We start from the raw sequence: 56,839 nt of genomic DNA on the forward strand, positions 1-56,839 counted from the left end.
CCTGCATATTTTGAAAAAGTTTTCTCAATTGATTGAGGAAATTGATAATAATTATACTGACCTCAGCGATCTGGAACGGTTAAGTAAATATTGTGAGGCGCTACAACAAGCTTATCAGGTATTTCTCTCTTCAACACCTCAAGAACAAAAGCTGTTCAAAGTGTTTAATGAGAAGCCAAAAAATGTAGTTACGCTGACAGAAATCACTTCTGATTAGGAGGTAAAAAGTGATAAACCTAACGCCTACCGAATTAGAACGCTATAGTCGCCAAATGATGCTTCCTAATTTTGGAGAAACAGCACAGAAGCGCCTCAAGTCAGCGACAGTTCTGGTTACGGGTGTAGGAGGATTAGGCGGTACGGCGGCGCTATACCTTGCAGTAGCTGGCGTTGGGCGACTAATTCTTGTTCGTGGTGGAGATCTGCGACTTGACGATATGAATCGTCAGATTCTTATGACTGATGATTGGGTAGGTAAGCCAAGAGTATTCAAAGCAAAAGAAACTCTGGAAGCTATCAATTCTGATGTCGTTATAGAAGCAGTGCATGAATATGTTACTCCGGAAAATGTTGATTCCTTAGTACAATCAGCTGATATGGCTCTTGATTGCGCTCATAACTTTACAGAGCGCGATCTGCTGAATGCAGCTTGCGTGCGCTGGCGTAAGCCTATGGTGGAAGCAGCAATGGATGGAATGGAGGCATATCTTACAACGATTATTCCCGGTGTGACTCCTTGTTTGTCTTGCTTGTTCCCTGAAAAGCCTGATTGGGACAGACGCGGTTTTTCAGTTCTAGGTGCTGTTTCTGGCACTCTGGCTTGTTTGACTGCACTAGAAGCTATCAAGTTGATCACTGGGTTAAGTCAGCCTCTGTTATCTCAATTGCTCACCATAGACTTATCTCGGATGGAGTTTGCTAAACGTCGTTCTTATCGCGATCGCTCCTGTCCGGTTTGTGGTAACAATGCGCCTTGGAGATACTCACAACCTACGCCGATGGAAACATTAACGGTCGATCGTTAATGGCTAATTGTTAATGGCAATAACGCAATTAGCAACTAACAACTAACAACTAACAATTAGCTATTAGCAATTGAGGAGAATATTCAATGACTGTGACTTTGACAGAAAAAGCAGAATTTCACCTACGAACATTACTGCGAGGTTCTAATCCCGAAACAACTACTCCAACTAAAGGCATCCGCATTTCTATCAAAGATGGTGGTTGCAGTGGCTATGAGTATGCAATGGAAATTACTAGTAAGCCGCAATCAGACGATGTAGTAAGCCAAGAAGGTAAAGTGCTTATTTACGTTGATGCCAAAAGTGCGCCGTTGCTGGAAGGAATGATTGTTGATTTTGTGGATGGGGTGATGGAAAGCGGCTTTAAGTTTATCAACCCCAATGCCACAGAAACTTGTGGTTGTGGAAAGTCCTTCAAAACAGTTGACTGCCCATCTGCAGGTACACCCTGTAAATAATTCGTAATTATGAATTATGAATTGGCAAACACCCTTGAAGCCATAAAACCATTGTGTACCGAGAGTGCGAGGATTTGGAAAATGGCTACTTATCAAGTTAGACTGATCAGCAAGAAAGAAAATCTCGATACCACAATTGAAGTCGATGAAGAAACTACTATTCTAGACGCAGCAGGAGAACAAGGTATTGATTTGCCTTTCTCTTGTCACTCCGGTGCTTGCTCTAGCTGCGTTGGAAAAGTTGTTGAAGGTGAAATCGACCAATCCGATCAAACATTCTTGGATGACGAGCAAGTAGGACAAGGGTTTGCATTGCTTTGCGTAACTTACCCACGTTCTAACTGCACAATTAAGACTCACCAAGAGCCTTATTTAGTATAGACCTCCACCTCGTTCCTAGGCTTCGCTTGGGAATACCTTTGAGCCGAGGCTCCTTACCATACCAGCTGCCCGACTTCAAGGAAGAAGTCGGGCAGCTATACCAACTTAAATAAATCTAAAAAGGAAGAAGGAAAAAGGTAAAATAATTACCTTTTTCCTAACGCCTTTGTCTAAATGCTCATCTCATATCCAAATAGGAAAATCGTCTTTTGATAGCGGGCGATCGCTAACTTTTATACTGTATTTTTTGTTTTTTTATTCTAACAAAATCATACTAACTCCCCACCTCAACTTTCGTCTTCCGTAAATTTACTAGAATAGCTAATAAAAGAATTCTGTAAATTCACGTGAACTCTAGTTTGTATTGGGGCTTCAACGTGTAATTATAAAGCTTCTCTCATTCACATACCTAATTTTAAAACACTGGTATAATTTACCTGCTAATAGGATTCTTTGTACGAGCAGAGAAATTATTTATGGGACTTCCAAATAAAAAAATATTCAACTTTTTCTTGTGGTGCGAAGAGCAGCGCCGTGCGGAGAGCAGTGCGTTGCGGGGGTTCCAAGCGTTGAAGCAACTGCGGAGGGTTCCAAGCGTTGAGGCGATTGCGGGGCGTCCCGCCCGCCACCAGTATAAGACGGGCGAGGACGCCCGTCCCACAAGATGGATAATTTATTTCTTGGAAATCCCTATACAATTAAAATTTATGATTTAGTTATACGTTATTCTGGGTTGCTTATGTCAGGCTCAAACAGCGATCGCTCTCAAGAAGTTTTTGAGCGCAAATGGTCTACTTATTATAATGCTGTTGTGGGTCGTCCTCCGCGAGAAACCTTGTTGACAGCGCTTGGAAATTTTGAATTGGAAAGACTTGAAGATAGTATAACAAATACTTGTGTATCAAAATTTGCAGTCGATCTGGGTTGTGGAGAAGGAAGAGATACAGTAGAACTTTTACACCACGGTTGGCGGGTTTTAGCTATTGATGGTGAAGCAGAAGCAATTACAAGATTACTGGAACGTCTCGACAGCGATGGTCAACTTTTAGAAACCCTAATAAGCCGCTTTGAATGTGTGACTTTACCAAAATCGGTAGACATGGTAAACGCTAGTTTTTCTCTACCATTTTGCTTGCCAGAACATTTCCCTGAACTATGGAAAAAAATCACTTTATCCTTAAGAGAGGGAGGTCGGTTTTGCGGACAATTGTTTGGCGAGCGCGATTCTTGGGCAATTTTTCCAACAATTACCCATCACACTCGCCAACAAGTAGAAGTATTACTCCAACCTTTTGAAATAGAGATGTTAGAGGAAGAAGAGCACCCTGGAAAAACTGCTATCGGAGAAGATAAATATTGGCATCTTTTTCATATTGTTGCTCGGAAAAAATGAAAGCAGGTCATCTTATTGTACATATTGTGACACATTTTGTGGTGCGGGCGTCCTCGCCCGCCTCTAATTAATACCGGGCAAGATGCCCTGACCACAGAAGCATTAATACCGGGCAAGATGCCCGGACCACAAAGAAATCAAAAGTTTTACCGTCCTGTATCTGGTGACGGACGAACCGTTCCCGTACCAGGAGTATTCGTAGTAGGTCTTTGAGTACCAGGTGTCATCCTGCTAGGAGAAGTTCCGGAACTAGAACCAGAATCACCTGAGTTTCCCACCATACTCTGTGCCATTTTTAGGTGATTCTCAATAATAGGTGCAGTTTTAGTAGCAAAGGCTTTTAAATCAGAGTTTGACGAGTTAGCAATGTAGTTTCGGTAATTATCGAGAGTTTTAGTGTGAGCTGTCACCTGCAGTTGCATATATGTATTGTCAAAGTTTGTATCAACCGCCTTCGTAAGTTGCGTCAATAAGGATGCATTTGCTTGACCTATAGTTGTTGGTAGTTTATAACCCTTCTGTTGAGCTATACTGCTTAACTGTTTGCTCGAATTTCTGTGCTCATTAATCATGTGTTGTGCATATTTCTTCACTTCAGGGCTTTTTGCACGTTGAAGAGCTAGTTGACTTGTCTGGATCTCAAACTGGTCACTTTCTCCTGCCTGAGTCACAAATTTTTGGTCTATGTTAGCTTGGTTACCAGTACGATTTGTAGAGTTAGGAGCAGGGCTTGGCTTACTTGGAGTATTTTGAGCAAGGATAGACCGATTGGAGTTATGAGAAGTATTAGGGTTAATGTTGGCTTGTCCTATGGTGGGAAAAGCAATAACAGCACTTATGCCAGCAACTCCCAGAAAGCTGCCAATAAAATTTTTGATGGAGTGTGTTCTATTGTGCATAGTTATTACCACTTAAGTAGGTGTTGACTTCACTGATGAAAAGGTATCTAGTATTTTTGTTTTCTTCTTCTATCTTCGGAGTAAAGTCGCTTTCCGTCTATGGAGTGAATAATTGATTATTATACTTACTACGGATTGCTTCATTTTCAATAGGAAATAATTTGGTGCTAAGTCATATAAATTACTTTTTTTATTGAGATTTTTTCTAACCAATTATTTTTTGAGAAAATAATATTTTAAAATTTATGTAAAAATGTGAAATAAGACCAATTGGAAAAAACAATGAGACTGATTATTGGATGAAACTAATTCTAAGCAAGGCTTTCTGAATCCAAAATCTAAAATCCACGCATGGTATAAGTACGATAGAAAGTGAAAAATCAAAAATGAGTATGCAGTCTTCTTTAAGTGAAACGACTCGTCAATGGATGATAGCAAAAGGATACAGCACTCAGAATTTGGATAGCCGTGGAGAAAATGGTGACACAGCTTTAATGAAAGCGACTAGGGAAGGATCTGAATCAGTTGTTAAAGACTTGATTAATGCTGGTGTAGATCTAAATTCTAGAAACAATGATGGAAATAATGCTTTGTGGTTTGCTTGTTTTGGCGATCGCTATCAATTAATTGAGTTGTTACTATCTGTAAAAATTGATATTAACAATCAAAATGATAACGGTGCAACTGTCTTAATGTATGCAGCCTCAGCCGGAAATACAGAAGTTGTCAAGTTGCTTTTGACACATAATCCAAATCTAGATCTAAAAAATTTAGATGATTATAAAGCTATAGATTTTGCCAGTAATGTAGAAGTTCTGAGAATTTTAAAAAATGCTAATCAGCAAAACAGTAGGTAAGAGTTACCACGACGCTACAAAACATTCATATGTTTCAGTGCTGACAAATCCAAATTATGTCGAGATTTACGTCCAGATTCGGGAAATTGAAGGGATAATTGATGGGAGCTATCATCTTGAAGTTGCCAATCATTGTCTAACTCTTATTTATGAATTGATTAATGATGGATTAGAAAGTTATATTTCACCTGATAATAGTATCAATGGATTCATTTTTTTAATCAGTTGCGTTTATTATAGGTCTAGTTGGAAATATCAAGACAGAGGTGTGAGGTACTGCTTTCTAGATAGCGGTCATCATTTAGGTGCGATTGCAGCCTCGGCTTACGTTCGCGATAGAAATGTCCAACTTATTTTTGATTCTGATAGACTCGCTCTCAATTTAGACTTAGGCTTTGAGAATAAAGAGTTTATTACAGCTTGTGCCATTTCTGGTGAGTTCCAAACCAAAAAAGTCAGACGTCTCAGGCTAAAAGTTCCTTTTGTCTGCGGAACTGATTATTTTGAAGCCAGTAAATTTATTGAAGATGGCTATATAGAAACTGCTTTGCAGGCAAGTCCCCAAAAGCAACTCGAATATCCGCAGTTCAGCTTTGATAAGGAAAAGTTTTTCCGAACTGTTTGGAATAGGCGTTCTTGCCGACGTTTTCTTAAAGGATCTATCTGGTGCAAGCGTTTTCTGTAGGATTTTGCAGGAAGTGGAAAAAGCAATACCAACAGAAAATATTGAGGAGATAGAAATTTATTCTGTTGTTAACAGGGTTGAAGGAATATCGCCGGGGTTATACTACCAAAATCACAGAATAAAAGAAGGTGATTTTAGTGACAAGGTAGGATACTTGTGTGTAAATCAAGCTCTTGCTAAAGATAGTGCTGTAACTTTGTTTCTCGTGTCTAATTACAGGAACTATCAAACTGCAATGCAAATTGCTGGATTTTTAGGGCAAAGAGTCTATTTATTTAGCAATTATTGGGAAGGTGGGTGTAGTGGTATTGGCGCTTTCTATGATGACGAAACTAGCGATTTCTTAGAAACGAAAAAAGATATTCTCTACACATTGGTAATTGGTCAATAAATGAAACAATCAAGGAATAAGGAAGATGAAGAGAAAGCATTTCTACCACGAGGATGATTCGCATCCCGTTCAATTAACATCAGCAGATATTATTTTACGTCAGCAACTAGAATATTCTATTAGTAGATATTTTTATGAAGGATGCGATCGCACTATCCAAGATTTACTAGCTGCTTGTAGGTGGTATGTCACTTCTCAGACAAATGGCTTGACCTTAGTTATCGAATGTCAGGATCAAATCACAAATTGGCGAATTTTGCAACAGCTAACAAATATGGCAGAATTACTACACAAAGTTGTTAGTAGTGCTAAGATTCGCGTTTGTGCTCCAAAAGGACAGGGAATGCCTTTTGAAATGAGAGTTGACGAGCTATCTGTTTATCGGAATAGGGCATAGTTAGTTGTTACTACTAACCACTATACGGGCGCAATGCCTTGCGCCCCTACTATTTACTAACCACTAACTAAATTAGAATCTGAAATTATAACCTATTCCCAGTACAAGCCCTACATCAGTTTCATCCAGAAAAGCTGCATGGACAGCACCTGTTAATGTAAATTGACGACCTAAAGGTACGTCCACACCTCCAGAAAGGAGCAAACCAACATCAGCATCATCGCTCGTTTCAATAGCAACACCAGCTCCTATGTAAGGGGCTATACCAAATCTGTTTTCAAAAGCGTCCGCAGATCTTTGAGCAAAGTCGAAGGAAATAGGAACTAAAACAACAGTGTCATCTCCTATAACGGCTGATGGTCTTACGGAGATGAATCTTGTTAACCCAATTTTGCTGACAACTGCAAAGTTCCCTTCACTAAGCCCTGAATCGCCACCCAAACCAATATTGCCACCAACTCCAATGTAGCTAGAGACACCACGAGTTGCTCTACCTGGTGTAACACTGTCTCCTCTACCATTTCCTGGCTTTTGATTTAGACTCACGCCAGATGGAATGAGAACTTGGTTGATAGGATAGATAACACCGTTGCTTGCTTGAACGCCGGACTGAATGACACTCGCGTTATTGACCGTGACTTGATTAGTACTCGTATTAACTTTAAGATTGAGAGGTTGACCTTCAGCCGTTTCCAGATTTCCAGTCTTGAGTTCGTTAGTTGCGATCGTACCGGGAACCACGTGGTATCTTAAAATCTTGATCAGTGTTTCTCTGTTTTCTGGCTGTTGTAACCGCTCTAAAGTGGCTTGAGGCACAGCAGCAAATGCTTCATCTGTTGGAGCAAAGACAGTGAAAGGTCCTTGTTGTTGTAGAGTATCCGCTAGACCAGCTGCCTTCAACAAAGAAGTTAAAGTTGTAAAGGAACCACTAGCTCCAGCAAGAGACACGATATCTTGGTTATTTGTACTACCACCAGATGTCCTACCTACAATATAACTAGCAGCAGCGACATTACCAGGAATGGGTTGTAACTGTCCCAATCTCACCAAAGCTTGATATAAATGTGCTGCAGCTTCCGCACGAGTCAGGGCTGTCAAGGGATTGAGCACATTTACATTTGGATAGTTGACGACAAGATTAGCTTGTGTGGCAGTTGCGACACCACTCACAGCATAACTGGGAATTGAACTGGCATCTGTATAGTAAGTTGTCAGAACTTGCTCTGTTGAAGCGTTGCTTGCTGTTAAACCCAAACCACTTGCGAGGGAAATGATTGCTTGTGCTTTAGGAATTCGCTCATTTGGAACAAACAAGTTTCCTGGGTAACCTGACATAAATCCAGTTTCATATGCTTCTTGAATTGCAGAAGCTCCCCAGTAACCAGAAGGAACGTCTCTAAATCCACCCTGGGGTAACTGCCTAACAGAGTTCTGGTTAAAAGCTTTTTGAATCATTGCCGCGAATTCAGCACGAGTGACGGGCTGATCGGGTCTGTAAGTACCATCGGGATAGCCAACAATTACGTTTCTTGTTGCTAGGGCTTCAATAAATGGTTGCGCCCAATAATTGGAGCCAACATCAGGGAAGTTAGTGTTTTGAGCTACAGTTGGAGCACTGACCTGTGCTGAAACTGGAGCAGAAATTAATTTGGGAGCTACTGCTACAGTTGCCACTCCTAAAGCAATTACGGCAGCACTTCTTGTTGTCCAATGCATCTTTTTATACATATTTTATAAGTTAATTAGCAGGGATAGTGGTCAAAAACGCACCACTGGATCGATATCCTCAAAAAAGAGAATTTTTCGCTTAAATTCTTGACATAGCTTGATATAGCTCTTTAAACAGCAACTTAGCATCTATCTTAAGCAAGGATTTCGTATGTGATGAGTACTACAAAAACAGAGCATTGGTCTATGCCAATCGGCGTGGATTAACTCGTAGTAAGGACGGGCGAGGACGCCCATCCCACAAGATAGAAACAGAGCAGATTCAAATTAAATCAAGCAAAAAACCATCTGCGTCCATCCGCGTTCATCTGCGGTTCCCAAACTCCTAAATATATTCCACCCAACCAAAAACCATGCACAAACGATACGTCAACCACTGCACCATCACCCTAAGTATACTTCCCGACGGCCTGATATTAATTAAATCCGGTAAAGAAGGAGCCATCATTCTTTGACTGGCAAAACCTTTACACTTTGAGGATAACATCATGAGCCAATCACCGATAACAGTCACCTATTCATTAGAAGAAGTTTTAAAGCAGATTAATCAGAAGTTAGACAACCTACAGAAAGATGTTAACGATTTTAGGACTGAGACTAAGGTAGCCATTGAATCAGTTAAGGGTGACATTAAAAACATTGATACGAAACTGACTAATCTCGAAAAGACTGTTGATGAGATTAAAGTAGACACCAAGAAAAATACAACCGACCTAGCAGACTTAAAAGGGTGGCATCAGTAGTTAATAGATTAAGCCCAAAATTTAGACCTCATTAGCTCCCCGACTTCTTAGAGAAGTCGGGGAGCTATTTGTCATCTCCTCACCGGGAAAAAGTCACAACCGAGAGACTTCCAAATAAAAATATCTCAAAATTTCTTTTGGTGCGGGGCATTTTGCCTGCTCGTATACGGGACGGGCATGGATAGCCATCCTACAAAATCAAACAATTTATATTTTAATTAGCTGCATTTTCAAGCCATATTTTGGGCGTAGCGTTAATGATGGTTGAAGCACCACCGGATGGTCTGGTTGTAGTGTCAAACTCCAGGAGCGTGCAATGGTAGCTAAAAGTAAAATTGCTTCCATCATGGCAAATGACTTACCAATGCATATTCGCGAGCCACCACCAAAGGGAAAGTAGGCAAACGTAGGTAGTTTTTTTTGGAAATTATTTGCCCAACGATCTGGATCGAAAACATTTGGATTTTCAAAGAATCGAGAATCTCGATGCATCACCCACTGACTGATGAACACAGTTGTACCAGCTTTAATATTATACCCTCCAAGAACACAGTCCTGCAAGGAAACTCGACTTATTCCCCACACAGGTGGGTACAGTCGCATTGCTTCCATAACAACTTTCTCTGTATAGGATAAAGAACGAATGTCTGCAAAAGTTGGTGTACGCTTAGACAATACTGTTTTTAATTCAGAATGCAATTTTGCTTGTACCTGCGGGTGCTGTGAAAGCAAAAACCATGTCCATGTCATAGCATTAGCTGTTGTTTCGTGTCCTGCGGACAACAGAGTTATCACTTCATCTCGCACTTGCCGATCCGTCATGCCAGTTCCATTATCTTCATCTCGTACCCGTAGTAACAGTGAGAGTAAGTCGCCGATGTCTTTACCGCTTTCTCGTCGCTCGTTAATAATCTTATAAACTATGACATTTAGTTGTTGAGTTGCTCGTTCATATCGTAAGTTGCTAGGAGTAGGTACCCAACTTGGCAGTAGATATTGATTGCTAAGTTGGTTATTAAAGTCCATTACCGCATCCAATGCCCTCTGTACACCAGAAACTTCATTCCTAATGTCAAAACCAAATAGCGTCTTTGACACTATTTTTTCTGTCAACGACATCATATCTTGATAAAGATCGCGGACTTCCCCATTTTGCCATTGCTCAAGTAATTCATTAGTATAAGAAACCATTACGTCAGCATAGGCTGCAATTCGCTCAAGATGAAAAGCGGGTTGTACTAAACGGCGTTGACGTTGCCAAAATTGACCTTCACTGTTAAGCAAGCCGTTGCCTAAAAAGCGAAGTCCACGTCGGTAAACACTACTTTTGACAAAGTTGGGCTGCTGGGTAACTAAGACTTCCGCAATCAAATCAGGATGGTTAATCATAATCGCTGGAAAAGGTCCGAAAGAAAAGCGAAAAATGTCACCATATTTACGTGCCGACTCTGTAAAAAAGGTTAGCACGTCTCTACTGATTTCAGGGAGACTACCAACAATAAAATGACCTTTAGGGCCACGTGGAACTTCTGCCGTATACATAAGTAACTAGGGTAAAAACGCCTTTGAAAAACTGTTATTTTATTGTAAGAATTCAGAGCCAGAAAATATTCTGCTGACTCACTAGCAATTTGGCGCAAAATCTAAAAAAGATTAGTAACTGCATGACCTGAAACATATCCTTGGACTTGTTCCTGTGTAACAATATTTAACGATCGCGCAGAAGCCATAACACATGGTTGATGTTGCGCTAAAACATCTAGCAACACATTGCTATCAAATAAAACCCGCTTCAACGATATTTCTCCTCTAAATAATCCACCTGGGATTCTGCCAGATTTTCTCTTCCTAGCTCGCTCGCACCAATTAAACTTTGAGTCCAAGGCTCGAGTTCGGTCAAAGGCTTTTCGCTTGGACTCTTAGAAATAGATGAAAGTGTTTCTTTTTAAATCGATGCTAATAGTAACTGAACTAAATACCAGCGATCGCTAATTGGTAACTGCAATGCATGCTCTTGCAATTCTTACAAAATCATTCGTATTTTTTCACCCAAGGGTGTATATTTTTGGTTCGGTTTGTGTTTGGGCTGGGGTCATAAATTATCACCTCCACATATATTTGAATTTAACAGTTCTCTTCCTCAATGGAGCTATCTTGTATGAGGAAGTTAGGATAGTGGCTCAAGTGCTAATATTTTCTTGTAGGAGATCGGATTATTAAACAATAAGTAATCTACTTTAGGGAGTATATAGAAGTAATGCCATTTTTATGAGATAGTAAGTACGGTAAAATAAAGCATAAAGATGTAACTTCTAAAAATAGTAGCTTTTAAGGCAATCTACATGTTGACTGAAGAATCGTTTGCACAAAAAGAGAGTCATCATTTTCGCCAAAATGTCTTGATTGTTGGCGGGGGACCTGCTGGACTTGCCACCGCATTAATGTTAGCTAAATATGGTTGGACGAATATTACAGTTTTGGAACAACGTGCCACTGCTGATTACTATGAACCTGACAAATCATTCAACTATCAAATTGATGGTCGAGGTCAAAAATTCACAGATTTCCTCGGTCTGACGGAAAAGCTATCAGAAATTAGCGTTCCAAGTACAGAATTTTACTTGACCAAAATTAAACCAAATGGCAGTTGCACAACATCTAACTTACCTACTGTAAATCCAAATCGGAAAACTGCCTATTGGCTGCCACGCAAAGCATTTGTACTTTTGTTATACCAGGAAATTGAACAAAATTGGCAAGATCGCATTACTGTCTTGTTCAATGCAAAGTGCGTGCAAATCAACAAAAAAGGTATAAATAATTCACATCTGGAAAAGTTGGAAGTTGTTGTCCGCATAGAGAACGAGAGTATTGTCACATTTGAACCCAATCTTTTAGTTGGTTGTGATGGTCTTCACTCCATCGTCCGCAACACCTTAAAAGAGTGGGACAAACCTACATCAGACAAATTTGAAATGAAGCTTTTTCCCTCGCCCAGTTCCTCTCTAAGATATAAAGTATTAACCCTCCCACCAAAATTTCCTCTGGATCGTAGTGGCAAGAACCGCGCCGTAAGCACTATAGCATATGCAATTCGTGGGGCTTTGCGAGGTCGCAAGCGTTCTGTTTCTCTTGGTCTACTGCCTCTGAAAAACTCAGATGACGCCCGTTCTGCAAATATTATTAAGTACCCAGACCATCAAATATGGGAATTGAAAAACACTGAGGAACTGTACAATTTTTTTGAGAAAGCTTTTCCACAATTACCTTTACGTCAAATAGTGTCGCCTGAAGAAGCTGAGAGATTTGTGAACAGTGAAGGCGGTTACTTCCCCATTCCCCAATACTGTTCTGGATTGCACTTCTTGTTAAGCCAAGAACAACCATCTCAAGAGATAGCCCAGTATAAACCAGATGGAATTGTACTTTTAGGAGATGCCATTCATTGCTTTCCTCCAGATATCGGACAAGGGGTAAATTCAGCACTGGAGGATGTATGTATTTTGAATGAAGCGCTTTCTCAAACTAATGACGAGATCTCGCGGGCTTTACCTTTATACGAATCTTTACGGTTACCTGATACAAAAGCCTTGGTATACCTTTCCCAAGTTGCTTATCCCTGGCAGTATAACCAAGATTCTCTTGGCAAGTTGTTGTGGTCTGTCAACTTTTTTCTGCGACTTGTACTGAGTCGGTTACTGCCTTTCATATTTAATCCTCCTGCATTCTTGCTCATTCAGAATCATTTACTTTCCTACGAGCAAATCTGGATTCAGAGTAAACGCACTACCATAACTCTTTATGTACTCGGTCTGATACTCCTTTGTGGGTTGTTGGCTTTCGTATTGAACGCGATCCAAATATGATATAGGACTTACGCAATCTCAACCGTATTTTAAGGGTTTCACACGTTGTCGATCCCCCCAACCCCCCTTAAAAAGGGGGGCTTTGCGTAAGTCCTGTGATACTATCTCCCTCTCTACTGTGTAGTTGGCACTTGACATAATTTTTAGCTTTCTCTGAGCAAATGTCGCTCGAAGAATCGTGTCAGTTGCAGCCAAGCGTCTTCCGCCGCCGAGCGGTTGTAGTCGAATCGTTCGTTACAGAAAAAACCATGACCTGCATCAGGATAAACCTTCAAAGTATAGTCTTTACCAAGTTCCTGGAACCGCGACTCAATTTGTTGAATGCGATCGCGTGGAATGAACGGATCGATTCCTCCAAAGAACAAGTGAACGGGTACGGCAATATCTTTCACCGCATCAATCCACTCGTCTAGCACCATGCCATAAAAAGGGGCTGCTGCTGCTATTTCATCTGACAACTTGCAAGCGGTGAGAAAGCTTAAGCCGCCACCCAAGCAGAAACCAGTCACCCCGATGCGTTCGCCTTTGGCGCAAGCCGTACCCGGCTTATCACGATACACATCTTTTTGCCACTTCAAAAAAGCCAATGCTGCTCGAATATCTGCTTCTACAGATTTAAGATCGAGGCGATACATCATTGCCATCGCTGATTCCACCTCATCATATCCAAACTTATTGTTAGGTAACTCGCGATAGTACAAATCGGGAGCGAGTACTACATATCCTTCCCTCGCAATTCGGATTGCTACATCTCGAATATGAGACGTTAAGCCAAAAGCCTCCATCAATAGGAGGACAGCTGGCTTGTGGTTAGGCTCGGTTGGTGTCAGCCGGAAGGCAGGCATTTGCCCATCCGGTGTAGAGATCGAAACCTCAGTTTGTTCAATTTTCATCTTTTTTCCCCTAGTAGAACCTGCTGTTAATAGCTTAAAAAGCTTTCATTCCAGGACTCTAGAAAAAAGTTGCGGAGTTTTAGTAAGTTTTTGCGCGATTTCCATCCTTCATCCTTTTTTTAGGAGTTACGCCTACTATGCGTTTAAAGCATCTCGTCAAATGGCTTCGATCGGAAAAACCACTTCTCAAGGCAATATTCGCAATACTTAAATTGCTATGTTGCAGTAGATATTTCGCCTTTTCAATTCGACTGTGTAGAATATATTGATGTGGGGTTATACCCATTCTTTGCTTGAACAGACGTAGAAAATGATATTACTGTACATCGAAATGATTTAATTACTTCCTAGGCTAGAGGAACGAAATGTCAGACTTTTTTTGGGAGTCACGCCAACTATGCGTTTAAAGCATCTCGTCAAGTGGCTTTGATCGGAAAAACCAGTTTGCACTGCAATATTTGCAATACTCAAATCGCTATGTTGCAGCATATGTTTCACCTTTTCAATTCGACTCTGTAGAATGTATTGATGTGGTGTTATACCCATTTGTTGCTTGAACAGACGTAGAAAATGATAGGGGCTGATTTGAGCGATCGCACTTAACTCGACCAGTTTCAAATTCCTATCGAGATGCTCGTGGATATACTCCCTCACTTGTTGCAGCCTTAATTGAGATAATCCATCTGAACGAGCCGGAAGCTTAGGTTGTGTGGTGCAATAGTTCCGTAAAAGGTGAATCGCTAATGTGGTTTTGAGATTATCAATCAGCAAATCGCCACCAATTTTACCAACCTCTACTTCTTCTTTCAAAGTTAAGAAAATCCCTTGGAGCAGTGCATCTGACCGATCCATAAACTGAGGTATGAGTTCAATGCGATCGCCGTTCACAATATCTTGACCGACCTGTTGGAGAAGTGCAGGCTCAACTGCCAAAATTGTGAACTCAACAGAGGTATTCCAGTTACAGCGATGGGAAATTCCTGCAGGAATAATTGCAATATCTCCCTGATGTCGCTTCTCGCAGTGCAACTTACCATCCAACCACCGTTCTCCTTTTGAGGATGCGGGAAAGCGAGAGGAAACTGGAGCATAGGCAATGACGTGCATCGTGTGTTGATGCTCTGTAACTTCAAATTTTGGCTGTTGATAAACTTCCAGATGCAGGTGGCTCCAACCACAGCTTGAGAGGATGGATGGTTTGGGCAAGAGTGAGTTTGCTGCATTGACTTTGCGGTAATCAATGACCGCCACTTTTTGTGCTGACATCTCTGTGTATTGGCGTAGCCTCTTCTATAGAGAATTATTTCTTTTGATGACTTAGATCGGATTGCCAAAGATATAGTAGAATTCAAAAAATCTCTTCGGAATGAGGTAGATAGATGGGGAGGAATTATAAAACTTTCAGAAAAAACAGGAATTCCGGAACCGTCATTAAGTAGGTTTTTTAACTCTGCTTCTATGCCACATCGTACAACACTTTATAAAATTGCAAATGCTCTTAAGCTTACAGAAAGTCAAATTCTTTCCAAATGGGCAGCTTGATGTAAATAATAGGAGGTTCGGTGAGGCGAAATTGTTGAGTCATGCTTCGCCTGAGACACCGTAACGTGCGCGTAAATTAGAAAGAATTTGACCCATTGCAGTTGAGCCATCAACAACTTCGCCCCTTTGGGATGCTGCCAACCCAATACTTGCTTCTTCTTGCAGTTCTTGCAATCGCCCTTGATAAATATCTTCTTGTTGTTCTAGGAGTTTCACACCTGCAAGAATAACTTCAATTGCGTTTTGATACTTCCCGCTTGTGAGCTGACGTTTTACTAGGGCTTCGACTTCAGGTGGTAGAGCAATTTGCATGGATTTTTTAAAAGTACTTTATTTTAATAATTCTTCTGTTGCTCATCCGCGAAACACCACAGCCATTGCTCTCCTAATTCTGCTGAACTAATGACCATATGTCCGGTTTCTTCGTAGTGACGGCGGGAATGTTGATGTTCAGACGAGTCACAGCACAGCATCTTGCCACAAGTCTGACAAATGCGAAGATGCACCCAACGTCCATTAATCCGCATGCACTCTTCACACCGAAATACTGGGTAGTTGGCTTTAAGAATTAGATTTTCTAGAGTCAGTTCATTCAGATGTTTACAGGACATAAAGCTTCTCGCTCGATAGATGAGTTAGGAGACTCGTTAAATGCTTCTAATTTTAGAGTTTAACCTAACGGTGCGATCGCGAACAATCGAGAGATCGGAAACTCGTGCAACTGATTTAGAAGCCAAGCAAATTTCTTTATATTTTCTTAATGTATTAATTTTCTAGAAGCCCGGAATACTACTTTAATGACGTGTACTAATTTATACTAATTTTAATATATCAATAATTACCTAAATAAAAATGCTGAAAAGGTTCGCACGATTGGATGACAACAAATCTTCAAAAACCTTAGCTTATTGCTCTTCGATCGCTTTGGGCAAAGAAAATTTGAAATCCTACTTTCCATGTTAAGTCCGTGTTGGCGGACTTTTTTTGTACAGATGCGACTTCCAATAGCCTCAATTATTCTTTCTCTAGAGGGATAAAAGAGCGCGATCGCGTTAAGTGTGTTGGTATCAGCCCTGACGGACAAATTCTGCTCAGTAGCAGTACTGATGCGATCGTTAAGGCATGGGATTGCAGTCAATTGTCAGACAAAAAAACGGGAGATTGTCGCTACACAATCAAAGCTTCTTCTAAAACACTAACTTTAGTTCCGGTATTACCCGTTAATCCAAATCCCCAACGTCCTTGTTTTGCTACGGGTGCAGAACACGGGAAAGTTTCCCTTTGGGATTTAAAAACGGGTAAATGGTTGCGTAGTCTTCAAGCACACCAAAGTCCAGTTCTCGCGCTTGCTTTCAGTTCTGATGGACGAATGCTAGCTAGTGGCGGTCAAAATTCCACTATTAAACTTTGGGATTTAGACAAAGGTACTGAACAACCAGCGTACATTATTCCCCACGCTCATTTAAGCGAAGTTTTGTCATTGGCAATTAGCTCGCAAACTCAAACTCTAATTAGTAGCGGTGCAGACCGAACAATCAAACTTTGGGATTTAGCAACAGGTAGCAAGAAATCTCCTCATATTTTGACAGGTCATGCAGGTCGAATTTGGTGTGTTGCCATCAGTCAAGATGAAACAAAAATTGCCAGTGCTGGTGCGGATTATACTGTGAAACTCTGGGATTTAGTAACAGGGAAGTTATTGCAAACTCTAACAGGACATTTAGGAGAAGTACGTACAGTTGCCTTTAGCCCTGATGGCAATCTAATTGCTAGTGGTGGGGATGATTTAGAAATTAGGTTATGGCAGCTTCAAGTGTAAGAACTATTTTATACACAGAGTGCAATGAAGAAATAACGGGGGTTATGACAGAGCAATTCCAAGAAACAGAAAAACTTGAGCGCAAGATGACTGTGTTAGACGTTGAGGTTAAATTTGAACCTATTAAACAGGGGCGATCGCTCGTCGTAGTTATTGGGATTAACGAGTATGTCCACTGGCAAAAACTCAAGAATGCTGTTCAGGACGCGATCGGGCTTCAACAGACGCTCATCGACAAGCTGAGATTCTCTGAGAACAATTTTGAAAGGGTTATTGAGATTATAGACACACTTTTAGCTCTAAATCCTAGTAAAGGTTTAATTCCGCTTTCTCAAAGTGACCTTTGGGATATTAGAGAACAGCTTTACTGTTGGACAGATGTGCTAGCGATTCCAGAAACAAACTTTGCCCTCAAGGTAACTGTCCTTGTGAGAGACGCAAATGGAACACCCGATCGACTAGAAGCAGCCAAGGAAATAAAACTTGGCGATCGTAATGGATATCTCATTGAACATAGGAAGATTTTTCGATTGAGTATTCACAATTCTACAGAATCCCCTATGCACATCTATATGATTAAAATCGACTCAAATGGTTGTTTTAAACCAGTAATACATACTGTGGAGAGATGAAGAGATTCTATTTAACGGCTTATCACCAGGAGAGACACATTTAACGTATCCTTTTGTCCAACCAGAAAGTGTAGGAACTTGTGAATTACGCCTTTTTTCATCACCTAAAAGACTACGATTCTTTTTATTTCCAGCAGATGCTAGAGCAAGAGGTGGGAGTATTGAAACACTCGAAGAGGAAGAGTTGAGGAGACTAGAAATGAAAACTATTCGCTACAGTATGACCAAAAAACTAGTATAAGCCTTAACACCAATGTAGTTTTCTCCGTGCAATTTTTAACCATCATCCTTATAAACTTCACTCCGATGTTTTACTTTGACGACAGTTACCTTTAAAATGTCATCTTCTATTTCATAAACTACACGATAATCACCAATACGAATACGATATGAATTTTTTTGCCCTTTTAACTTTTTAACCCCGTCTGGACGCGGTTCTATTTTTAAATCGTTGACTCTCGCTTGTATGCGTTCTTGCACGTCGAGGGGTAGTTTTCTCAACTGTTTTTTGGCACCTTTTGTAAATTTTACTTTGTAACTCACGCAACGTCCTTGTGCCTATCGTTTCTTATTTCTTCTTCTATTTCCTCCCAAGATACAGTACCATTAATGCGTATGTCTTCTCTAGCTTCTTCAATAGCTAATAAGTCTTCTTCATCCTCCATATCATCGATTCGTTTTAACAATGCGTAAATCTCATCTAATGTACTGTCATAAGCTTGATGTAGCAGTACATTAATCTCTTTAATTAATTGTTGTCTATCTTGTTCGGTTTTCATTGTTAAACCTATGCTCTGATTATTAATTTAATATATTGTACTTTACTCGTCTACGTACTCTGCGCCTCTGCGGTTAAATAAATGATTTTTAAACCGCAGAGGCACAGAGAGCACAGAGAGAATATAAGGAGTGACCTCTTAATTTATGGAGTTCCGACTGCACCAGAGTAAACCAACCCGCGTTGTACGTCCATCGTTAAAATGGCTCCATCGCGAATGACTTGTGTTGCATTTTTAACACCAACAATAACAGGAACGTTAAGACGCAAACAAATTACAGCTGCATGACTAGTGAGACTTTCATCTTCAGTAATAATTCCAGAGGCTTTCCGAATTGCATCAACGAAATCAGCACTAGTGCTAGGCGCAACCAAAATTTCTCCGTGGTTAAAATGACTAGCATCCATACCATTGTAAGCAACTCTTGCGCGACCGCTTACCGAACCTTGTCCCAATCCAATTCCCTGACCGAGGACTGCTGTGACAACTTCCACTTTAATCAAATCTGTGGAACCAGAAACCCCTTGAAGAGTTCCTGCACTCATGACTACCAAATCTCCCTCAGACAACAATCCCCTTTCTTGAGCAACATTCATAGCTGCTTGGAATGTCTGACCTGTGGAAGGGAGTTCTAACATCAACAACGGTTTAACTCCCCACACGAGCTGTAATTGCCGTGCCACATTGACATGAGGTGTCACTGCTAAAATTGGTGTTTGGGGACGAAATTTGGAGACGTTCCGCGCTGTTGCTCCTGTTTGTGTCAGAGTCATAATTGCTGCTGCACCTAGCTGTTCTGCAATTTGACCGACTGCTTGGCTGATAGCGTTGGGAATGGAACGCTTTGGATCTTTTAGTAAACTGGTGTTAGTATTTTGTGCTTCTTCTTGTTCGATCCGTTCGGCAATTCGCGCCATGGTAGCGACGGCTTCTACTGGAAACTTACCAACAGCAGTTTCGTTTGAGAGCATCACCGCATCCGTACCATCTAAAATCGCATTTGCCACATCTGATACTTCAGCACGAGTTGGACGGGGGTTACTCACCATGCTGTCCAACATTTGAGTGGCGGTGATAATGGGAATTCCTAAACGATTAGCAGTGGCAATCAACCGTTTTTGTAGTATTGGTACATCCTCAGCTGGCAATTCTACGCCCAAATCGCCTCTTGCTACCATTACGCCATCGCACAATGCTAGAACGGCTTCCATTTGTTCGATCGCTTCGTGCTTCTCTATTTTGGCAATAACTGGTACTTGCTTACCCGTGCTAGAAATCAGCTCTTTAATCTCAATCATATCTTGAGGATTGCGGACAAAGGAAAGAGCTACCCAATCAACGCCCTGGTCGAGACCAAAAATCAAATCCTCTCGGTCTTTTTCCGTCATTGCCTTGATGGAAAGGTAAACTCCTGGAAAGTTTACTCCTTTGTTGTTGGAAAGTATCCCACCGACTGTCACGCGACAGTATAAATCGCCTTTTTCGCGATTGATATCCTCTACAAGCATTTCTACTCGCCCGTCGTCTAGCAGAATTCTTGACCCGACTGGCACTTCATCTGCTAAGTATTCGTAGGTAACGCAACTTATATCTTGCATCCCCACAACTGGGCGATTCGTCAGAATAAAGCGATCGCCTTTTGCCAAGACTATAGATCCATTTTCAAACTTGCCTAAACGAATTTTCGGACCCTGTAAGTCTTGAAGGATAGCTACTGGTTTATTAAGTTCAAATGCGGTCTGTCGAATGAGGCGGATATTTCGCTGATGGTCGGCGTGAGTTCCGTGGGAAAAGTTGAGTCGCAACGTTGTTGCACCAGCTTCAATAATAGCTTTCAGCATTTCCGGGCTGCTGGTAGCAGGTCCGATTGTGGCGACAATTTTTGTACGGCGAAGGGAATCTTTTAGTTGCATAGGAGCTGGAACTTAGGGAGCTACTCTGGGAATCATCCTAAAGTTAGAATGCTTCTCTTGTCTGTCGCTACAGAACCAATCGTGAACGACTCGCTTGAAATCATACCCTTATTCTGCTGCTATTATGTGGAAACGATGATAAATTTTTTAGACAAAATTTACTTTCTGCAATTTTGCCTGTCAAAACTTAACTTTTATTCATGGAAAAGTGGCATGATCTAGATAATCGATCGACGAAAAAGGAGTTTAAGATGCTGACGTCGGAGGCACCAAAGCCACTGACAGTCCCCCCAAAGGATTTTCTAGCGCCTCCGGGCGCTCTCAACCCGACGCTGCTGATGTTTTTGGTAGCAGTGGCAATACTAGTGTTATCTAACTTTGGCTACTGGGTTTGGGAATGGCAACACTGGGTGTGCTTTACTGCTAACACTCTAGCTTTACATATGGCAGGCACAGTGATTCACGATGCCTGTCACCAATCTGCTCATCGCAATCGAGTCATGAATGCTATGTTAGGGCATGGCAGTGCTCTCATGCTAGCTTTCGCTTTCCCTGTTTTTACAAGAGTCCATTTGCAGCATCACGCCCACGTTAACGATCCAGATGACGATCCGGATCACTACGTCTCTACAGGTGGTCCTTTGTGGTTAATTGCTGTACGATTTTTATACCATGAAGTGTTTTTCTTCAAGCGGCAATTATGGCGTAAATACGAACTGCTCGAGTGGTTTATTAGCAGGGCAATTGTCATTGCGATGGTTTATATCTCAGTTCAATACCACTTTTTAGGATATATTCTCAATTTCTGGTTTATTCCTGCTTTTGTAGTGGGCATAGCACTAGGACTGTTTTTTGATTACTTACCCCATCGTCCTTTTACGGAACGCGATCGCTGGAAAAATGCTCGCGTTTACCCCAATCCCATTCTAAACGTTCTGATCGGGGGGCAGAACTATCATTTAATCCATCATTTATGGCCTTCCATTCCCTGGTATAATTACCAGCCCACTTATTACTTGATGAAGCCTCTCCTTGATGAAAAAGGCTGTTATCAATCAACAGGGTTGCTACAGAAAAAAGACTTTTTCGGATTTGTGTATGACATTTTTTTAGGTATTCGGTTTCATCACAGCAATTAGTTGGGATTGGGGATTGGCGATTAGGGATTGGAGATTGGAGATTAGGCATTAAGCATCGGGCATTAAGGGGGTTCATTCATTCTACCTTGTCCTCCTTGTCTACCTTATCCCCTAATCCCTAATCCCTATTCCCCATTGCCCCTTATCCCCATAGGGGGCCCCGAGTTCCCCAATCCCTAATCCCTACTCCCCACTCCCTCCAAAACAGGTAAAGACCAATCAGGGCGCAAACTCGCAGCGTGACGCAAATAGACATGATGAATTGGGGCAGAAGCAGGAAGATGAACGTGAACTAAAAAACGGATGCACCGTTCCAAACTACCCTCAACGTGCATCTGCTGGACATCCAACATTGGTACAATATCCCAGTACGGACGCTTTCTTGCGATCGCTGCCGGAAAAGTTGCATTCAAATCGCTTGTGACAGTAAATGTTACGCTAATGATATCTGTTGGATGTAATTGATTCCGTTTTTCAAGTTCATCAAGTATTTCCATCACTGCTTCTTGCATTGCTTCAACCGTATTTTCTGAAACAGTTGTTGCGCCGCGAATCGCCCGCATTCGCCACTCCACTTAGTTTTCCTCCTTAACTGGTTACTGGTTACTGGTCACTGGTCACTGTTTATTCATTGTCTCAGACAAACGACTAAGAACAAATGACAAATGACAACGGATTAATGACTATTTTTTCTTTATGGTCTATATAACCATAAAGGCAATCCGCTTGTAGACATTTCAAATTCAACCCAATCAATTCCAGCACTTAGCCCTGGTGAACCTTGAATACTTCCTTGTACGAGACGACTTAACAGAGGCTTGCGTTCTTCTAAAGTAAAAACAGGAGTTTTTTCAGGATCGAGACTAACAAGTTCACAAGCCCAACGGCGAGCATCTTCTTCTGTTCCCAATCGGTCTAGAACACCTAGCTCTAATGCTTGCTGTCCTGTAAAAATTCGACCATCTGCAAAACTTCTCACTGTTTCTACACCAAGAGAACGTGCATCAGCTACAGTTTGTACAAACTGCTGGTAACTTGTATCAATCAATTCTTGCAAAATGTTGTGTTCTGGTTCTGTCAGTTCTCTGTCAAAAGCCAAAATATCTTTGTAAGGTCCTGACTTTATTACCTTAAAGGAGACACCAATTTTTTGCAACAAGCGTTCCAAGTTGTTACCGCGCAATATCACACCAATGCTACCTGTAATCGTACCAGGATTCGCCATGATGTGCTCTGCTCCCATACCGATGTAAACCCCACCCGAAGCAGAAATGTTACCAAAACTAGCAACTATTTTCACTTTTGAGCGCAATCTTTTTAATGCACTGTATATTTCTTGGGAATCTCCTACCGTACCACCAGGGCTGTCAATTCGTAGCAGTAGTGCTGGAAATTTTCTTTCTTCTACTGTTTTCAGTGCTTCCAATACCCGCTTACGAGTAGCACTGGCAATTGCACCAGTAATTTCAATCCGAGCAATTTGTTTCTGGAATCTAGGTTTAAAAGGCCACACCATGAGCAGTTGAAAAACTCCTAACAGACTTAGATACTATATGCAAAGCACGCAGAATGCCTGCTTTTCTATGTTAAGAAAAACAAGCGGTTGTTGCGAATTTCACTTCTTGTAAAAATATTTTATATTTTCTTTAGATTTATTTGTAACTTTGTTTGTTAATATTTAACCAGAAAGTAACAAAAAGCTATACAAGTCTTCAAAGCTTAACTAACGGTAGATAAACAAAAAAAGTTACTACCGTAAAAAAACAGGAGCATGTAGGCAGAAGGCAGAAGAAAGAAAAGCCTAAAGCATTAGTGATTATTTATACGAGTGTTGATGGACAGATTTTAGCCGATACGCATTAAGTTTGAAAACCGAGAACATACCAGTAAAGCAAGGATTATCTGTATGTGGTAGGTGAAGTTAAGGTAAACCTGCTGTTGTAGAAGCTAGGATAGTGGAAGTTTGAAGTTGTATAAGGATATAGTCTTTAATAGGGAAACTATAGATTTAGCGTAAAATTTGACATCTGTAGTAGGCATAAATCTCAAATAGTGCTCCGACAACACTAAAGGTAGAACAGATAACAAAGAGACCGTAAAGAGGAGTGCCACTGCCAAAGATAGCAAGAAACTCCAAGATAGGATTGGCGATCGCATCAGTCACAGTTTGGAATCCGGGAATATAAGCTAGGAGAGAGACACTCAGCAGAAAGCCACCGATAATGAGCATAGGAGCAACGAAGCTGAAAATAATCGACACTAACAGAGAGCGGAGAAAGTTCGTAATAATGCTCATAAGGCAAGAAAGAAGTCATTGAGTGGTTAACAGAGTAATCCAATTGTCATTTTCTACAATAAGCGCGATCGCTCTGTTTCAGTCGAGAGTTCAAAAATCTTAAGTTTACATTAAAATACATACACAATTTTTCCAAGAGACGTCCTGCGATCCCCAAAGAGAAAATCTACAGCGATCCAAGTACAGATAGCATTTGACCGTAAACTCAGGTTCTCATTGAAATGAGACAGAGTATGAGCGACGCTTGAATTTTTGAAAAGAGCTTTAAACTTAGTTAAGTAAGTCGTCACAATTAGTAGTGAATTAGTCAAGATCGTCATTGGTCATTGGTGATTCGTCATTTGTAAGAATTTTAGCCTTTGTTACATTTGTTAATATAATGGCTTTTATTTTCCTTCCACTTACTTAATCTAGACCAATAGGTAGGGAGAGGGAGTGAGAGGATGAGGGAACACAGGTGATAACTAATACCCAATGACAAATGACCAATAACCAATGACAAATGACCAATGACAAATGACCAATGACATATCAAAATCCAGTTTAGGGACATGGAGTCAGCGATTGCTGGCTGCAACTTTCTTGAGTGGACAAGTCATGATTCACTTATTGAGAGGAAAAATCCATCGGCGCAATACCTTAGAGCAACTCGCAGCAGTTGGTCCCGATTCGCTGTTCATTGCCTTATTAACAGCTATTTTTGTTGGTGCAGTATTTACTATCCAGGTAGCAAGAGAGTTTATTACCTTTGGTGCTGGCAATGTTGTAGGTGGAGTTCTAGCTGTAGCGCTGACACGAGAACTCTCACCCGTGTTAACAGCAGTTATTATCGCAGGGCGAGTTGGTTCGGCATTTGCAGCAGAAATTGGAACAATGCGAGTTACCGAACAAATCGATGCTCTGATGATGCTAAAAACAGACCCGATTGATTATCTTGTTATACCTCGCGTACTGGCTTGTTGCATTATGCTGCCCATTCTCACACTTCTATCTTTAGTAACAGGGATGCTGGGAGGAATGGCGATCGCAACAAATGTATACAATCTTTCCGATACAGTTTTTCTAGACTCAGCGAGGAATTTTCTAAATACTTGGGATATTCTGAGTGCAATGGTGAAAGCATTTTGCTTCGGGGTTCTCATTGCTGTTATAGGATGTAACTGGGGATTAACAACAACAGGAGGAGCAAAAGGAGTAGGACAATCTACGACATCTGCTGTTGTGACTGCCTTACTGATTATATTTATTAGTAACTTCTTTCTTTCTTGGGTCATGTTCCAAGGATCTGGTAGTGCTTTAATGCAGGGGTTTTAGTCATTTGTCATTTGTTCTTCGTCCTTTGTCTTTGGGATAAAGAGCAATGACTGATGACTCATAACAAGATTCTAAAATACGGGTAAAATCTACAAGCCAAGTAGGAGTTTTAAGTATGGCTACTTCTTATACTTCCAACCCAGTATCAACCGTAGAACTCAAACCCAGTTACAATATACCTGTAGTGTTAGTTCTGGTAGCAATTCCACTGCTTTTCGTGCAGCTGTGGGTGGGTTTATTTGTGACACTGCTTGGCTTATTTCTCATGTTTCAGGCGGTAACAATACGCTTGAGGTTTACCGCTACCGACTTGGATATTTACAGAGGCGACAAATTAATTCGTAGCTTTCCCTATCGAGAATGGCTGAACTGGCGCATATTTTGGAATCGGGTTCCTATACTGTTTTATTTTAAAGAAATAAACAGCATTCACTTTTTGCCAATTATATTTGACCCCAAAACCCTAAAAGTTTGCTTAGAAGAACGCTGTCCGCGTAGTTAGCTTCAACAGCTATGCCGTCTCACATCATGCACGAAGGTTAGAGTAAAAGATGTCACTATGAGTTATATTTAACTTGGTACATAGTACCCAGGGATGTATATTGCAAAAAAGCGATTGCCTCGCGTCCTAAAAATTAAATTATTGCTATGAACCCAGAGGAATTTCAAACACCACAACCAACTGATGAGCCATTGATGACAAGCCAACAGCAAGAAATAAAATCTGAACAACCAGAAAAATCATCTGTGGAGTCGGTGGTAGAAATATCAGCGCAAAATACTCAAGTTGACACAGAACAAGATCGACCTGCTTCTGTTTTGCCTGTATCGGACGTAGAACCAACAGATGCGACAGATGCGACAGAAAAGTCAACGAATGAGGCAATGACGCAGTTAGAACAAGAAATTACCGCCCTGGAGTCAGATGTAAAATCAGAATCAGACAAGAGCGATCGAGAAGCAGAAGCAGCACAACGACTCCAAGAGTTGCAACGCCAAGAACAAGCACTCAGAAGAGAAATCTCTAGTTTACAAGCATCCCACAAAACCCTCCAATTGCAATTTGGGGAAACTCAAATGGCGATGTCACAATTGGTACAAGACGCTTTGTCTCAGTTAGAACAACGCAAACAGGCATTGCAAATTTCTGTAGAACAACTAGAACGGCGTCAAGAACGCATTCGTAATGAAATGCGGACGACTTTCGCGGGTTCTTCCCAAGATTTAGCAATTCGGGTACAAGGTTTTAAAGATTACCTGACAGGAAGCTTGCAGGACTTAGTCGCAGCAGCAGAACAAATGCAACTGGTGCCACAATCAAAACCAGAACCGGAAGTGCTTGAGGTAAGAGAGATAAGATCGGAAGTCAAGCCGAAGGAATCACAATCCATAACACCTCAATTTGCCCAACAGCAATTTCAGGACACGATTAAGCAAATTCGTCGTTTGATTGACCAGTACAGAACAAAACCAGATTACTACGGTCCGGCTTGGCAATTGCGTCGCACCTTTGAACCAATTCATGCAGAACGAGTCTCTAATTGGTTCTTTAACCAAGGGGGTCGAGGTGCTTTACGCACAATGGGCAGTCGGTTACAGAATATTTTGATTGCCTCAGCAGTTATTTCAATATTAAATAAGCTGTATGGCGATCGCGTTAGGACTTTAGTATTAGCAAATACACCAGAACGTCTAGGAGAATGGCGACGGGGTTTACAAGATTGCTTGGGAATAGGTCGTCCTGACTTTGGACCGGATAGGGGCGTGGTATTGTTTGAAACACCAGAGGCTTTAGCACAAAAAGCAGAGAGACTGGAAAAAGCCAATTTATTGCCCTTGATTATCATTGATGATTCGGAAGAGCAAATTAGTTTAGCATTGCTGCAATTTCCCCTATGGCTAGCTTTTGCTCCCGACCCTAAAATGATGAGAACTTATGATGATGATTTTTAATCAGTGACCAGTAACCAGTGACCAGTGACCAGTGATTTAATGACAAATGACAAATTATGATGACTTGGTTTAGTTTGTGTGGGGCGGTTTTGATTTTGGCTTATCTACTGGGTTCGATACCTACCGGATATACAGTGGCTAAGCTTCTTAAGGGGATTGATATTCGGGAAGTTGGTTCTGGATCGACTGGTGCAACCAATGTACTGAGAACTTTGGGGACAGGACCGGGCGCTTTTGTTTTACTTGTGGATTGTTTGAAGGGTGTCTTGGCAATCTTCCTGGTTTACTGGTTTTTTGACTTTGCTTCTAGTCAAAGCTTGGTTCCTTCAACAGTGGATATTCAATTATGGCAACCTTGGATGGTGACTTTGGCTGGTTTATTTGCTGTTTTGGGACATAGCAAATCTATATTTTTGGGTTTTAGTGGCGGTAAATCAGTTGCTACTAGTTTAGGGCTTTTGCTTTCTATGAATTGGATGGTTGGTTTGGCAACAGTTGGTGTGTTTGCTGTTGTTGTGGCAATATCTCGGATTGTTTCTTTAAGTTCTATTGCAGGTGCGATCGCTGTGCCTATTTTGATGGTAATTCTACATCAACCACTCCCCTACGTTTTATTTGGTGTTATTGGTGGTTTGTATGTTATTTTGCGCCACAGCAGCAATATTCAACGTTTGCTAGCAGGTACTGAACCAAAAATTGGGCAAAAGGCACAGGTTGAAGTAGAACCAACCGCGAACTCGGCTAGTTAACGCTCTTCTATCACTTTGGAGGGAGAATAATTGAGGCGAATAGAATTCGCTGCTATACAAACAAAGTCCGCCTACGCGGACTAACGTAAAAACAGAGTTTCAAATTTTCTTTGGGGACTTTTAAGAGTATTTTCCCCCCTTTTTAAGGGGGGCTAGGGGGGATCGCGATGGATCTTCTTGATATGAAACCAGATTTTGACACTATGACCAAAACTCTAACTCTGGAAAAGTAGGAGAAATAATGCGTTCTTCTCCCACGTAAGTCATAGCATCGTAAAAGCCTTCTACTAGGATGCATATTGTTATTACTTCTTGAATGGGATCGACAATCCAGTATTCGGGAATTCCAAGAACAGCATATTCCGAACGCTTACTTCAATAATCGGTAATTCGAGTAGATTCACTGACTACCTCGACTACAAGAATGGGCGGTGGTCCGTTAAGTTCGATAACTGCTTCCCGATTAGACAGCGCATCCCACTGTTCTACAGGTAAAACTACTACGTCTGGAACTCGTGAAGTGTCCCAGCGCCCCCCGCGAGGGGAGCGAATTCCGACGGAAAACTTTTGTGCAATCCAATTCCTTCCCATTTTGGCACTTTCATCATCGAACTTTCGTTCTAAAAACTTAGAGATTCCACCATGTTTGCCAGTTCCAAGACTCATGGGAATTAATTCTCCATCAACCAGTTCGTATTGAGTATCTGTGCCATCGTTATATTGCAGGTACTCTTCAAAAGTCAATTTTTTGATTGCGGCGGTCATTGCGATCGCACTCCTCATTGCTGTTATTTTTGCCAAACGACTAATATCACTCCACTAACAATTAAACCCAAGCCTACTAAACGTACAAGAGGAATTGATTCTTTGAATATGAAGTAACCTAACAAAACTGAGAAAACATAAACTAAAGATGCAGACGGACCTGCAATGCTCAAATTGACTCTAGTCAAAAGCAGTATGTAGGCTAGAGCACCTAAACCATAACAGCCTAGCCCTGCTAGTAATTCAGGTGTTGTAGCTATGCTGAGAATATGACTCACCGTGTTGGCTGAATTCACTTTTCCCAACTTAGCTGCACCTAACTTTAAAAAAAACTGCCCTGCGACACTAACTAAGACAGACGTTAATAGTAAACAAAATTCTTGCCAATTCATACAGTTTCATCAATTTATTCATTAAGAGCCGCTAGTCCAAGCGATGATAACTAAAATTTATATAATTTTCTCATGTTATAGCAATCGTATTTGATTTGTGAAATATACGTAGTAGGGTGGGCAATGCCCACCAACAGCAAACGTGCGGCGTAGCCCTACCTACAATACTTAAAATTTTTCACAAATCATTTATGATTCCTATATATCCCATCAGAGGCAATACAACTATTTACGTAAAATTTAGTCTAAGCTAGCTACAATAAAGATTTGGAGCATCGTGCATCCTTATATTATTATGCGTCTTCCTATCGTAGCTATTATTGGTCGCCCTAATGTGGGCAAATCTACCTTCGTCAATCGTTTGGCAGGAGAACAATCTGCTATTGTTCATGATGAACCGGGTGTAACTCGCGATCGCACTTACAGAGAAGCTTACTGGAACGGCCGCGACTTTTTAGTTGTAGACACGGGTGGTTTGGTATTTAATGACGACACGGAATTTTTACCGTTGATTCGCCAACAGGCAATGGCAGCTTTGCAAGAAGCAAGCGTTGCTATCTTTGTAGTGGATGGTCAGACGGGACCGACTCCCGCCGATGAAGAAATTGCTGAGTGGTTGCGCCAACAAACAGTTCCTGTCATCCTAGCTGTAAACAAATGTGAATCTCCAGAAACTGGCTTAATTCAAGCTGCTGAATTTTGGGAATTGGGATTGGGAGAACCTTTTGCTGTTTCTGCCATTCATGGAAGCGGAACGGGGGATTTACTTGATGTACTCGTAACCTATCTCCCCGACATTAAGGACATTCCCGCCCTTGAAGAAATTAAAGTGGCAATTGTGGGAAGACCAAATGTCGGCAAATCTAGTTTGTTGAATGCCTTTGTGGGAGAAGAAAGAGCGATCGTTAGCCCAATTTCAGGTACAACCCGCGATGCTATTGACACGGTTGTTGAGCGCAATGGCAAAACTTATCGCTTAATCGACACAGCCGGGATTCGCAAAAAGAAAAATGTGGAATACGGTCCAGAATTTTTTAGTATTAACCGTGCTTTCAAAGCGATTCGTCGCGCTGATGTGGTTTTATTGGTCATAGATGCTCTAGATGGAGTGACCGAACAAGACCAAAAGTTGGCTGGACGCATTATTGAAGATGGTCGAGCTTGTGTACTGGTTGTTAATAAATGGGATGCTGTAGAAAAAGACTCTTACACAATCTACGATTACCAGAAACATTTGGAAGAACGACTGCACTTTACTGAATGGGCAGAAATTATTTTTGTCAGTGCTTTGACTGGGCAAAGGGTTGAGAAGATTCTAGAATTGGTGGACAGGGCATCTGAATCGCACAAACGTCGCGTGAGTACAGCAGTTGTTAACGAAGTTTTGGAAGAAGCTGTTGGCAGACACACTCCACCTGTTTCTCGTGCTGGTCGTCAGGGTAGAATTTATTACGGAACTCAAGTCAGTACTCAGCCGCCTACAATAGCATTATTTGTTAACGAAGCTAAACGCTTTAATGACAACTACCGCCGTTACATTGAGCGACAATTTCGTCAGAATTTGGGTTTTCAAGGCACTCCCATTCGTATATTCTGGCGAAGTAAGAAAAGTCGTGATGTCGAAAGTACTAATGCAAATCGAGCGACACGAGTGTAACAATTGTCATTTGTCATTTGTTCTTTGTCCTTTGTACGTGACAAATGACAAATGACAAATGACAAATGACAAATGACAAATGACTAAAAAATGGATTTACTGCGATCGCTTCCTATTGGTCTTTATTTAGAACAACCACAAACTTGGCTGCACAAACTAGACCCGCGTGTTAAGTTTTTTTGGTTGATGAGTTTTCTCACAACTTATTTATATGCCAACAATTTTTGGCGCGTTCTGTTGGTGGTTATCTTGATTCTGGCAACTCTAATTGCTCGCATTCCCAGGCGGGTCTGGGGACAGCAAATGGGTTGGCTGTTAACTCTGTGCTTTTTTGTTCTTGTTATTTTATCTATTAGCCCTGATGGTTACAGCATAAATTACCATCCACGTTTGCCGTCTCAACAACAAACAGTGGCGAAAGAAGCCACTCCTTCTCCCTCAATAACACCTCTACCGGGAAGTACAAAACAAGAATATAACTATGTCTTATTTGATAGGGGACCTGTGAGAGTCACTCGCCATTCTGTAGATTTGGCTATACGTGTTAGTACAATGGTGTTTACATTAATTTATAGTACAAATTTATACTTATTAACAACTGCACCAGAGGAAATTACAGCAGCTATAGAAAATTTGATGCAACCACTGGAAAGGTTTAAAATACCCGTTACTGAACTCACTTTGACATTAACTTTGTCTTTGCGGTTTATTCCCCTTGTTTTGGAAGAGATTCAGAATTTGATTCGTTCTGTTATGACAAGGGCGATTAACTGGAAGAAGTTGGGGTTAAAAGGAGCAGTGAAAGTGTGGATGCTGGTTGCAGAAAGACTTTTGGAAAATTTGCTTCTCCGAGCAGAACAAATGGCGAATGCGATGATGGTACGAGGTTTTACTAGTCCTAGCGAACATCGGGTACAGTGGCATAACTTACGATTGGGAAGACGCGATTGGCTGGCGATCGTGTTTCTTATCCTATTTTGGGGAGTGCGTCTTGCTATTGGTACGGAAGTATAAACTATTCTTAGTAATTTTTGTATTACTGTTTACACAATCAAGCTTATAATCAAGATAATAAATCTTATTTGGAGTTGTATATCTACCTTAATATAACTCTGAATTGGGGTGCAGAAATCATAGTCTTTCTCTAAAACCAGACTACAGATTAAAAAAGATTTATAGTTGTGCTTTAGAGGATGTTTGCAAAGTAGTTGGCTGTCATTTTCATCACATTATTACCCCCCTTAGTCCCCCCGATGTATTGGTGGGAAATAAGAGAAATCCAGTTCCCTCCCCTTTCTAAGGGGAGGGTTAGGGTGGGGTAAAAAATATTTGATACATCAATCGTGACTTTTCAAAGATCCTCTTAGCGCCACAACTCAGGATGTGTAGAGTTGATTACAAGTAGAGAGAAAAGTTAGATGAGCGATTCTATAAAAAGCTTAGTTTTACAAAAACGTAACTTAGTATTTTTATTACCACTAACAATATATGGAATATGGATATTAATTATATATTTATATGGTGTAAATATTCCAATACTAGATCAGTGGATAGTACCCGGCGAACAAATAGAAAGCTTTTTTAACAATCAATTATCTTTTGCAACTCTTTATAAACAATATAATGAAAGTAGGAAGTTAATTCCAAACATACTATTTACTGAGCTTGCATGGGTTTTACAAGAATGGAATGTGAAATTAGAAATGATTGTGGGATTACATTTTGCTTTTCTCATGTCAATTCTCATATATTTATTGTTGTTATTCACAAATAAGAGTTTTTCTAAAAATATATTTATTCTAATATTTTATGATATTTTACTATTTTCTCCGTCCTCTTTTAGTAGATGGTTACGAGGTATCACTATACATAGACTTATTCCTGATGCTTGTTTAATCGCAAATGCATTAATTTTTAGATTAAAAATTAATCAATCTCTTAAAGTATGGCTATATTCCTTATTTTGTATAATATCACAATATTCTTTTTCTGGAGGAATTATTACATGGTTTATTTCACCATTTTTTATTATTTTCAATAATCAGCAGAATTTCAATCAAAAAGTCAAGAATATATGCTTATTTATATTATTATTTGTCATCTCAAATATCCTCTATTTTAGAGATTATGTTCATCCATCACATCATACAAAACTGAGTGAAATAGCTAAACATCCCTGGCAAGATACAATAACTTATTTTTTAGCCTTTTTGGGTAATATTTTGGGAGGAGATTATGAATTAAATGTATTTATAGGATTATTTTTATTGTTGACTTTCGTTTCATTACTAATCTTAAATTTAAAATTTCTTAAAGAAGAAATGATAGTATGGTTTGCTATAGGATTTTATACAATTGCATTAGGAATAGTAAACACTATTACTAGAGCACCAATGTCAAATCATGTAATTAACCACGCATTAAGACCTGATTATATTATTCACTTAGTCTATCTACCATTATCCATAATAGTAATTTTCTTATGTTTGCCTGAATATAATAATAAAAACAATCAAAATTTTAAAAATTTAGTTTTTTATATTTTAGGAATTATAAGTGCGTTTTATATTAGTAAAAATTATCCAATTAAAATTTTAAACGAATTACAAGGATGGTATTATCAATATAACTATTCCAAAAGTTGTATTCAGTTGGTTAATTTTTATCAAAATAATAATTGTATTAAGTTGTTATTTCCATTTGATGAACCTCCATATTCTTGGAGTTTAGATTTAGTAATTGCAAGATTTAAAAATTTAAGTGAATTAAATATTTTACGTCCTGGAATTGTTAAGAATATAAATATAGCAAGGGATGAGCGCGGTGAATGGGGTTATATAGATTACATACAAAAAGACCAAAACGGTTTTTTAAAAATTACTGGATGGGCTAAACTACCAATGAGAGTAGCAGATGCTGTAATATTAGCTTACCCTAATGAATCTAATAGTTTGATAGTGCTTGATATCCTATCTATAGGACAAGCAAGACCAGATGTTTCCAAGATATATGGTTTGAAATATACAAATTCAGGTTGGTCGGGTGATGTGGATTTAAAACGTAAAATTAATAACTTTCATAAATCTCATCTTCAAGCATATGCTTTTGATGCAAGAAAAAATCTTTTTTATCCTTTAAAAAACTTACATTAATTAATCCAAATAGTATCAGCAGAGGTTTTAGCAGTCCTAGGTGCATTGGGGACGATTCAACTTTATTACGATTGGAAAGACGAGATCGCCAGCCAATCCCGTTTCTTATCCTATTTTGGGGAGTGCGATTGGCAATAGGAACAGATGTATAATTTATTCTTATATCAAGAAGGTTGTATTGCTGTTTGCAGCAGTGGTATTTTCATAAGGATAATAAATCTTATTCAGGGTTGTGCGTCTAAATTAGTACAGCACTATTTTTTGTTGTGGATACAGTAATCCGTAACACAAGTCAACTAAAGTACAATAAGTTACTTGTGAGATGGCGCGATCGCTTTGGATGAGACCGAAGCCACTAGATTTGAAGCAAAAGAGCTACAGAGAATCGCTTTACAAGGATCTAACCTTTTCTAACAGGTCAAGATGCCAGATCGACACCGTTTGTATAAATTTCTATAGTTTGTAAGTCAAAGGTTTCGGTCAACAATACAGTTAATCGAGGGATTGTTGTTCATTAGCAAAACTGTTGGAGCTGGAATTATGACAGACAATATTTTAACGGAAAGCTTTATAGGTAGTGATGTTACTCAAAAGACTTGGATATTTGGTCACACTGGAAACTCTCTTGACCCCTTCCTGACTGCTCGTAGCGGACCCGCACCCGTTGGAGGTTTGCCTGGAGGAACAACAGCAATTGACCCGGAAGGTAGTGGTGCTTTCAGACTGACAAATAATCAGGAGTCACAGAGTACTTTTGTCATTTACAACCAGCCCATCAACAGAGCTAGCGGTCTTTCCATTAACTTTGACCTCTACTCCTATGGGGGAACAGGTGCAGATGGAATTAGTTTCTTTTTGATCGATGGAAGTGCAAACCCAACGACGGCGGGCGCATCTGGAGGTTCGCTGGGTTATTCTTCTAGTAATAACTCGACTGGAGATGGCTTAGTTGGAGGTTATATTGGTATTGCCTTTGATGAGTTTGGGAACTTCTCTGTTCCAGGATATGGTTCGGGAGGTTCGGGTTTCTCTCCAGATTCTGTTGCTATTAGAGGTAGTCAAGCAACAAATTACAAATATTTGACAGGAGCTACAGTACCAGAAGGAACTAGTATTGATAACACTAGTAATGGCGCAACTCGCAGTAATTCCAAACGCAACGTTCAGATTGACCTGACTCCAGAAGGGTTAGTGTCGGTTCAGGTAGATCTGAACAATAATAATGTTTTTGATGCAAATGAAAAACTGATTACTAATTTTGATGTCACTGCTTCATCAGCAAACAATGCTCCTTTACCGCAAACCTTTAAATTTGGGTTTTCATCTGGAACGGGAGGCTTAACCAATATTCACGAAATTAACAACTTTAAAACCAATACACTCACGGGTTCATACATTCCTTTGGTAAATATTGCAAATACCAATGTGAATACTGTGCCTGAAAATGGGAACTTAACTATAACCGCTCAACTCGATCGCCCAACTTCAAGTGCAGTGACTGTACCTCTGACTTTAGCAGGTACAGCAACTAACGGTGTTGATTACAATATTCCTACTTCTATTACTTTTGCACCCAATCAGCAAACGGCTAGCGTTACCCTGACACCTGTAGATAATACGGGACTTGCACCTAATAAAACGGTTGCGATCGCATTAGGGACACCAACTAACGCTCAACTCAGCCCTCAGAACAATAACTTTACCGTCACAATTCTTGATAATGACGACCCCACATTACAAGAGTCTTTCAATTTTGAAAACCAGCTCCGCGTTTTGGTCAATCGTGGCAATAACCTAGTTAACTTGTTATATGATAACCAGTACTATTTAAATAATAATCCTGATGTAGCGACAGCCGTTGCTAACGGTCAATTCAGTAGTGGTTTGCAACACTTCCAGCAGTTTGGACAGTTTGAAGGTCGCGACCCCAGTATCATATTTAGTAACAACTTGTACTTACGTGAGAATCCAGATGTTGCAGCAGCTGTAGCTAATCGGCAATTTCGCAGTGGTTTTGAGCATTTCGTCAATTTTGGGTTTAAGTTCTACGAGCATCGAGATTTGAGAATGCTATCCTTTGACGAAGGTTACTACTTAGCTCAAAATCAAGATGTGTTTGCAGCAGTCAAAGCAGGACAATTCGATAGTGGGTTTGAACACTACTTGTTGTTTGGACAAAAAGAAAGACGAAATCCCAGTCGTGAGTTTAATGAAGCTTACTACTTAGCTAATAACCCAGATGTGAATAGTGCTGTCACTCAAAGTACATTTCAAAGTGGGTTCGATCATTACATTCGCTTTGGAATATATGAAGGGCGAAATCCGATCGGGACTTTTAACAACAGCCAATATCTGTCCTCAAACTCAGATGTAGCGACATTAGTCACACAAGGTAACTTCTTAAGAAGTGGAACAGAGCATGCCGTGCGAAATGGAAAATATGAAGGACGAGCGTTCCTACCACAAGTCTTTGACGAACAGTATTATTTGACGCAATACCCAGATGTGGCTAATGCTGTTGCTCAAGACACATTGACAGGCGGATTGGATCACTACACTCTATTTGGATTCAAAGAGGGTCGTCGCCCAAGTACTTCTTACGATGAAAACTTCTATTTGACTAGGTACTCTGATGTAGGTAGCGCAATTGTTCGAGGGGAATTCAATAATGGGTTTGAACATTTCATTCTGTTTGGCAGAGCTGAAAATCGATTAGGAGTTGGTTAATCGGTGCGGATTATGAGCAGCTGCTAGTCTCAGCTGCTTTTTTTAAGGGCTAAGATGCTCAAAAAGTCCCCCTTTTTAAAGGGGATTTAGGGGGATCTGGAAAATTAGGAGGCTAGACGAGTAGTTTGAAAACACGCCCTAGGGTGGGGTAAAAAATATTTGCTACATCAATGAAAAGTTTTACCAAGCTTACCTTTGAAACCATGAAAAGTTCCTAATAAGCAAGCCCAGATTTTTACTGACCTCTGTTCAGAATCATATATCAAGATAAACGCTAGAGTACGGATTAGAAATTTTAAGCGTCGCAGACAGCTTGTTAATTTGTACCATCCTTGCGCGTAGTGTCTGGAGAGATATGTATGATTTCGGCAAATATAGTAGTGGCGAAGAGCAGAGTATTGTTGTACAAAAATCTCTTTATTAAGAAATTTAACTCTTAAGGGCTGACCGAAGTTGTGGTACATAATTGCGCTAGGGACAATTAAATTCTTAAAACCTTTTTGTCTAAAACGCAATCCATAATCAAGGTCAATACCATCAATGAATAAGTCACCTCTAGGAGGCGAAATGGTTTTTGTAACATTTAAAGAAATTAGAGAACCAGAGGTGATAGGTGCATCACACTCATAAAAGCGAACTTTGCTATTATGCTTACAAGCAGCAAAGCGATCGCAATTATATACAACACCCTCTACAACTTCATTGGTTCTTTTGTCTACAGGAGTAGGAGCGATAATTCCAATTTTATAAATATCGCTAACTAGTTCCTCATATGTTTTCAAGAGAATATCAAGACAGTTAGGAGTGGGTATGCTATCTTGATCGAATGTCCACAAAAAGTCGTACCCTTGACTATTAGCCCACTCCATTGCTATCCTCAAACCCTCGCCAATACCAATATTATCTGAGTGATAACTTACTACTATTGAACTGTCAGTATTTTTTAGTAGTGAAACAGGCGAATTGTCTAAAACAAAGATAGCACTAACCTTGTAAGTTTGTTGACGAATTGCCTGAATACACTGATTAACAGCTGAATAATCTTGGTAGGCAGTAATGTAAGCTGCTACTCTGTTCTTATTCAAAATGACCTATTTTTTAGCCCAGCTAGGTGGTAATTTTTTAGAAACTTCAATATCCTTAAATTCTACTGGAACTGCTGGACCATTAGACTTTACCCATTCTGCCATTCGCTGAATACCTGTTTTCAGATCGATAGGTGCGGGAGGATTAAAGACATTACGAACTTTAGTGTGATCGGAATAAGCATGTACGACTTCATTGCGTGCATCTAAATGCTTAATCTGAAGGGGTTTGTCAAACGCCTCGGCAATTTCTTCTGCTAACTGAAGTATTGTATAGGGCGTGTCAGCACCAACGTTAAACACCTGATTAATTGCTTCAGGTACAAGGGGACTACGAGTAATCAAAGGTGCTACATCGTCCACATGAGAGAAAGCGCGTGTTTGCATACCGTCACCAAAGACAGACATCGGTTGGTCTTGCAAAACCTGATTCATAAAGATTCCAATAACATTACGATATTTATCAGCAATGTTTTGCCGTTCACCATAAACATTGTGAGGACGGAAGATTATATAATTTAGACCAAACATTTCATGAGCTGCTTTCAAATCTAGTTCTACAGCATACTTAGAAATGCCGTAAGGATCTTCGGGTTGTGGAACCAATTCCTCAGTCATAGGAAGTTGGTTAGCACCGTAAACAGCTATTGAAGATGTAAACACAAAACACTTAACATCATTTTTGACTGACTCATTAATTAAATTGACAGAAGCTATTAAATTGGTTTCATAGTTATAACGCCGGATGAAATGAGAAAGCCCTTCAGCTGCATAGGCTGCTATATGATAAACGTAATCAAAGGGACCGTACTCCCAAAGTGAGGTTACAAAACTTGGATCTTTTAAGTCACCTTCAATCCATTTACTGCTATTAGAAACATTCTCTATAAATCCACCTGATAAGTCATCTGTTGCTACAACTTCCATGCCCAGAGAAAGGCAGCGATCGACAACGTGTGAACCAATGAATCCTGCTGCGCCTGTTACTAATGCTCTCATTTTTCTTGCCCTCTTATCTCCACTCTAATGCTCTAATATACATTCTTTACATTTTCTATTTACAAGACTGTTCCTCCGTCATCTAATTAACAACATTCGTTTTCCTCAAAATTACAATAAACTCAAAACCATTTTTCTGAAATAGTTCAAGCTCAAAAGAAAAACCAAGATTTTCTTTACAATATAAAATAACTTGCAAAAAATCCTTATCAGTCCAAACATGATAATGGATACTATATTTAACATTAATTAAATGTTGAACATGAGTTGCAACTTCCTCTTCAGAAACTTTGTTTACCAACCGAGCAAATTCCTCAAAATGAGAGTACATTGACCACGCTGGTCCTTCTCTATAATCCCGAAGCACGTGTTCTAGAGGAGTTATAGGACGGTCTCGATCGAAGATACATCTTTTGTCAGGTACAGCTATATACAGGATACCATCCTGTTTAAGAACTCTCAGGTGATGCTCAATTGTGCCAATTGGATTTTCACAGTGTTCAATCATGTGATTAGCAATCACAAAATCGACTGAACTGTCAGGTATAGATAACAAAGATTCACCATCATCAAGGATGTCTGGTTCTACAAATTCATAATCTGAGAGTTCTGGATATAATTTTTTCAACTCATCTACAGGCATTCGATCTATATAGCGAACTGTAGCGTGAGAAGGAATCTCAAGTGGCTGATGAAGTGGACCAATTTCAATCCCATTTCCCTTAAGATATTGCTCAGCTATCCTTTTACGTAACACACAAAAATGAGAAGGTTCTTTTAACTGTGCCAACTCTGTCTGAGTGTTTTGCAACTGAGACTTGGATTTTGCCAACTCTGCCTGAGTGTCTTGCAACTGAGACTTTAAGTGTACCAAATCTGCTTGAGATGCGAGACCTAATCGATCTCTCACAACTATTGGTATGCGTTTTATTTTTTTTAATTCCTTCTTTAACATCATAATTTTCTCCCATTATTAGACGATTTCCACGTGTGTTATTTTTTTCTGGATTCAACTATACGAGAAATCAGACGTTTTGCGCGGTTACGCATGGTACGAGGTAGCATTTTTTTGACTTGATTGATAACCCGAACGGTGAATTCCGTAGATTCTGGTTGTTGTAAAATAGGGCGATCGCTCCAACGAGCCGCTCGAAATGGTTGTTGACAGTATACATCTAACGGAGCGATTGTTACATTCCATGTGAGTCGCTCTCGAACCAACTGTTGAGCGTTCCTGCCTTTACAGCGCACCTGTTCTGGATTATTCATAATTTCTCGTACAACTTGGCGAATTTGTGCTTCATTAGTTGGATCTACAATCCAACCAGCGTCATATTCTGCAATATACTCCGCCAACTCTGCATAATTGTTGTAAACGACGGGTAATCCACACCATAAGTACTCAACTGTACGCGAAGTAAAAGCCATCTCGCGTTCTGGATTCCGGGACATGACATCCCATGCAACACTAGCTTTTGTATATTCATTGATAAGTTGGTCTCTTGGCGTTGGAGGGTAAAAGCGTACATGGCTTGAACCCCTAAGTTGTTGGCTAAGCTTTTCAAAACGGTCAGAAGGTAGATCCATCCAAGGATGCTTGCCTCCAAAAAACCGTAGTTCTCCACTATTAGCAGCTTCTAATTCATCAGTCAACACTGAAAGCCCTAGTGTCGGATCTTGCCAAGGCAGAAAAACTCCACCGTAGACAAAGACTGGGTTTTCAGGCAAGCAAGAGCGCTCGGGCAGGTCTGGAGACAGGGAGAATGGAATGACAGAAATGGGGAACTCATGCAGGTCTAGCCCTGCTACCAACAACCAAGCAAGGTAGTAGTACATTTGTTTAGTTCCAGCACATGTGAAGTAATCAGCACGCGATAGACACGCTAACTTTATACCAACTATTTGCTCAACGTATTCTGGTTGGCGGAAATGAGTTTCTAACAATAGTGGACCGTGAAAATCAACCACTACGTGACCCCTTGGTGGTGCCTTTAAGGCATTTAACATTGGCCAATGTTGAAATAGCAAGATGTCTGGATCCATCTTGCTAACCAATTCATCTAATGTCTCTGGCTCAAATAGATGAACTTCTGTTCCTTTGTATTGACATGCCTCGGCAACCTCCCGCGACATGGCAAACTCTACGTTATGTCCACAACTGCGTAAACCTTGTCCCAAACCCCATGCCCGTAAAGCAGCACCTGTAGTTGGCTGCCCTTCAAGGGGTAAGATGTCAGGGGTAATTACCAACACACGTGCCATTAGAAGTTACACCTATTGCTAATACACATCCTAATAGTATGATAATGTTCGCGATCGCACTTACTCATTGCTTCCCAACCCAACTGTCCGCTTCAGTTGAAACCATGCTTTTCGTAATTTCCAAAACTTACTGCTCTCCATTGCTGTAATAAGTTTGTATAGTGTCTCTGGTTCTATTTGATTGGATAGAACCAGAGGCTGTAATTGCTCTACCAATTCAACCTTATTTCTTCCCATACCGATTGCCCGCTTCAGCTTACACCATGCTTGCCTTAACTGCCAAAACTTACTGCTATTCATCCCTCTAAGCTGTGCCAGTAATTTCTCTATTTCTACTGACGCAGTTGGTTTTTTTTCTTCTATTTGTACTGGTTGTACTGGCACAATTGGAGGATTTGATACTGGGTGATATCGTCGTATACTTGGGTGGCGGATGAATTCATCTATTGAATCAATAGTCTTTTCCCAGTTCAATTTCTCCCGAGCTAAGCGTTGTGCATTCTTGCTTTTCTCTTCTACTATTTCGGGATGGTCGAAGATTTCATTAATGACAGCAGCGATCGCCTCCTTGTCTTCTGGATCTACGAGCCATCCAGCATTGTATTCGCGGATATAGTCAGACATCTCAGCGTAGTTGTTATAGATAACTGGCAGTCCACACCATAAATATTCCACCGTGCGAGTTGTGAAGGCTAGCTCTCGTTCTGCGTTGCGCTTCATTAAATCTATCGCCACATGAGCGGAGGTATATTTGGAAATCAATTCACTATGTGGTACCGTACCCGGTGCAATTACATGACGACTCTTCTGCAATTGTGCTAGCAGAGTATCAAAAATTCCAGTATCTATCGATATCCAAGGATGTTTGCCACCAAATAGGTATAATTTTCCTGCATTCCTCTGCTCCATGATATCGATCGACATCAATAAACTCAGGGAGGGGTCTTGCCAAGGTAGAAAAACTCCACCATATACAAAAGTTAATTCGTTTTGGGAGTTCCGCTCTGGTAGATTGGGCGAGAGCGAAATAGGTATTGCTGCTGAACGTTCTTGCCGTTCTTTCTTTGTCCAACCAGCTTGCTCCAACCAAGATTGGAAATAAACTAATTGTTTGTCTCCAGCACAAGTAAAGAAATCAGCTTTTTGCAAGGCACGTATCTTTTCCTGGGCATTACTTTTTTGCTCTCCAAGTCCTTGAAAATGCCGCTCCAGAATGTGAGGACCGTGTTGATCTAGAATTACAGGTATATCAGTGAAGTTCTGAGGCAAGAAGGACATATTTGCCCAACCACATACCAGTATAATATCTGGTTGAACCCTACGAATGGTATCGATTATTCTTTCATGTTCCCAAGCTTGGTCGAGGACTTCCTGAGAAGCAACATTCTCAAATGCCTTAAGTGCAGCACGTGGCATGGAAAATATCACCTCATGACCTTTACTCTTAAGTCCTTGTCCTAAACCCCATGCACGAAGCCCCGAGCCGACTGTAGGTAAACCTGGATATGGCAGAAGATCTGGACTGATAATTAAAACCCGCCGAGGGACATTAGCAAAAATTTTTTGAATATCAAATGCGGTTGTAGCTGCATAAGAAGTTTGCGGATTAACTCCAGGAATGTTATCTAATAAGAACGGTTGAAACAGATGAGCGATTTCTTCATCTGAACGCTGACGTCGCTGCTGGACAAAACGTCGTTTTTCCATAATTTGTGGTAGGTGCTCCAAGACATCTTGCATAGCCACTAACGCACTTACATTGAACTTATCAAATAAGATGGGCGAATCGTCCAACCTTTTACTACTTTTAATATAGAAAGCATCTTTATCTAACTGTCCAGAAGCGATAGCTTGTTCAACCACACCGCTAGCTGAAAAGAGTAAAATGGCAGGCAAAATTCGACCTAAATTTTCATCGCTATAGTTTTTTATTATCGTGTAAAGAGAGTTCCGTTTGTAAAGCACCATCTGCCTGCTATTTGCAAAACTATTCATCGTTCCGTGGTGACGATGATAAGTAATGGCATCTGGAGCAAAAACGACTTTGTATCCTAATACCCACAATCGCCAACCTAAATCGACATCTTCATAATAGATAAAGTAGTCATCATCAAAACCACCTACATCCAGAAATACCTGGCTGTTCACTATCATCGCACCACCACAAGCAAATAGTATTGGCTTTATATCATTAAATTTCTCTAGGTCGTAAGGTTGATTGAAACCTACCTGTGCAGCATATCCAGCATAGTTACAAAGCGATCCTGCAAAATCAAACCGAGTTCCATCCCAATTGAGAATTTTTGCTCCCGCACTGACCACTCCAGGTTCGCTCTGGACAGCTTCTACCAATCCCCGAACTAATTGGGGATCTACATACATATCATTGTTCAAAAATATAATATACTCACCTGTTGCCTCACGCGCACCGCAATTGTTTCCTGAAGCAAAGCCCAAATTTTCTTCGTTGCGAACAATGCGTACTTGAGGAAAACTAGCTTGAACGTACCCTACAGAACCATCTACAGAGGCATTATCTACTAACATCAATTCAAGGCGATCTTTTGGATAATCAAGCTTGACCAATGAGGAAAAGCAATCTTGTAAATGCCTTAAACCATTATAGTTAAGTACAATGACAGTAACGGTAGGTAGGTTAGACATATGAAACCTCTTTTAAATTCATGACGAGTTGAAAGTTGTATCAATCTAAATTTATAGCAGTTATATTTACAACAATTTGTTTAAGATTATTTAACAAATTAACCAATTTTTTTCAGCTTGAACCACTGTTTCCGCAACTTCCAAAATTTACTAGATTCCATTGCGGCGATCGTAACTTTTAACTGTTCGAGTTCTGCTTGAGTGTTTTGCAGTTGCGATCGCGATTGCTCGAGTTCTGCTTGAGTATGTTGTAGTTGCGATTGCGATTGTTCGAGTTCTGCTTGAGTGTTATGCAGTTGCGATTGCGATTGCTCGAGTTCTGCTTGAGTGTTATGCAGTTGCGATCGCGATTGTTCGAGTTCTGCTTGAGTGTTATGCAGTTGCGAGCGCGATTGTTCGAGTTCTACTTGAGTGTTTTGCGCTTCTGACTCGGAACGCTCCCATTCTGCTTGAGTGTTATGCAGTTGCGATTGCGATTGCTCGAGTTCTACTTGAGTGTTATGCAGTTGCGATTGCGATTGCTCGAGTTCTGCTTGAGTGTTATGCAGTTGCGATTGCGATTGCTCGAGTTCTACTTGAGTGTTTTGCAATTGCGATCGCGATTGCTCGAGTTCTACTTGAGTGTTTTGCAAATGATTTATTATTTGAGAATAGTGCTCATTTAAAGCTGCATATTGACCTTCTAGTGATAATGGAAATGCACGTATAATAAATTGAAAAGTATCTGCGTCTGCATCTTGTTCTATTTTTTGAGTAAGTTCTACACTGAAGTCATTTCTATCAATATGAGGTAATAGAAGATTATCAGAGAAAACTGGTACTTTAGTACAATCAATATTACCAATTAAGTATCCCGAACGCTTAAACAGATCCACGACTGTTTTGCGTGTAAAAAATCTTAAATGTGTAGAATCTAAAATTCCTAGTTCAGAATACTCAAATCTACCCTGTAACAATGACAAACGAATTGCTCCATGAGCAACATTGGGAATGGACACTACCACATATCCATCCGGCTTTAATATGTGCTGTGTTTCTTCTAAAACTCTCCACGGATCTCTTAAATGTTCCAAAATATCTCCAAAAACAGCTATATCGTATTTTTGACCCTCCAGCACTTCAGTTATAGACACAAAATCTAAATCAGCTACGATGACTTGTTCGCAATATCTTTCAGCAGCTTTTGCTGCGTCTGGGTTAATCTCAACTCCTGTTACTCTACATCCCTTTTTCAATAGGAGCTGAGCAAAGTAACCAGTTGCACAACCAAAATCTATTACCTGCTTGTTTTCGCCTACCAAGTGGAACATTTTCTTTAAACTATGATTTTCGTCCAATTCATCCTCAGCAAGTTCTTGGTAGGATGGATAATCTTTTTTCCAACTGTCAGTTAAAGTCATACCTTAATATTCGTCTTTCCAATTTTAATGTTAGTTGTCAATTTTTTTTCGTGGATGATATTGACTTTCATTGGTTGCTCTACTAAAGCATGAATTAGCTTCCCTGTACTAGGTGTTAGTACCTGAAACACCATTGCATTGTCTATCCAATCAAAAGTCATACTTGTATAGTTTTCAGTTCCTGCTACTGTTAGACTATAAGAACCAGGTCGAACAGGTAACTTAAATTTAAATTCTATTTCTAGCCTATCTCCTGGAGATAATTTCCCAATTTTCTGATTTTCTTCAAGAGTATTGCTTCCAATAATTTCATTACCATTCTTATCACAAATATAAAAACCAATAATACATCCTTGAAGTGGTTGATTGACTTTTAGATTAATGAGCAACGTGACTTCTTCATTAAACCCAAAAATAGGACTTTCGCTAGTAAACTCTTCTGATTCATTCAGGAGCTTCACTTCCTCTATAACAGCCTTACCATTTCCTCTTCGAGTCAGTTTGACATTGCTAGATTGGGAGTTAACATAAACTCCATTACAGCGTAAGTCAACGGAATTATACCGATCGCTAGATTGACTTTCTACATCAACTGGTGATAATTCCAATTCTAGTTCTGTTAGTAATTTCATGTAGTCTATAATGACTCTATTGGGCAATCCTGAAGTATACAACTGCCCATCGTGAATCATAACAGCCCAATTACACAAAGTCTTAATCGCCCCCGAATCATGCGAGACAAACAGAGTTGTAACTCCAGAATCCATCAAAGCTCGCATCCGTCTCATACATCGATGTTGAAACACCACATCGCCCACAGCGAGTGCTTCATCAACAATTAAAATTTCTGGATTGACATTCACTGCAACTGCAAATGCCAAGCGGACAAACATGCCGCTAGAATAAGTCTTAACAGGCTGATTTATAAAGTCTCCAATGTCGGCAAAGCTAGCGATTTCATCAAACTTATCTTCAATTTCTTGTTGGCTTAAACCTAGCAACCGCCCATTAAAAAACACATTCTGCCGTCCCGTAAACTCTGGGTTAAATCCGCTACCAAGTTCTAGCAGTGCTGACACCCTACCTTTAACTTGTACTTCTCCCGTTGTTGGTGTCAATGTGCCAGCAATGATTTGTAATAGCGTACTTTTTCCAGAGCCATTTCGCCCCACAATTCCTACCGTCTGTCCCTTGGGAATCTCCAGATCGATATCTTGTAGTGCCCAAAATACATCTGCTCTACTCTTCCCAGGTAACAAAAGTTCCTTGAGTCTATCTACAGGATGAACATAGCGCTTAAAGCACTTTGAGACATTTTTCAGGGAAATTGCTATCTCTTTTGTCATACTCTTTGAAGGTATTTTACCTGAATCTTTCGCCATATTATAGATGTAGTCTCAGATACCCTTGGTAAAAACTACTACCTTTACCAGAGATTTCCATCCCCTAGTCTATTTAAGAACGCTAGCAATACATTTTACCTGCCATACTATTTACACTTAAATACAATGCTGCTTTTTCTATCACTCCTTAAAAAATAATCTGTAATTTAGGAAGCTATTAGAATTCAAAAGTTCCCTTCATATCAACCAAATCATTTCTTCACTTCTAATGGCAAATAATCTGGAGCGGCTTGCCAATTGACTCTATCCTATCCATCTGACAAAGCTCACAGTACATCTGCAAAACCAGGGCGCAAGCGTTGATAGCACCAGAAGCCGCCAAAAAAGACCGCAATTGCGATCGTTGAAGCAACCCCCCACTCACCCCAGTGCTTGACCTCCCCCACTAAAACTAGATCCCGGTAAACTTCTACAATTGCTGTCATCGGATTAACCCAAAACACCCAATTTCGCCATTCTTGTGGAATTGCTGACGCTGGATAAATAATTGGTGTCAAGTACATCCATATATTCAAAAGAACTCCCAAAGTTTGAGGAATATCACGTAAAAAAACTGTTAATCCCGCCGCCAAATAAGCCAACCCGGCTGTTAATAATATCTGTGGCAGCCAGATTAAAGGGAGTAGCGCTAATGTACTAGGTAAAGTATGAGAATTGACTGCTACAAAAACAATCAACGCCATTAAACCAAAAGAACTTTCAATGAACGCCGAGAAAATTGAGATCAGTGGTAATAAAGCAAGCGGAAAGACCACCTTTTTGACTAAATTCGGCTGACTTACCACCGAACTTGCCGCCTGTATCAAACCACCACTAAAAGCAATCCAGGGTAGTAAGCCAGCAAATAACCACAAACCAAAGGTGAAGTTATTATCTGGTAAAGCCTTTAGGTTCAGCTTCACCTTAAGTATTACGGAAAATACGTAAGTGTAAATCAGTAACTGTGATAACTGATTTAACAAAGGCCAAAAATTGCCTAATATCGAACCCTTGTATCGTGCTTCTAGGTCACGTCGTACCAAAATTCTGAGCAAGTCGAACTTTGCCCACCACTTTTCATGGATTGGCAAAATGCGCCTTAGCTTTCCTGCCTTTCGGATCGCTCCTCGCATATGCAACAACTTTAGCTTCCTCTTTTGCTACCTACACACCAAATTTCTTTCAATGAAGCTTACTTTCAATGAAAGTTCCTATTGTATAAGTTATTGTCCCACGTCTATGGCAACTTGTCAGGATGGATTCCCAATAATCGTAACTGCTCTGCTAACTGTTGCGATCGCATCCGTTCTTGTTCTAACAGCGCTTCTGTCTCTGTTACTCGTTGTTGTGCTACAGTCACTGCTTCTTCAGGTGTTGGTACTAAATCCCCATCAGGTGTAAAATAACGCAATTTCCCAGACTCTACACCTAAATACAGACCTAGCACTTGACTCCAACGCCATCCCCGTGCATCTGGTAAAATCTCCTGATACTGGTTACCCACCAACTCAAAACCTATAAACTCCAAACTTTCTGGTGAAAACCAAAAATACTCAGGAGTATGAAAACGATTTTGATATAAATTCTTTTTCAATTTTCGGTCTACATTAGCTGTACTGTCAGAAAGTAATTCAATAATCAAGTCTGGATAACGACCATCTTCCTCCCAAACTACCCAGGAAGTGCGGGGACGTTTTTCTGTTTCTCTCACTAGGAAAAAGTCCGGTCTTCTAAACTCTTTATTCTTCAACTGTTGGCGACTAAAGTAGACGGTTAAATTTGTAACAATAAAGAAATCATTCTGTTCGCGCCACAGCCACTCCAAACAACTGACAAGCAGCAGTAGCTGCATATAATGTAACGAGCTTTCCATTTCTGGCTCATCACTTAATAGCCGTGTCGCATCCGGCATCTGTTGTTCTAGCTGTTGCGCTGTGACAAACATTTGCTTATACCTGCTTATTGATTAATGTCATTCTAGTACAAAAAGGCAGAGGGCAGAAGAGAGAAGTAGAAGGTGTAAAAGCTTGTATTGTAAGCTTTTGACTCGTGTTCAACAACGGGCTTATTTACCTCTTACTGTACTAGTACTCGCTCCACAAGATCCCCGACTTCTTCAAGAAGTCGGGGATCTAAGCCAACCACTGTACAGAGGCAATGCCTTGCGCCCCTACTAACAACTAACCACTAACGACTGACCCCAAACCATTAACTCCAGTACCAGATTCAGCTAAACTGAGTCTTGGTTTATCGTTTTGTAAACTAGCATGGAAATTGGACAAAAAGTTAAGGTATTCCGTTTACGCGATCGCGTTTCTGCCCCTATTGCCCAAAGGCTCGGACAAGTTGGCATCATTGAAGGCTACAAAGTAACTGATGGACGTGGTGTTGGCGTCGTCGTGAAATTTGACGACAACTATGCCACCTGGTTCTTTGAAGATGAAATCAAAGTTGTGCAGTAAACGGAACTCCATCCCCGTTCGCTGTTGGTGCAGATGCCCTCAGTTGAGGGCTTGCCAAACTCAGAACTTGGGATATGTAAACAGCTATAAGCCAGTGTTAAGTTGGAGTTAAAAGAAACGGCGGTATAAATTAGGAATCAAGTAATGTCCCTCATATTGACATTTTTGGGCAAGGGCAGTTCGGCTCGCACAAAAGTTGCGATCGCATCTGCCAAATTACTAGCCAGCCAAGGCAATCGCGTACTCCTAGCAGGACAAGCAGAACCAGCGCTGCCAATTTTGCTAGACACCACCCTAAGTCCCAACCCCCAAGAAATCGCTCCCAATTTGCAAGTCGTACAATTGCAAGCCGCAGTCCTTCTAGAACGCAGTTGGGAAGAAGTAAAAAAATTTGAAGCGCAATACCTCCGTACCCCCATCTTAAAAGAAGTATACGGTCAAGAACTGGCAGTTTTGCCAGGAATGGATAGCGCTCTCGCCTTAAACGCAATCCGAGAGTACGACGAAAGCGGCAAATATGACGTTATCATCTACGATGGCACGGGAGACACAACCACCGTGCGGATGTTAGGAATGCCAGAGTCCCTCAGTTGGTATGTCAGACGATTTCGACAATTGTTTGTAAATTCTGATTTAGGAAGAACAATTTCCGAATCCCCCTTAATTCAACCACTGATAAGCACTTTCTTTAACATCAATTGGACAGCAGATAACTTTGCCCAACCAACCAACCAAGTCAACAATTTTTTAGATAGAGGAAAAGCTGCTCTAGCAGACCCCAAAAGAATTGCCGCTTTTCTAGTCACCACCGACGATCCTATTGAAGTCGCAACAACTCGCTATCTTTGGGGAAGTTCGCAACAAATCGGTTTAACCGTTGGTGGAATCATCATCACATCATCCGACACCACCACTAACTGGAGCGAGCAATTTGCCCCACTCTCAGTGAGTGTAGTACCTAATGTCAAAACAGGAGATTGGCAACCTCTAATAGATGCTCTACCCAATTTCGTCGAGCAAGCCATCAAAGCACCTAAACCTATTGAAATAGACGTAACTGCCAAGCAAGTCCGCTTATTTTTGCCCGGATTTGACAAAAAACAAGTCAAACTCACCCAATACGGACCAGAAGTCACAGTAGAAGCAGGAGACCAACGAAGGAATATTTCCCTCCCCCCCGCCCTCAGTGGCAAACCCATAACTGGTGCAAAATTTCAAAATAATTATTTGATAATCTCATTTTAAGTATTGGGAATGGTTAGTGGTTAGTGGTCATTTGTCATTGGTTATTTGCCCACTAACTACTAACAACCAACAACTAACAAACACGTATTATGACTGAATCAACACCTATTACCCCAGACCCCAATTCACCTCAAGTTTCAACTACAGAAACACCGACAGAAGAAGTCCAAATTGCAGATCGCAGCGCAAAAACCAGGCAATTGCTAGGAATGAAAGGAGCAGCACCTGGGGAAACTTCTATCTGGAAAATTCGCCTGCAACTGATGAAACCCATTACCTGGATTCCTTTAATCTGGGGTGTTGTTTGTGGGGCTGCTTCCTCCGGTAACTACACGTGGACATTAGAAAACGTGTTAAAGTCAGCAGCTTGTATGTTGCTAGCCGGACCGCTATTGGCTGGTTATACCCAAACTCTCAATGAGTACTACGATCGCGAAATTGATGCCGTCAACGAACCCTACCGCCCAATTCCCTCCGGCGCAATTCCTTTACCCCAAGTCATTACACAAATTCTTGTTTTACTCATAGCTGGTATCGCCCTAGCATTTGTACTCGATGTTTGGGCTGGTCATGACTTCCCCAACATCACCGTACTGGCTATATTTGGTTCTTTCATCGCGTACATATACTCTGCTCCCCCTCTCAAATTAAAACAAAACGGGTGGTTCGGAGGCTATGCCCTGGGAGCTAGCTACATCGCCTTACCTTGGTGTACCGGTCATGCTTTATTCGGCGAACTCAACTGGAAAATTGTCGTTTTCACCGTAGTTTATAGTTTGGCAGGTTTAGGGATTGCCATTGTCAATGACTTCAAAAGCGTGGAAGGCGATCGCCAGTTTGGGTTAAAATCGCTACCCGTCATGTTTGGCGTAACTACAGCAGCCTGGATATGCGTCGTTATGATTGATGTGTTTCAAGCAGGAGTCGTTGCTTATCTCGTCTACCTCCATGAAAATTTATACGCCGCCATTCTTGTATTGCTCATCATTCCACAGATTGTCTTTCAGGATATGTATTTCTTGCGCGACCCCTTAAAGAATGACGTAAAATATCAAGCCAGTGCTCAACCATTTCTCGTTTTAGGAATGCTTGTTGCTGGTTTAGCTATTGGTCATGCTAGTATCTAATTTATACCTCTACAGCAGTGACCAGTAACCAGTGACCAGTGACCAGTATTGGTCTTACTGGCGTTTAGTTTATACCTCCACAGTTAGACGTTGAACGTTAGGAGTGAGAATTAAAGTGTAAGCAACCTCCGAATTAAGTTCGGAGGCACATATGATTTTCCCAATCCAAAATCTAAAATCTAAAATCCAAAATGGTAGAGATTTACCGTGCCTGAACTACTCAATTATTTATTTCACGCAATTCAACCTTTTATAGTACCTATTTGCTTTCTGTGTGCTTGGTCGTTAACTATTACCGTTGCTTGGAGTCTTTGGACAGCAGCAAGAGACAGTGTAAGTACAGCAAAGCAGATGCATCAAATTCCTTGTGTTGGCTGTCAGTATTTTACCAATGACTATCGGCTCAAATGCACTGTCCATCCTGCTATTGCTAACACAGAAGAAGCCATAACTTGTTTGGATTATCAACCAAAAACAAATCCTATGCTTTATTAGTAAATCTTAAATTACCAAATATATTGCGTAGGTTGGGTTGAGGAACGAAACCCAACAATTCAATTCAATGTTGGGTAGCGTTTATTCGTGAGAGATTAAGGTTAAATACCATTTGTCAATAAGCAATAATACCTGTATTGCTAAGGTCGGGGTCGTAAACACAAAATTTAGAGCAAGCGATCGTAATCTTAATAAGTTCAGTGCAAACGTGGCGTTCTCGATCGCTCCATGAAATGTTGGGTTTGGTTCTCGATGGTGCCATGAAATGTTGGGTTTCGTTCCTCAACCCAACCTACTAACTATTAACAACAAATCGTGAAAACAAGGGAATCAAATCTTGACGACTCACAACTAAAGTTGGAAAAGATTTAGTTGTATAATCTTCACCCGATTTCAAAGGAAAAGGTTCAGACTCAAGCGACACCCAGCTACCACCTGCAGCTTGAACAATAACCCAGGCTCCTGCTAAGTCCCAAATTTTTGGTGTCGCTTCAACCCCACCTAATGTTGCACCGACTGCAACAGTTAGAAAATTATAGCTAGCCACACCTAACATCCGAATTTTGCAAGGAAAATCTTTTTGCATGACCGATGTGCTACGAGAGCAAAGGTTGAAAAAATGATTGGGACTGGGATCGTCATTGCTTATACGGACAGGTTGGTAGTTGCGAAATGCTCCATTTGGCAAATCTAAACCAGATGTACCTCTCCAAAAACCGTGAAAAGCTTCACCAATTGGTGGGAAATAAACGTAACCAAAAACTGGTGTTCCTTTGTATAGCAAACCCAATGAAATTCCCCAAATGGGAATGCCACGAGTAAAGTTTGTCGTACCATCTAAAGGGTCTATCACCCAACACCATTCTGTGTCGGAAAAAACCTTATTGCCTTCTTCAGAAAGAATACCGTAATCTGGAAAAAGAGACGCGATCGCATCTCGAATTTCCCGATCTGCCCATTTATCCGATTGCGTTACCAAACTACCATCGTCTTTTTGGGACGCTTGTACTCGCCCAAAATCTTGCATTAATTGCTTCCCTACCCTAGCAGTTGTTGTTTGGGCAAAGTCTATAATTGTTGTCCAAAATTCATTCATACAAATAATTGGCTAATAGCTAATAGCTAATAGCTAATAGCACCGTTAGCAATTAGCCATTAGCACGCATAACATCAATCTAAATCGCTTTCTAAAATAGAAGCGATCGCTTGCTTGGCATTGTTCTGGAATTCTTTTACATTCACTCGCGTCAAGAACCAAATTGCGGTAAGCATTCCGATTGCTTGCAGTCCAAACACCAAACCATATGCCAGTACTTTTTGAGCAAATAAAAATTTCCCCACATCGAGTACTGCACCACCACTCACTGTCGCTAATGCCCTTGCGATTGCCTGCGCTAAACCCCAAGCACCAATGAATGTTCCGGCTGTTTCGGCTGCAGTTAAATCTAGCATCAGGCTAATTGCTCCTGTTGTGGTTACACCTGATGCCAAACCAAACAGCAGTAAAGATCCTTGTAGGAATTTATCATTACCTGTAAATCCCGATAGGATGATAAACGCCATGGTGAAAGCAACTGCAAAACATCCTAACATGGCAGTTTTTTGTTTGCCCAGACGTGGAACGATGAGAAAGCCCGTCGATCCAATCCCTATCAGCGTTCCCGTTCCCCAAAAAGCATTCAGTCGTGTTGTTTCTGAAACACACATTCCAAAGACTTCACCGCCATAAGGTTCCATCACAGCTTCTTGCATAAACAAACTGATAGTCATCACTAATAAAAATGTGAAAAACAAACCAGTTTGCCGACTAGCAGTTAACACCTTCAGTGCTCTAGTCAAAGTAATTTGGTCTTCTCTTTCTGTAACTGTAGAACGTATGCCGTATCTAGAGTATTTTTTTTCAACACCAGCTGTTGCTAGCACTGCTAACCCAAAAACAACAGCTGGCAAAATGAAAAACAAACGGTTAATAGAATTTTGTAATACGGCTAGTTGTGCGGGTTGACTGTACAAAGATACCGCTCTTGCTGTTTCTTGGCAAGTCGTGGCTGCGGGTAGTAACTTTGAGCTTGTAATAGCTCCAATTACAATGCCCACCATGAGCATTGACCAAACAATCCCAACTAATTTAGAGCGATTATCTTCATCAGAAACATCGACGAGTAGTGCTGCAAAGGGAGTGGAACTCGAACTCAGCGTTACCCCGTAAAAAACAAAAATTCCGGCTAACAGCGCAATCCAACCGTAGGTTTGAGCCGTCCAACCTACGGCGTATAAACTAGCACCTAATTGCCAAGTCACTTGTACCGCAAGAAAAGCCGCGATCGCTAATAGAGCCGCACCTACCCACACGTAACTAGTACGGTGATTGTTCAAAAAAGGTTTAGCATCAGACAGTTGTCCAAACCACAACCTTGTCGGTGCCACAAGCTGGTGCATTGCGATCGTACCTGCTACAAGTGTCGCTGGAATTGCCAATTCATTAATCATGATCCGATTCAACACTCCCAAGGTGAGAACCGACATGATGCCCAACCCCATCTGAAATAAGCCCAAGCGAAACATCGTGAATAGGTTGACCTTGGGCAATGATTCTAATGTTGACTTATCGGACTGAGGATTGGGTGAAAAATCACTGGTTGCCATAACCCACTACCAACGATAGATCCCAATATTAATTCACAATAACCTTATTTCAACCTATTGGCTGTGCGTAAACAATTTCTGAGAAGTTACACTTTAAGTATAAAGAAGTGTAAATATAAAGTTTAATTAACTGTGGAAAGTATCGCGCTAGGACAGCAAGGTCCAACCGTCACACCCCTTTGCATTGGAACTTGGGCTTGGGGTGACAAACTCTTTTGGAATTATGGTAACAACTACGGTTCAAAGGAGTTACAAGAAGCTTTTGAGACAGCATTAGAAGCGGGGGTCACCTTCTTTGATACTGCTGAAGTTTATGGATTTGGAGTGTCTGAAAAATTTTTAGGGCAATTCATGCAGAAGACCGATAAACAGGTGCAAATTGCCACCAAATATGGTCCCGCGCCTTGGCGATTTACGGGTCAGTCTGTTGCTGATGCTCTCACAGAAAGCCTGAAACGCCTGCAAGTGGAGCGAGTTGCTTTGTATCAAGTCCATTGGCCCTTCGCCTTTTTTATGAGTCAAGAAACCCTCATGAATGCTTTGGCAGATGAGGTGAAACACGGAAGAATTGAAGCTGTAGGTGTCAGTAATTACTCAGCACAGCAAATGCGGGAAGCTCACCAGCTATTAGCTGCTCGCGGAGTATCTTTAGCCGTCAATCAAGTCCGCTATTCCTTACTGACTCGTCAAATTGAAAGTAATGGTATTTTTGATACGGCGCGTGAATTAGGTGTCACAATACTGGCATATAGCCCACTCGCTCAGGGGCTGCTGACAGGGAAGTATACAAGCGATCGCACTTATGATTTTAAAGATGGGAGGAGGATAGACCCTCGATTTAGCCGAGAAGGTTTGCGGAAGATCGAACCCGTAATATCCGTACTGCGTCAGTTGGGAGAAAAGCACGGACGAACTCCCGCCCAAGTTGCTCTCAACTGGTTAATTGCCCAAGGTAATGTTATTCCTATTGCAGGAGCCAAAACAGCCGAACAAGTACGACAAAATGCAGGAGCTTTAGGTTGGAAGTTAGGTGATGATGAGGTTAAGCAGTTAGAAGAAGTTAGTCGCCCTTGGTTGAGATAGTACCATTTTAGATTTTGGATTAGGGATTTCCAAGAGATAAATTATCCATCTTGTGGGACTTATCCATCTTGTGGGACTTATCCATCTTGTGGGACTTATCCATCTTGTGGGACTTATCCATCTTGTGGGACGGGCGTCCTCGCCCGTCTTACTACTAGTAGCGGGCGAGACGCCCCGCAGTTGCTTCAACTCTGGGAACCCCCGCAACGCACTGCTCTTCGCACCACAAGAGAAAGTTGAATATTTGTGTAAGTTGATGCCAAGCGTCTTCTGCCGCTAAAGGTTGTAGTCGGAGTGTTCGTTACAGAAAAAACCATGACCGGCATCAGGATAAACTTTCAAGATATAGTCTTTGCCAAGTTCTCGGAACCGCGACTCAATTTACTGAATGCGATCGCGTGGAATGAACGGATCGACTCCTCCAAAGAATAAAGTTAAAATAGTGTAAAAGCTCTGAGAGTAGCTGAAACAACAATCTATACAATCATAAAAGCAGTTGTTCGTGCCAAAATAGGAGGTGAAGTTGGACGAACCTACGTTTAAGCAATTACAACAGTTATATCGACTGAGCCACTTGCTAACAAACATATTTCTCAAACCAGTGACTCTTGTGAGGATAGATCGGCGGAATGGAGACTTAGTGATTTTATCAGGTGAGGAAATTGATGTATCTGTAGATAAACAAGGAAATGTAAGTTATGATCAAACCGGATTTCAAAATGATGAGTAAAGCTGAATTAAGAACTTATGTATTGCAGCATTCAGATGATGAAGAAGCATTTTATGAATTATCTGACAGGATAAAGGCAAATGCGAAGTCAGTCACGTTGGAAGAGCTAGAATTGGAATTAAGTAAGCGCATCAACTCTCAACAGTAGTCAACTGCTTTTGAATTCGTATAGTAAGGCAGGAAAGGGAAAAAGGTTTTTTTGGTTTCAAAAGAATTCCGTCACCCATATCAATTGCTATCAGTTCTTGTCCCGCTTCCCAACCATGAGACTTCCGCAATGGTTCGGGAATTATTACTTGTCCTTCATCGGAGATTTTTGTGATTTCCATAATTTAGCTTAATCGGTCAGAAGCCCCACATCTTACCCCGAAGGGGAAGTGTGGGATGAATGACCGGGCAAATCTTTGGACTGTCTTGGGCTTCAATATACTGTTTTAAGGTTGAGATGGTCACGCCACCGCAACTAGCGATAAAGTAAGACCCGTTCCAAAAAACATCTTTAGAATAGAATCGGCTCAGATGTTCTGCAAATTCTTGCCTGAGTCTACGGGAGGTTGTTGATTTAATATTTCCGACCAGCGTGCTTAATTGCAAATCTGGATGATACTGAAACAGCACGTGTACATGGTCAGATTCACCATTAAACTCAACTAGTTTACAATCCCACTTAACCAACAAGTCTTCAAGGATAACGTGCAAACGTTTCAACATCTC

General features: G+C 40.8%; 61 protein-coding genes and 3 pseudogenes (1 of these 64 cut by a window edge). 31 read left to right on the forward strand and 33 right to left on the reverse strand.

What is annotated here, in order from left to right:
- The 5 genes from ACKTT2_RS20980 to ACKTT2_RS21000 all read left to right on the forward strand — a co-directional run.
- The coding region (locus tag ACKTT2_RS20980) for a nitrogenase-stabilizing/protective protein NifW (RefSeq protein WP_407890384.1) at positions 1-217 on the forward strand (217 nt) is incomplete at its 5' end.
- Between the two features lie 10 nt (positions 218-227).
- Complete coding sequence (locus tag ACKTT2_RS20985) at positions 228-1,025, forward strand: HesA/MoeB/ThiF family protein (RefSeq protein WP_407890385.1); 798 nt, start codon at positions 228-230, stop codon at positions 1,023-1,025.
- Positions 1,026-1,111: 86 nt separating this feature from the next.
- On the forward strand, positions 1,112-1,483 hold the full coding sequence (locus ACKTT2_RS20990) for a HesB/IscA family protein (protein ID WP_407890386.1): 372 nt from the start codon (positions 1,112-1,114) through the stop codon (positions 1,481-1,483).
- Positions 1,484-1,564: 81 nt separating this feature from the next.
- Positions 1,565-1,864 carry a 2Fe-2S iron-sulfur cluster-binding protein gene (locus tag ACKTT2_RS20995; RefSeq protein WP_017743471.1) on the forward strand — a complete coding sequence of 100 codons (300 nt, stop codon included), beginning with the start codon at positions 1,565-1,567 and terminating at the stop codon, positions 1,862-1,864.
- 739 nt (positions 1,865-2,603) lie between these two features.
- Entirely contained in the window at positions 2,604-3,257 is a 654-nt protein-coding gene (locus ACKTT2_RS21000; RefSeq protein WP_407890387.1) for a class I SAM-dependent methyltransferase, read from the forward strand.
- A gap of 146 nt (positions 3,258-3,403) precedes the next feature.
- On the opposite strand, the gene ACKTT2_RS21005 is transcribed toward ACKTT2_RS21000, so the two are convergent.
- Positions 3,404-4,156 carry a DUF4142 domain-containing protein gene (locus tag ACKTT2_RS21005; protein ID WP_407890388.1) on the reverse strand — a complete coding sequence of 251 codons (753 nt, stop codon included), beginning with the start codon at positions 4,154-4,156 and terminating at the stop codon, positions 3,404-3,406.
- A 386-nt stretch (positions 4,157-4,542) separates the two neighbouring features.
- On the opposite strand from ACKTT2_RS21005, the gene ACKTT2_RS21010 reads away from it, so the two are divergent.
- From ACKTT2_RS21010 to ACKTT2_RS21025, 4 genes are read left to right on the forward strand one after another with little or no spacing between them, the layout of a single operon-like run.
- Positions 4,543-5,013, forward strand: a complete 471-nt coding sequence (locus tag ACKTT2_RS21010) for an ankyrin repeat domain-containing protein (protein ID WP_407890389.1) — start codon at positions 4,543-4,545, stop codon at positions 5,011-5,013.
- Entirely contained in the window at positions 4,988-5,698 is a 711-nt protein-coding gene (locus tag ACKTT2_RS21015; RefSeq protein WP_407890390.1) for a SagB/ThcOx family dehydrogenase, read from the forward strand. Before ACKTT2_RS21010 ends, ACKTT2_RS21015 begins: the two co-directional genes overlap by 26 nt.
- A 13-nt stretch (positions 5,699-5,711) precedes the next feature.
- A complete protein-coding gene (locus ACKTT2_RS21020; protein ID WP_407890391.1) occupies positions 5,712-6,089 on the forward strand; it encodes a nitroreductase family protein in 378 nt (125 codons plus the stop codon).
- Positions 6,090-6,114: 25 nt separating this feature from the next.
- On the forward strand, positions 6,115-6,486 hold the full coding sequence (locus tag ACKTT2_RS21025; protein ID WP_407890392.1) for a hypothetical protein: 372 nt from the start codon (positions 6,115-6,117) through the stop codon (positions 6,484-6,486).
- Between the two features lie 72 nt (positions 6,487-6,558).
- On the opposite strand, the gene ACKTT2_RS21030 is transcribed toward ACKTT2_RS21025, so the two are convergent.
- Both ACKTT2_RS21030 and ACKTT2_RS21035 read right to left on the reverse strand, forming a co-directional pair.
- Complete coding sequence (locus tag ACKTT2_RS21030; RefSeq protein WP_407890393.1) at positions 6,559-8,214, reverse strand: fasciclin domain-containing protein; 1,656 nt, start codon at positions 8,212-8,214, stop codon at positions 6,559-6,561.
- Between the two features lie 325 nt (positions 8,215-8,539).
- Complete coding sequence (locus ACKTT2_RS21035; protein WP_407890455.1) at positions 8,540-8,704, reverse strand: hypothetical protein; 165 nt, start codon at positions 8,702-8,704, stop codon at positions 8,540-8,542.
- On the opposite strand from ACKTT2_RS21035, the gene ACKTT2_RS21040 reads away from it, so the two are divergent.
- Entirely contained in the window at positions 8,703-8,957 is a 255-nt protein-coding gene (locus ACKTT2_RS21040) for a hypothetical protein (RefSeq protein WP_407890394.1), read from the forward strand. The genes ACKTT2_RS21035 and ACKTT2_RS21040 overlap by 2 nt on opposite strands.
- 207 nt (positions 8,958-9,164) lie before the next feature.
- On the opposite strand, the gene ACKTT2_RS21045 is transcribed toward ACKTT2_RS21040, so the two are convergent.
- Positions 9,165-10,499: a cytochrome P450 gene (locus ACKTT2_RS21045; RefSeq protein WP_407890395.1), complete on the reverse strand. Its 1,335-nt coding sequence runs from the start codon at positions 10,497-10,499 to the stop codon at positions 9,165-9,167.
- A gap of 101 nt (positions 10,500-10,600) precedes the next feature.
- Positions 10,601-10,753, reverse strand: a complete 153-nt coding sequence (locus tag ACKTT2_RS21050; protein WP_407890396.1) for a PIN domain-containing protein — start codon at positions 10,751-10,753, stop codon at positions 10,601-10,603.
- A gap of 546 nt (positions 10,754-11,299) precedes the next feature.
- Here ACKTT2_RS21050 and ACKTT2_RS21055 point away from each other — a divergent pair.
- Positions 11,300-12,823 carry an FAD-dependent oxidoreductase gene (locus ACKTT2_RS21055; protein WP_407890397.1) on the forward strand — a complete coding sequence of 508 codons (1,524 nt, stop codon included), beginning with the start codon at positions 11,300-11,302 and terminating at the stop codon, positions 12,821-12,823.
- A 143-nt stretch (positions 12,824-12,966) separates the two neighbouring features.
- On the opposite strand, the gene ACKTT2_RS21060 is transcribed toward ACKTT2_RS21055, so the two are convergent.
- The 3 genes from ACKTT2_RS21060 to ACKTT2_RS21070 form a co-directional block, all read right to left on the reverse strand.
- Positions 12,967-13,716 carry a dienelactone hydrolase family protein gene (locus tag ACKTT2_RS21060; protein ID WP_407890398.1) on the reverse strand — a complete coding sequence of 250 codons (750 nt, stop codon included), beginning with the start codon at positions 13,714-13,716 and terminating at the stop codon, positions 12,967-12,969.
- A gap of 79 nt (positions 13,717-13,795) precedes the next feature.
- Positions 13,796-14,017: a helix-turn-helix domain-containing protein gene (locus ACKTT2_RS21065; protein ID WP_407890447.1), complete on the reverse strand. Its 222-nt coding sequence runs from the start codon at positions 14,015-14,017 to the stop codon at positions 13,796-13,798.
- A 35-nt stretch (positions 14,018-14,052) separates the two neighbouring features.
- Positions 14,053-14,982, reverse strand: coding sequence for a helix-turn-helix domain-containing protein (locus ACKTT2_RS21070; protein ID WP_407890399.1), 930 nt, complete (start codon positions 14,980-14,982; stop codon positions 14,053-14,055).
- 126 nt (positions 14,983-15,108) lie between these two features.
- Between ACKTT2_RS21070 and ACKTT2_RS21075 the strand changes: the two genes are divergently transcribed.
- A complete protein-coding gene (locus ACKTT2_RS21075) occupies positions 15,109-15,258 on the forward strand; it encodes a helix-turn-helix domain-containing protein (RefSeq protein WP_407890448.1) in 150 nt (49 codons plus the stop codon).
- 39 nt (positions 15,259-15,297) lie between these two features.
- On the opposite strand, the gene ACKTT2_RS21080 is transcribed toward ACKTT2_RS21075, so the two are convergent.
- Positions 15,298-15,570, reverse strand: coding sequence for a ribbon-helix-helix domain-containing protein (locus ACKTT2_RS21080; protein ID WP_407890400.1), 273 nt, complete (start codon positions 15,568-15,570; stop codon positions 15,298-15,300).
- Positions 15,571-15,593: 23 nt separating this feature from the next.
- Positions 15,594-15,869: a UBP-type zinc finger domain-containing protein gene (locus ACKTT2_RS21085; RefSeq protein ID WP_407890401.1), complete on the reverse strand. Its 276-nt coding sequence runs from the start codon at positions 15,867-15,869 to the stop codon at positions 15,594-15,596.
- Positions 15,870-15,909: 40 nt separating this feature from the next.
- On the opposite strand from ACKTT2_RS21085, the gene ACKTT2_RS21090 reads away from it, so the two are divergent.
- From ACKTT2_RS21090 to ACKTT2_RS21100, 3 genes are all read left to right on the forward strand, one after another.
- The gene (locus tag ACKTT2_RS21090; protein WP_407890402.1) at positions 15,910-16,035 is read left to right on the forward strand and encodes a hypothetical protein; all 126 of its coding nucleotides are present in this window, start codon (positions 15,910-15,912) and stop codon (positions 16,033-16,035) included.
- A 190-nt stretch (positions 16,036-16,225) separates the two neighbouring features.
- The gene (locus ACKTT2_RS21095) at positions 16,226-17,077 is read left to right on the forward strand and encodes a WD40 repeat domain-containing protein (RefSeq protein ID WP_407890403.1); all 852 of its coding nucleotides are present in this window, start codon (positions 16,226-16,228) and stop codon (positions 17,075-17,077) included.
- Positions 17,059-17,709 (forward strand): hypothetical protein, encoded by a 651-nt coding sequence (locus tag ACKTT2_RS21100; RefSeq protein ID WP_407890404.1) that lies wholly within the window; start codon positions 17,059-17,061, stop codon positions 17,707-17,709. Before ACKTT2_RS21095 ends, ACKTT2_RS21100 begins: the two co-directional genes overlap by 19 nt.
- Before the next feature lie 276 nt (positions 17,710-17,985).
- On the opposite strand, the gene ACKTT2_RS21105 is transcribed toward ACKTT2_RS21100, so the two are convergent.
- From ACKTT2_RS21105 to pyk, 3 genes are all read right to left on the reverse strand, one after another.
- On the reverse strand, positions 17,986-18,252 hold the full coding sequence (locus tag ACKTT2_RS21105) for a type II toxin-antitoxin system RelE family toxin (RefSeq protein ID WP_407890405.1): 267 nt from the start codon (positions 18,250-18,252) through the stop codon (positions 17,986-17,988).
- The gene (locus tag ACKTT2_RS21110) at positions 18,249-18,488 is read right to left on the reverse strand and encodes a hypothetical protein (protein ID WP_407890406.1); all 240 of its coding nucleotides are present in this window, start codon (positions 18,486-18,488) and stop codon (positions 18,249-18,251) included. The genes ACKTT2_RS21105 and ACKTT2_RS21110 overlap by 4 nt, the downstream gene beginning before the upstream one ends.
- 143 nt (positions 18,489-18,631) lie before the next feature.
- Positions 18,632-20,401: a pyruvate kinase gene (pyk, locus tag ACKTT2_RS21115; protein ID WP_407890407.1), complete on the reverse strand. Its 1,770-nt coding sequence runs from the start codon at positions 20,399-20,401 to the stop codon at positions 18,632-18,634.
- A 251-nt stretch (positions 20,402-20,652) separates the two neighbouring features.
- Here pyk and crtR point away from each other — a divergent pair, with 251 nt between their 5' ends.
- Positions 20,653-21,540: a beta-carotene hydroxylase gene (gene crtR, locus ACKTT2_RS21120; RefSeq protein WP_407890408.1), complete on the forward strand. Its 888-nt coding sequence runs from the start codon at positions 20,653-20,655 to the stop codon at positions 21,538-21,540.
- A 176-nt stretch (positions 21,541-21,716) separates the two neighbouring features.
- Here the strand turns inward: crtR and aroH are convergent, their stop codons facing one another.
- The 3 genes from aroH to ACKTT2_RS21135 all read right to left on the reverse strand — a co-directional run bounded on the left by aroH (position 21,717) and on the right by ACKTT2_RS21135 (position 23,836).
- Positions 21,717-22,103, reverse strand: a complete 387-nt coding sequence (gene aroH / locus ACKTT2_RS21125) for a chorismate mutase (protein WP_407890449.1) — start codon at positions 22,101-22,103, stop codon at positions 21,717-21,719.
- A gap of 131 nt (positions 22,104-22,234) precedes the next feature.
- A complete protein-coding gene (sppA, locus tag ACKTT2_RS21130; protein WP_407890409.1) occupies positions 22,235-23,056 on the reverse strand; it encodes a signal peptide peptidase SppA in 822 nt (273 codons plus the stop codon).
- Positions 23,057-23,548: 492 nt separating this feature from the next.
- On the reverse strand, positions 23,549-23,836 hold the full coding sequence (locus tag ACKTT2_RS21135) for a hypothetical protein (protein WP_407890410.1): 288 nt from the start codon (positions 23,834-23,836) through the stop codon (positions 23,549-23,551).
- Positions 23,837-24,352: 516 nt separating this feature from the next.
- Between ACKTT2_RS21135 and ACKTT2_RS21140 the strand changes: the two genes are divergently transcribed.
- The 4 genes from ACKTT2_RS21140 (at position 24,353) to plsY (ending at position 27,852) form a co-directional block, all read left to right on the forward strand.
- Positions 24,353-25,150: an MlaE family lipid ABC transporter permease subunit gene (locus ACKTT2_RS21140; RefSeq protein WP_407890411.1), complete on the forward strand. Its 798-nt coding sequence runs from the start codon at positions 24,353-24,355 to the stop codon at positions 25,148-25,150.
- A 115-nt stretch (positions 25,151-25,265) separates the two neighbouring features.
- Positions 25,266-25,652 (forward strand): DUF3119 family protein, encoded by a 387-nt coding sequence (locus tag ACKTT2_RS21145; RefSeq protein WP_407890412.1) that lies wholly within the window; start codon positions 25,266-25,268, stop codon positions 25,650-25,652.
- A 146-nt stretch (positions 25,653-25,798) separates the two neighbouring features.
- On the forward strand, positions 25,799-27,103 hold the full coding sequence (locus tag ACKTT2_RS21150) for a DUF3086 domain-containing protein (protein WP_407890413.1): 1,305 nt from the start codon (positions 25,799-25,801) through the stop codon (positions 27,101-27,103).
- Between the two features lie 56 nt (positions 27,104-27,159).
- A complete protein-coding gene (gene plsY, locus ACKTT2_RS21155; protein ID WP_407890414.1) occupies positions 27,160-27,852 on the forward strand; it encodes a glycerol-3-phosphate 1-O-acyltransferase PlsY in 693 nt (230 codons plus the stop codon).
- A gap of 201 nt (positions 27,853-28,053) precedes the next feature.
- On the opposite strand, the pseudogene ACKTT2_RS21160 reads toward plsY, so the two are convergent.
- Together ACKTT2_RS21160 and ACKTT2_RS21165 are read right to left on the reverse strand one after the other, a co-directional pair.
- A pseudogene (locus ACKTT2_RS21160) lies at positions 28,054-28,635 on the reverse strand (Uma2 family endonuclease).
- Between the two features lie 5 nt (positions 28,636-28,640).
- Entirely contained in the window at positions 28,641-29,009 is a 369-nt protein-coding gene (locus ACKTT2_RS21165) for an EamA family transporter (protein ID WP_407890415.1), read from the reverse strand.
- 295 nt (positions 29,010-29,304) lie between these two features.
- Here ACKTT2_RS21165 and der point away from each other — a divergent pair, with 295 nt between their 5' ends.
- From der to ACKTT2_RS21185, 4 genes are all read left to right on the forward strand, one after another.
- Entirely contained in the window at positions 29,305-30,666 is a 1,362-nt protein-coding gene (der, locus tag ACKTT2_RS21170) for a ribosome biogenesis GTPase Der (protein ID WP_407890416.1), read from the forward strand.
- 90 nt (positions 30,667-30,756) lie between these two features.
- On the forward strand, positions 30,757-31,680 hold the full coding sequence (locus ACKTT2_RS21175) for an energy-coupling factor transporter transmembrane component T family protein (RefSeq protein ID WP_407890417.1): 924 nt from the start codon (positions 30,757-30,759) through the stop codon (positions 31,678-31,680).
- Positions 31,681-32,084: 404 nt separating this feature from the next.
- The gene (locus ACKTT2_RS21180) at positions 32,085-33,818 is read left to right on the forward strand and encodes a hypothetical protein (protein ID WP_407890418.1); all 1,734 of its coding nucleotides are present in this window, start codon (positions 32,085-32,087) and stop codon (positions 33,816-33,818) included.
- A 540-nt stretch (positions 33,819-34,358) separates the two neighbouring features.
- On the forward strand, positions 34,359-36,545 hold the full coding sequence (locus ACKTT2_RS21185; protein ID WP_407890419.1) for a hypothetical protein: 2,187 nt from the start codon (positions 34,359-34,361) through the stop codon (positions 36,543-36,545).
- A 167-nt stretch (positions 36,546-36,712) separates the two neighbouring features.
- Here ACKTT2_RS21185 and ACKTT2_RS21190 read toward each other — a convergent pair whose 3' ends face one another.
- The 9 genes from ACKTT2_RS21190 to ACKTT2_RS21230 form a co-directional block, all read right to left on the reverse strand.
- Positions 36,713-37,630 carry a glycosyltransferase family 2 protein gene (locus tag ACKTT2_RS21190; RefSeq protein ID WP_407890420.1) on the reverse strand — a complete coding sequence of 306 codons (918 nt, stop codon included), beginning with the start codon at positions 37,628-37,630 and terminating at the stop codon, positions 36,713-36,715.
- Between the two features lie 6 nt (positions 37,631-37,636).
- Positions 37,637-38,629, reverse strand: a complete 993-nt coding sequence (locus tag ACKTT2_RS21195) for an NAD-dependent epimerase/dehydratase family protein (RefSeq protein WP_407890421.1) — start codon at positions 38,627-38,629, stop codon at positions 37,637-37,639.
- 82 nt (positions 38,630-38,711) lie between these two features.
- The gene (locus ACKTT2_RS21200; RefSeq protein WP_407890422.1) at positions 38,712-39,587 is read right to left on the reverse strand and encodes a methyltransferase domain-containing protein; all 876 of its coding nucleotides are present in this window, start codon (positions 39,585-39,587) and stop codon (positions 38,712-38,714) included.
- A gap of 35 nt (positions 39,588-39,622) precedes the next feature.
- Positions 39,623-40,891, reverse strand: a complete 1,269-nt coding sequence (locus ACKTT2_RS21205; protein ID WP_407890423.1) for a glycosyltransferase family 4 protein — start codon at positions 40,889-40,891, stop codon at positions 39,623-39,625.
- 60 nt (positions 40,892-40,951) lie between these two features.
- Complete coding sequence (locus tag ACKTT2_RS21210; protein WP_407890424.1) at positions 40,952-43,555, reverse strand: glycosyltransferase; 2,604 nt, start codon at positions 43,553-43,555, stop codon at positions 40,952-40,954.
- A gap of 98 nt (positions 43,556-43,653) precedes the next feature.
- Positions 43,654-44,955: a class I SAM-dependent methyltransferase gene (locus tag ACKTT2_RS21215; protein ID WP_407890425.1), complete on the reverse strand. Its 1,302-nt coding sequence runs from the start codon at positions 44,953-44,955 to the stop codon at positions 43,654-43,656.
- Positions 44,952-46,301, reverse strand: coding sequence for an ABC transporter ATP-binding protein (locus ACKTT2_RS21220; RefSeq protein ID WP_407890426.1), 1,350 nt, complete (start codon positions 46,299-46,301; stop codon positions 44,952-44,954). The genes ACKTT2_RS21215 and ACKTT2_RS21220 overlap by 4 nt, the downstream gene beginning before the upstream one ends.
- A gap of 323 nt (positions 46,302-46,624) precedes the next feature.
- Positions 46,625-47,470, reverse strand: a complete 846-nt coding sequence (locus ACKTT2_RS21225; RefSeq protein ID WP_407890450.1) for an ABC transporter permease — start codon at positions 47,468-47,470, stop codon at positions 46,625-46,627.
- 104 nt (positions 47,471-47,574) lie between these two features.
- A complete protein-coding gene (locus tag ACKTT2_RS21230; RefSeq protein WP_407890427.1) occupies positions 47,575-48,282 on the reverse strand; it encodes a Uma2 family endonuclease in 708 nt (235 codons plus the stop codon).
- A gap of 322 nt (positions 48,283-48,604) precedes the next feature.
- Between ACKTT2_RS21230 and petP the strand changes: the two genes are divergently transcribed.
- The 4 genes from petP to ACKTT2_RS21250 all read left to right on the forward strand — a co-directional run bounded on the left by petP (position 48,605) and on the right by ACKTT2_RS21250 (position 51,666).
- Positions 48,605-48,799, forward strand: a complete 195-nt coding sequence (gene petP / locus ACKTT2_RS21235) for a cytochrome b6f subunit PetP (RefSeq protein WP_407890428.1) — start codon at positions 48,605-48,607, stop codon at positions 48,797-48,799.
- 144 nt (positions 48,800-48,943) lie between these two features.
- On the forward strand, positions 48,944-50,044 hold the full coding sequence (locus ACKTT2_RS21240; protein WP_407890429.1) for a Get3/ArsA fold putative tail anchor-mediating ATPase NosAFP: 1,101 nt from the start codon (positions 48,944-48,946) through the stop codon (positions 50,042-50,044).
- 89 nt (positions 50,045-50,133) lie between these two features.
- Positions 50,134-51,171 (forward strand): chlorophyll synthase ChlG, encoded by a 1,038-nt coding sequence (chlG, locus tag ACKTT2_RS21245; protein WP_407890430.1) that lies wholly within the window; start codon positions 50,134-50,136, stop codon positions 51,169-51,171.
- 207 nt (positions 51,172-51,378) lie between these two features.
- Complete coding sequence (locus ACKTT2_RS21250) at positions 51,379-51,666, forward strand: hypothetical protein (RefSeq protein ID WP_407890431.1); 288 nt, start codon at positions 51,379-51,381, stop codon at positions 51,664-51,666.
- A 115-nt stretch (positions 51,667-51,781) separates the two neighbouring features.
- Here ACKTT2_RS21250 and ACKTT2_RS21255 read toward each other — a convergent pair whose 3' ends face one another.
- The 3 genes from ACKTT2_RS21255 to ACKTT2_RS21265 form a co-directional block, all read right to left on the reverse strand.
- Positions 51,782-51,928: a hypothetical protein gene (locus tag ACKTT2_RS21255; protein ID WP_407890432.1), complete on the reverse strand. Its 147-nt coding sequence runs from the start codon at positions 51,926-51,928 to the stop codon at positions 51,782-51,784.
- Positions 51,929-51,961: 33 nt separating this feature from the next.
- Positions 51,962-52,762 (reverse strand): inositol monophosphatase family protein, encoded by an 801-nt coding sequence (locus ACKTT2_RS21260; protein WP_407890433.1) that lies wholly within the window; start codon positions 52,760-52,762, stop codon positions 51,962-51,964.
- A gap of 74 nt (positions 52,763-52,836) precedes the next feature.
- Entirely contained in the window at positions 52,837-54,312 is a 1,476-nt protein-coding gene (locus ACKTT2_RS21265; RefSeq protein WP_407890434.1) for a BCD family MFS transporter, read from the reverse strand.
- Between the two features lie 132 nt (positions 54,313-54,444).
- Here ACKTT2_RS21265 and ACKTT2_RS21270 point away from each other — a divergent pair, with 132 nt between their 5' ends.
- Complete coding sequence (locus ACKTT2_RS21270; RefSeq protein WP_407890435.1) at positions 54,445-55,395, forward strand: aldo/keto reductase; 951 nt, start codon at positions 54,445-54,447, stop codon at positions 55,393-55,395.
- Positions 55,396-55,671: 276 nt separating this feature from the next.
- Here the strand turns inward: ACKTT2_RS21270 and ACKTT2_RS21275 are convergent, their stop codons facing one another.
- On the reverse strand, positions 55,672-55,737 hold the full coding sequence (locus tag ACKTT2_RS21275) for a hypothetical protein (protein WP_407890451.1): 66 nt from the start codon (positions 55,735-55,737) through the stop codon (positions 55,672-55,674).
- A 181-nt stretch (positions 55,738-55,918) separates the two neighbouring features.
- Here ACKTT2_RS21275 and ACKTT2_RS21280 point away from each other — a divergent pair, with 181 nt between their 5' ends.
- Positions 55,919-56,125: a DUF6888 family protein gene (locus tag ACKTT2_RS21280; RefSeq protein WP_407890436.1), complete on the forward strand. Its 207-nt coding sequence runs from the start codon at positions 55,919-55,921 to the stop codon at positions 56,123-56,125.
- Positions 56,115-56,273, forward strand: a complete 159-nt coding sequence (locus ACKTT2_RS21285) for a DUF6887 family protein (protein WP_407890437.1) — start codon at positions 56,115-56,117, stop codon at positions 56,271-56,273. The genes ACKTT2_RS21280 and ACKTT2_RS21285 overlap by 11 nt, the downstream gene beginning before the upstream one ends.
- 40 nt (positions 56,274-56,313) lie before the next feature.
- Here the strand turns inward: ACKTT2_RS21285 and ACKTT2_RS21290 are convergent.
- Positions 56,314-56,454 (reverse strand): annotated as a pseudogene (locus ACKTT2_RS21290) (AbrB/MazE/SpoVT family DNA-binding domain-containing protein); the annotation flags it as partial.
- A gap of 16 nt (positions 56,455-56,470) precedes the next feature.
- A pseudogene (gene tnpA, locus ACKTT2_RS21295) lies at positions 56,471-56,839 on the reverse strand (IS200/IS605 family transposase) (it continues 97 nt past the right edge of the window).

The sequence above is a fragment of the Scytonema hankhaensis NUACC26 genome, from assembly GCF_045865695.1.
Lineage (GTDB): Bacteria > Cyanobacteriota > Cyanobacteriia > Cyanobacteriales > Nostocaceae > Scytonema.

Bases quoted from the DNA above. Each gene is read 5' to 3' on its own strand.
- ACKTT2_RS21110 (WP_407890406.1), bottom strand. From the start codon at position 18,488: ATGAAAACCGAACAAGATAGACAACAATTAATTAAAGAGATTAATGTA.
- ACKTT2_RS21145 (WP_407890412.1), top strand. From the start codon at position 25,266: ATGGCTACTTCTTATACTTCCAACCCAGTATCAACCGTAGAACTCAAA.
- ACKTT2_RS21035 (WP_407890455.1), bottom strand. From the start codon at position 8,704: ATGATGTTATCCTCAAAGTGTAAAGGTTTTGCCAGTCAAAGAATGATG.
- ACKTT2_RS21090 (WP_407890402.1), top strand. From the start codon at position 15,910: ATGCTTCTAATTTTAGAGTTTAACCTAACGGTGCGATCGCGAACAATC.
- ACKTT2_RS21230 (WP_407890427.1), bottom strand. From the start codon at position 48,282: ATGTTTGTCACAGCGCAACAGCTAGAACAACAGATGCCGGATGCGACA.
- ACKTT2_RS21260 (WP_407890433.1), bottom strand. From the start codon at position 52,762: ATGAATGAATTTTGGACAACAATTATAGACTTTGCCCAAACAACAACT.
- ACKTT2_RS21015 (WP_407890390.1), top strand. From the start codon at position 4,988: ATGCTAATCAGCAAAACAGTAGGTAAGAGTTACCACGACGCTACAAAA.
- ACKTT2_RS21055 (WP_407890397.1), top strand. From the start codon at position 11,300: ATGTTGACTGAAGAATCGTTTGCACAAAAAGAGAGTCATCATTTTCGC.
- ACKTT2_RS21005 (WP_407890388.1), bottom strand. From the start codon at position 4,156: ATGCACAATAGAACACACTCCATCAAAAATTTTATTGGCAGCTTTCTG.
- ACKTT2_RS21135 (WP_407890410.1), bottom strand. From the start codon at position 23,836: ATGAGCATTATTACGAACTTTCTCCGCTCTCTGTTAGTGTCGATTATT.
- ACKTT2_RS21070 (WP_407890399.1), bottom strand. From the start codon at position 14,982: ATGTCAGCACAAAAAGTGGCGGTCATTGATTACCGCAAAGTCAATGCA.
- ACKTT2_RS21180 (WP_407890418.1), top strand. From the start codon at position 32,085: ATGAGCGATTCTATAAAAAGCTTAGTTTTACAAAAACGTAACTTAGTA.
- ACKTT2_RS21255 (WP_407890432.1), bottom strand. From the start codon at position 51,928: ATGGCACCATCGAGAACCAAACCCAACATTTCATGGAGCGATCGAGAA.
- ACKTT2_RS21210 (WP_407890424.1), bottom strand. From the start codon at position 43,555: ATGTCTAACCTACCTACCGTTACTGTCATTGTACTTAACTATAATGGT.
- petP (WP_407890428.1), top strand. From the start codon at position 48,605: ATGGAAATTGGACAAAAAGTTAAGGTATTCCGTTTACGCGATCGCGTT.
- crtR (WP_407890408.1), top strand. From the start codon at position 20,653: ATGCTGACGTCGGAGGCACCAAAGCCACTGACAGTCCCCCCAAAGGAT.
- plsY (WP_407890414.1), top strand. From the start codon at position 27,160: ATGATGACTTGGTTTAGTTTGTGTGGGGCGGTTTTGATTTTGGCTTAT.
- ACKTT2_RS21175 (WP_407890417.1), top strand. From the start codon at position 30,757: ATGGATTTACTGCGATCGCTTCCTATTGGTCTTTATTTAGAACAACCA.
- ACKTT2_RS21215 (WP_407890425.1), bottom strand. From the start codon at position 44,955: ATGACTTTAACTGACAGTTGGAAAAAAGATTATCCATCCTACCAAGAA.
- ACKTT2_RS21040 (WP_407890394.1), top strand. From the start codon at position 8,703: ATGAGCCAATCACCGATAACAGTCACCTATTCATTAGAAGAAGTTTTA.
- ACKTT2_RS21140 (WP_407890411.1), top strand. From the start codon at position 24,353: ATGACCAATGACATATCAAAATCCAGTTTAGGGACATGGAGTCAGCGA.
- pyk (WP_407890407.1), bottom strand. From the start codon at position 20,401: ATGCAACTAAAAGATTCCCTTCGCCGTACAAAAATTGTCGCCACAATC.
- ACKTT2_RS21225 (WP_407890450.1), bottom strand. From the start codon at position 47,470: ATGCGAGGAGCGATCCGAAAGGCAGGAAAGCTAAGGCGCATTTTGCCA.
- ACKTT2_RS21185 (WP_407890419.1), top strand. From the start codon at position 34,359: ATGACAGACAATATTTTAACGGAAAGCTTTATAGGTAGTGATGTTACT.
- ACKTT2_RS21080 (WP_407890400.1), bottom strand. From the start codon at position 15,570: ATGCAAATTGCTCTACCACCTGAAGTCGAAGCCCTAGTAAAACGTCAG.
- ACKTT2_RS20995 (WP_017743471.1), top strand. From the start codon at position 1,565: ATGGCTACTTATCAAGTTAGACTGATCAGCAAGAAAGAAAATCTCGAT.
- sppA (WP_407890409.1), bottom strand. From the start codon at position 23,056: ATGGTGTGGCCTTTTAAACCTAGATTCCAGAAACAAATTGCTCGGATT.
- ACKTT2_RS21150 (WP_407890413.1), top strand. From the start codon at position 25,799: ATGAACCCAGAGGAATTTCAAACACCACAACCAACTGATGAGCCATTG.
- ACKTT2_RS21025 (WP_407890392.1), top strand. From the start codon at position 6,115: ATGAAGAGAAAGCATTTCTACCACGAGGATGATTCGCATCCCGTTCAA.
- ACKTT2_RS21285 (WP_407890437.1), top strand. From the start codon at position 56,115: ATGATGAGTAAAGCTGAATTAAGAACTTATGTATTGCAGCATTCAGAT.
- ACKTT2_RS21030 (WP_407890393.1), bottom strand. From the start codon at position 8,214: ATGTATAAAAAGATGCATTGGACAACAAGAAGTGCTGCCGTAATTGCT.
- ACKTT2_RS21010 (WP_407890389.1), top strand. From the start codon at position 4,543: ATGAGTATGCAGTCTTCTTTAAGTGAAACGACTCGTCAATGGATGATA.
- ACKTT2_RS21195 (WP_407890421.1), bottom strand. From the start codon at position 38,629: ATGAGAGCATTAGTAACAGGCGCAGCAGGATTCATTGGTTCACACGTT.
- ACKTT2_RS21045 (WP_407890395.1), bottom strand. From the start codon at position 10,499: ATGTATACGGCAGAAGTTCCACGTGGCCCTAAAGGTCATTTTATTGTT.
- ACKTT2_RS21000 (WP_407890387.1), top strand. From the start codon at position 2,604: ATGTCAGGCTCAAACAGCGATCGCTCTCAAGAAGTTTTTGAGCGCAAA.
- aroH (WP_407890449.1), bottom strand. From the start codon at position 22,103: ATGCGGGCGATTCGCGGCGCAACAACTGTTTCAGAAAATACGGTTGAA.
- ACKTT2_RS21060 (WP_407890398.1), bottom strand. From the start codon at position 13,716: ATGAAAATTGAACAAACTGAGGTTTCGATCTCTACACCGGATGGGCAA.
- der (WP_407890416.1), top strand. From the start codon at position 29,305: ATGCGTCTTCCTATCGTAGCTATTATTGGTCGCCCTAATGTGGGCAAA.
- ACKTT2_RS21240 (WP_407890429.1), top strand. From the start codon at position 48,944: ATGTCCCTCATATTGACATTTTTGGGCAAGGGCAGTTCGGCTCGCACA.
- chlG (WP_407890430.1), top strand. From the start codon at position 50,134: ATGACTGAATCAACACCTATTACCCCAGACCCCAATTCACCTCAAGTT.
- ACKTT2_RS21265 (WP_407890434.1), bottom strand. From the start codon at position 54,312: ATGGCAACCAGTGATTTTTCACCCAATCCTCAGTCCGATAAGTCAACA.
- ACKTT2_RS21165 (WP_407890415.1), bottom strand. From the start codon at position 29,009: ATGAATTGGCAAGAATTTTGTTTACTATTAACGTCTGTCTTAGTTAGT.
- ACKTT2_RS21220 (WP_407890426.1), bottom strand. From the start codon at position 46,301: ATGACAAAAGAGATAGCAATTTCCCTGAAAAATGTCTCAAAGTGCTTT.
- ACKTT2_RS20990 (WP_407890386.1), top strand. From the start codon at position 1,112: ATGACTGTGACTTTGACAGAAAAAGCAGAATTTCACCTACGAACATTA.
- ACKTT2_RS21205 (WP_407890423.1), bottom strand. From the start codon at position 40,891: ATGGCACGTGTGTTGGTAATTACCCCTGACATCTTACCCCTTGAAGGG.
- ACKTT2_RS21200 (WP_407890422.1), bottom strand. From the start codon at position 39,587: ATGATGTTAAAGAAGGAATTAAAAAAAATAAAACGCATACCAATAGTT.
- ACKTT2_RS21100 (WP_407890404.1), top strand. From the start codon at position 17,059: ATGGCAGCTTCAAGTGTAAGAACTATTTTATACACAGAGTGCAATGAA.
- ACKTT2_RS21085 (WP_407890401.1), bottom strand. From the start codon at position 15,869: ATGTCCTGTAAACATCTGAATGAACTGACTCTAGAAAATCTAATTCTT.